This is a genomic window from Colwellia sp. BRX10-4, from assembly GCF_014077465.1.
Lineage (GTDB): Bacteria > Pseudomonadota > Gammaproteobacteria > Enterobacterales > Alteromonadaceae > Colwellia_A.
In genome coordinates this window covers 57,672-115,342 of the sequence record NZ_JACGVZ010000012.1, presented here as the reverse complement: position 1 = coordinate 115,342, position 57,671 = coordinate 57,672, and the positions used below count along the sequence as shown (strand labels likewise).

43 protein-coding genes, 6 tRNA genes and 1 pseudogene (2 of these 50 cut by a window edge) are annotated in these 57,671 nt (G+C 38.5%); 24 read left to right on the top strand and 26 right to left on the bottom strand.

The features are described from left to right. Positions 1-96: pseudogene (locus H4J67_RS20630) on the bottom strand (sodium:calcium antiporter); it reaches 215 nt to the left of the window's first position. A 177-nt stretch (positions 97-273) separates the two neighbouring features. On the opposite strand from H4J67_RS20630, the gene H4J67_RS11370 reads away from it, so the two are divergent. The 4 genes from H4J67_RS11370 to H4J67_RS11355 all read left to right on the top strand — a co-directional run bounded on the left by H4J67_RS11370 (position 274) and on the right by H4J67_RS11355 (position 4,436). Next, on the top strand, positions 274-465 hold the full coding sequence (locus H4J67_RS11370) for a hypothetical protein (protein WP_182171836.1): 192 nt from the start codon (positions 274-276) through the stop codon (positions 463-465). A 190-nt stretch (positions 466-655) separates the two neighbouring features. Then, positions 656-841, top strand: a complete 186-nt coding sequence (locus H4J67_RS11365; protein ID WP_310650629.1) for a proton-conducting transporter membrane subunit — start codon at positions 656-658, stop codon at positions 839-841. 448 nt (positions 842-1,289) lie between these two features. Then, on the top strand, positions 1,290-1,670 hold the full coding sequence (locus H4J67_RS11360; RefSeq protein ID WP_182171841.1) for an STAS/SEC14 domain-containing protein: 381 nt from the start codon (positions 1,290-1,292) through the stop codon (positions 1,668-1,670). Positions 1,671-2,369: 699 nt separating this feature from the next. Next, positions 2,370-4,436, top strand: coding sequence for a S8 family serine peptidase (locus H4J67_RS11355; protein WP_182203781.1), 2,067 nt, complete (start codon positions 2,370-2,372; stop codon positions 4,434-4,436). Positions 4,437-4,869: 433 nt separating this feature from the next. Here the strand turns inward: H4J67_RS11355 and H4J67_RS11350 are convergent, their stop codons facing one another. The 3 genes from H4J67_RS11350 to H4J67_RS11340 form a co-directional block, all read right to left on the bottom strand. Next, complete coding sequence (locus H4J67_RS11350) at positions 4,870-5,424, bottom strand: PEP-CTERM sorting domain-containing protein (protein WP_182171847.1); 555 nt, start codon at positions 5,422-5,424, stop codon at positions 4,870-4,872. A gap of 66 nt (positions 5,425-5,490) precedes the next feature. Then, on the bottom strand, positions 5,491-10,011 hold the full coding sequence (locus H4J67_RS11345) for an ExeM/NucH family extracellular endonuclease (RefSeq protein ID WP_182203779.1): 4,521 nt from the start codon (positions 10,009-10,011) through the stop codon (positions 5,491-5,493). Between the two features lie 764 nt (positions 10,012-10,775). Continuing rightward, complete coding sequence (locus H4J67_RS11340) at positions 10,776-14,303, bottom strand: M36 family metallopeptidase (RefSeq protein WP_182203777.1); 3,528 nt, start codon at positions 14,301-14,303, stop codon at positions 10,776-10,778. Positions 14,304-14,666: 363 nt separating this feature from the next. On the opposite strand from H4J67_RS11340, the gene H4J67_RS11335 reads away from it, so the two are divergent. After that, positions 14,667-15,590, top strand: coding sequence for a hypothetical protein (locus H4J67_RS11335; protein WP_182203776.1), 924 nt, complete (start codon positions 14,667-14,669; stop codon positions 15,588-15,590). Positions 15,591-15,653: 63 nt separating this feature from the next. Further along, positions 15,654-16,571, top strand: coding sequence for a surface lipoprotein assembly modifier (locus H4J67_RS11330; RefSeq protein ID WP_182203774.1), 918 nt, complete (start codon positions 15,654-15,656; stop codon positions 16,569-16,571). Here the strand turns inward: H4J67_RS11330 and H4J67_RS11325 are convergent. Beyond that, positions 16,568-17,908 carry a S8 family serine peptidase gene (locus H4J67_RS11325; RefSeq protein ID WP_182203773.1) on the bottom strand — a complete coding sequence of 447 codons (1,341 nt, stop codon included), beginning with the start codon at positions 17,906-17,908 and terminating at the stop codon, positions 16,568-16,570. The two genes, H4J67_RS11330 and H4J67_RS11325, sit on opposite strands and share 4 nt — an antisense overlap. A 119-nt stretch (positions 17,909-18,027) precedes the next feature. On the opposite strand from H4J67_RS11325, the gene H4J67_RS11320 reads away from it, so the two are divergent. The 4 genes from H4J67_RS11320 to H4J67_RS11305 all read left to right on the top strand — a co-directional run bounded on the left by H4J67_RS11320 (position 18,028) and on the right by H4J67_RS11305 (position 20,575). Continuing rightward, on the top strand, positions 18,028-18,519 hold the full coding sequence (locus H4J67_RS11320) for an RNA polymerase sigma factor (protein ID WP_182203771.1): 492 nt from the start codon (positions 18,028-18,030) through the stop codon (positions 18,517-18,519). Next, positions 18,516-19,265 (top strand): hypothetical protein, encoded by a 750-nt coding sequence (locus H4J67_RS11315; RefSeq protein WP_182203769.1) that lies wholly within the window; start codon positions 18,516-18,518, stop codon positions 19,263-19,265. Before H4J67_RS11320 ends, H4J67_RS11315 begins: the two co-directional genes overlap by 4 nt. A gap of 12 nt (positions 19,266-19,277) precedes the next feature. After that, positions 19,278-19,796: a CC0125/CC1285 family lipoprotein gene (locus tag H4J67_RS11310; protein ID WP_182203768.1), complete on the top strand. Its 519-nt coding sequence runs from the start codon at positions 19,278-19,280 to the stop codon at positions 19,794-19,796. A 308-nt stretch (positions 19,797-20,104) separates the two neighbouring features. Continuing rightward, on the top strand, positions 20,105-20,575 hold the full coding sequence (locus H4J67_RS11305; protein WP_182203766.1) for an FKBP-type peptidyl-prolyl cis-trans isomerase: 471 nt from the start codon (positions 20,105-20,107) through the stop codon (positions 20,573-20,575). A 195-nt stretch (positions 20,576-20,770) separates the two neighbouring features. On the opposite strand, the gene H4J67_RS11300 is transcribed toward H4J67_RS11305, so the two are convergent. The 14 genes from H4J67_RS11300 to H4J67_RS11235 form a co-directional block, all read right to left on the bottom strand. Beyond that, the gene (locus H4J67_RS11300; protein WP_220463224.1) at positions 20,771-21,460 is read right to left on the bottom strand and encodes a glycerophosphodiester phosphodiesterase family protein; all 690 of its coding nucleotides are present in this window, start codon (positions 21,458-21,460) and stop codon (positions 20,771-20,773) included. A gap of 116 nt (positions 21,461-21,576) precedes the next feature. Next, entirely contained in the window at positions 21,577-23,535 is a 1,959-nt protein-coding gene (locus H4J67_RS11295; protein WP_259368577.1) for a tetratricopeptide repeat-containing sulfotransferase family protein, read from the bottom strand. 135 nt (positions 23,536-23,670) lie between these two features. Then, a complete protein-coding gene (locus tag H4J67_RS11290; protein ID WP_182203764.1) occupies positions 23,671-26,070 on the bottom strand; it encodes a TonB-dependent receptor in 2,400 nt (799 codons plus the stop codon). Positions 26,071-26,453: 383 nt separating this feature from the next. Then, positions 26,454-27,785, bottom strand: coding sequence for an MFS transporter (locus H4J67_RS11285; protein ID WP_182171880.1), 1,332 nt, complete (start codon positions 27,783-27,785; stop codon positions 26,454-26,456). A gap of 270 nt (positions 27,786-28,055) precedes the next feature. Then, positions 28,056-28,141 (bottom strand) — tRNA-Leu (locus H4J67_RS11280). A 125-nt stretch (positions 28,142-28,266) separates the two neighbouring features. Further along, a tRNA-Gly gene (locus tag H4J67_RS11275) sits at positions 28,267-28,342 on the bottom strand. A 58-nt stretch (positions 28,343-28,400) separates the two neighbouring features. After that, positions 28,401-28,476: transfer RNA gene (locus tag H4J67_RS11270), tRNA-Gly, on the bottom strand. A gap of 92 nt (positions 28,477-28,568) precedes the next feature. Beyond that, a tRNA-Leu gene (locus H4J67_RS11265) sits at positions 28,569-28,654 on the bottom strand. 93 nt (positions 28,655-28,747) lie between these two features. Beyond that, positions 28,748-28,821: transfer RNA gene (locus H4J67_RS11260), tRNA-Cys, on the bottom strand. Between the two features lie 49 nt (positions 28,822-28,870). After that, a tRNA-Gly gene (locus H4J67_RS11255) sits at positions 28,871-28,946 on the bottom strand. Between the two features lie 137 nt (positions 28,947-29,083). Next, entirely contained in the window at positions 29,084-29,671 is a 588-nt protein-coding gene (pgsA, locus tag H4J67_RS11250; RefSeq protein ID WP_070373704.1) for a CDP-diacylglycerol--glycerol-3-phosphate 3-phosphatidyltransferase, read from the bottom strand. A gap of 135 nt (positions 29,672-29,806) precedes the next feature. Further along, entirely contained in the window at positions 29,807-31,657 is a 1,851-nt protein-coding gene (gene uvrC, locus H4J67_RS11245) for an excinuclease ABC subunit UvrC (protein ID WP_182171882.1), read from the bottom strand. Between the two features lie 3 nt (positions 31,658-31,660). Next, on the bottom strand, positions 31,661-32,305 hold the full coding sequence (gene uvrY / locus H4J67_RS11240) for a UvrY/SirA/GacA family response regulator transcription factor (protein ID WP_070373705.1): 645 nt from the start codon (positions 32,303-32,305) through the stop codon (positions 31,661-31,663). Positions 32,306-32,488: 183 nt separating this feature from the next. Further along, on the bottom strand, positions 32,489-32,743 hold the full coding sequence (locus tag H4J67_RS11235) for a hypothetical protein (RefSeq protein WP_182171893.1): 255 nt from the start codon (positions 32,741-32,743) through the stop codon (positions 32,489-32,491). A gap of 184 nt (positions 32,744-32,927) precedes the next feature. Between H4J67_RS11235 and fabA the strand changes: the two genes are divergently transcribed. Together fabA and H4J67_RS11225 are read left to right on the top strand one after the other, a co-directional pair. Beyond that, complete coding sequence (gene fabA / locus H4J67_RS11230; protein ID WP_070373707.1) at positions 32,928-33,443, top strand: bifunctional 3-hydroxydecanoyl-ACP dehydratase/trans-2-decenoyl-ACP isomerase; 516 nt, start codon at positions 32,928-32,930, stop codon at positions 33,441-33,443. Between the two features lie 170 nt (positions 33,444-33,613). Then, positions 33,614-36,211 (top strand): bifunctional diguanylate cyclase/phosphodiesterase, encoded by a 2,598-nt coding sequence (locus H4J67_RS11225; protein ID WP_182171899.1) that lies wholly within the window; start codon positions 33,614-33,616, stop codon positions 36,209-36,211. On the opposite strand, the gene H4J67_RS11220 is transcribed toward H4J67_RS11225, so the two are convergent. The 3 genes from H4J67_RS11220 to aroG form a co-directional block, all read right to left on the bottom strand. Beyond that, positions 36,208-37,131 (bottom strand): ABC transporter ATP-binding protein, encoded by a 924-nt coding sequence (locus H4J67_RS11220; RefSeq protein ID WP_182171902.1) that lies wholly within the window; start codon positions 37,129-37,131, stop codon positions 36,208-36,210. The two genes, H4J67_RS11225 and H4J67_RS11220, sit on opposite strands and share 4 nt — an antisense overlap. Beyond that, the gene (locus H4J67_RS11215) at positions 37,128-37,940 is read right to left on the bottom strand and encodes a hypothetical protein (RefSeq protein WP_182203762.1); all 813 of its coding nucleotides are present in this window, start codon (positions 37,938-37,940) and stop codon (positions 37,128-37,130) included. Before H4J67_RS11215 ends, H4J67_RS11220 begins: the two co-directional genes overlap by 4 nt. A gap of 180 nt (positions 37,941-38,120) precedes the next feature. Continuing rightward, entirely contained in the window at positions 38,121-39,173 is a 1,053-nt protein-coding gene (gene aroG / locus H4J67_RS11210) for a 3-deoxy-7-phosphoheptulonate synthase AroG (protein WP_182171908.1), read from the bottom strand. Positions 39,174-39,477: 304 nt separating this feature from the next. Here aroG and H4J67_RS11205 point away from each other — a divergent pair, with 304 nt between their 5' ends. The 3 genes from H4J67_RS11205 (at position 39,478) to secF (ending at position 42,809) form a co-directional block, all read left to right on the top strand. Next, positions 39,478-39,915 (top strand): hypothetical protein, encoded by a 438-nt coding sequence (locus H4J67_RS11205; RefSeq protein WP_182171911.1) that lies wholly within the window; start codon positions 39,478-39,480, stop codon positions 39,913-39,915. Between the two features lie 126 nt (positions 39,916-40,041). Beyond that, positions 40,042-41,892, top strand: coding sequence for a protein translocase subunit SecD (gene secD, locus H4J67_RS11200; protein ID WP_404842791.1), 1,851 nt, complete (start codon positions 40,042-40,044; stop codon positions 41,890-41,892). Continuing rightward, complete coding sequence (secF, locus tag H4J67_RS11195; RefSeq protein ID WP_182171916.1) at positions 41,889-42,809, top strand: protein translocase subunit SecF; 921 nt, start codon at positions 41,889-41,891, stop codon at positions 42,807-42,809. The genes secD and secF overlap by 4 nt, the downstream gene beginning before the upstream one ends. Positions 42,810-42,899: 90 nt before the next feature. Here the strand turns inward: secF and H4J67_RS11190 are convergent, their stop codons facing one another. The 3 genes from H4J67_RS11190 to H4J67_RS11180 form a co-directional block, all read right to left on the bottom strand. Continuing rightward, complete coding sequence (locus H4J67_RS11190; protein WP_182203759.1) at positions 42,900-43,421, bottom strand: GNAT family N-acetyltransferase; 522 nt, start codon at positions 43,419-43,421, stop codon at positions 42,900-42,902. A gap of 29 nt (positions 43,422-43,450) precedes the next feature. Continuing rightward, positions 43,451-44,635: a cystathionine beta-lyase gene (locus H4J67_RS11185; RefSeq protein WP_182171922.1), complete on the bottom strand. Its 1,185-nt coding sequence runs from the start codon at positions 44,633-44,635 to the stop codon at positions 43,451-43,453. Between the two features lie 121 nt (positions 44,636-44,756). Next, a complete protein-coding gene (locus tag H4J67_RS11180; protein WP_182171925.1) occupies positions 44,757-47,270 on the bottom strand; it encodes a DNA polymerase II in 2,514 nt (837 codons plus the stop codon). A gap of 140 nt (positions 47,271-47,410) precedes the next feature. Here H4J67_RS11180 and dinG point away from each other — a divergent pair, with 140 nt between their 5' ends. From dinG to H4J67_RS11135, 9 genes are all read left to right on the top strand, one after another. After that, entirely contained in the window at positions 47,411-49,528 is a 2,118-nt protein-coding gene (gene dinG, locus H4J67_RS11175) for an ATP-dependent DNA helicase DinG (RefSeq protein WP_182172080.1), read from the top strand. 3 nt (positions 49,529-49,531) lie between these two features. Then, complete coding sequence (locus H4J67_RS11170; RefSeq protein WP_182171928.1) at positions 49,532-50,176, top strand: pseudouridine synthase; 645 nt, start codon at positions 49,532-49,534, stop codon at positions 50,174-50,176. A gap of 4 nt (positions 50,177-50,180) precedes the next feature. Continuing rightward, entirely contained in the window at positions 50,181-50,681 is a 501-nt protein-coding gene (locus tag H4J67_RS11165) for an NUDIX hydrolase (protein ID WP_182171931.1), read from the top strand. Between the two features lie 63 nt (positions 50,682-50,744). After that, on the top strand, positions 50,745-51,896 hold the full coding sequence (gene mnmA, locus H4J67_RS11160) for a tRNA 2-thiouridine(34) synthase MnmA (RefSeq protein WP_182171934.1): 1,152 nt from the start codon (positions 50,745-50,747) through the stop codon (positions 51,894-51,896). A gap of 34 nt (positions 51,897-51,930) precedes the next feature. Beyond that, positions 51,931-52,554 carry a high frequency lysogenization protein HflD gene (gene hflD, locus H4J67_RS11155; protein ID WP_182171937.1) on the top strand — a complete coding sequence of 208 codons (624 nt, stop codon included), beginning with the start codon at positions 51,931-51,933 and terminating at the stop codon, positions 52,552-52,554. A gap of 50 nt (positions 52,555-52,604) precedes the next feature. Further along, the gene (purB, locus tag H4J67_RS11150) at positions 52,605-53,975 is read left to right on the top strand and encodes an adenylosuccinate lyase (RefSeq protein ID WP_182171940.1); all 1,371 of its coding nucleotides are present in this window, start codon (positions 52,605-52,607) and stop codon (positions 53,973-53,975) included. Between the two features lie 411 nt (positions 53,976-54,386). Continuing rightward, complete coding sequence (locus H4J67_RS11145; protein ID WP_182171943.1) at positions 54,387-55,556, top strand: cupin domain-containing protein; 1,170 nt, start codon at positions 54,387-54,389, stop codon at positions 55,554-55,556. A 20-nt stretch (positions 55,557-55,576) separates the two neighbouring features. Continuing rightward, a complete protein-coding gene (locus H4J67_RS11140; protein WP_182171946.1) occupies positions 55,577-56,041 on the top strand; it encodes a GNAT family N-acetyltransferase in 465 nt (154 codons plus the stop codon). Between the two features lie 228 nt (positions 56,042-56,269). After that, complete coding sequence (locus H4J67_RS11135) at positions 56,270-57,313, top strand: amino acid dehydrogenase (protein WP_182171949.1); 1,044 nt, start codon at positions 56,270-56,272, stop codon at positions 57,311-57,313. A gap of 107 nt (positions 57,314-57,420) precedes the next feature. Here H4J67_RS11135 and H4J67_RS11130 read toward each other — a convergent pair whose 3' ends face one another. Then, a protein-coding gene (locus tag H4J67_RS11130; protein ID WP_070373724.1) for a glyceraldehyde-3-phosphate dehydrogenase crosses the window boundary here: on the bottom strand, positions 57,421-57,671 show its final stretch. It continues 1,198 nt past the right edge of the window; the window shows 251 of its 1,449 coding nt (coding positions 1,199-1,449); its start codon lies off the right edge, out of view — the gene reads right to left on this strand; the stop codon is at positions 57,421-57,423.

Here is a 57,671-nt window from a genome sequence, read left to right as displayed (position 1 = left end):
TATGGCAACTAAAGTGAGCCCTATAAGCGCGTCAGATAATCCTAAAGCTTTAGCAATAATCGTTGTTTCAGTAACAAAATACTGTGCTCCTAGCATAAGAAAACCTGAACCAAATCCTATCGATAATACTTCCAGCCATATTTTGTGAGGTTCAGTGTAAAGCTCTTTTCCTTCAGCTTGGTGGAGTTTATATAAAGCATTACTATGATTTTTCTCTTTTTAAATGATGAAGCCTAAATAAGCTAAAAGCGACTAATTATCACCACACCAGAAATGATAGAGAAAGAACCGCTTAAATCATTACTACATGCTGTAGCGCCAGTAAAAGCTGACTTTTTTGACATTATACGTGTGGTTTATGATTTATATAGCGTCAATCTAGCAAGTTCTTTAGGTGTTTTACAAGTCCTGTTGGTCTTTGCATTTATTATCATTATTCATGGTTCGATAAGAATTATTTATTAAGATAATATAAAAAACGTCTTGCCCATTCAACGGTTAGTCGGTTGCCATGTATAACGCTAAGCGTTGCACTCGCCGTTTTTATTGCTGCTATTGGTTAGTGCATCAAGAGATAATGAAAATCACTCTGTTCTTTTTTGCTGGTTTATTTGCTGAAGCACATCGTATTTATAAATTCAGTTAGTTAAATGACATTGCTAAAAAAATGCCGATCTCAATAACTCTCTTTGCCATTGAATTTTTAGGCATGATTGGTATACCGCCAATCGCTGGCTTTGTTTCTAACTGGTATCGTGGTATTGAAACATATAATGCTTGGGTAATAGCAGTACTCATGACAGTAATCTCAATACCCGTTACTGGTCATTTGGCTAGTTAACACGCTACTAGTGCTGTTAGCGCCTTGGTATTTACTTAATAAAAATTTCACCTTAACCAGCTTATTATCACTGGTGACCCTAAACAGCTTTATATCATCGTTAATCCCAATATTTCTAGCCGTTGTTGTCTATAAATTACTGGTTGCTTTTAAGCTAAACGGGCGCATAATTTTCAGCCTCGATGCATTCAAACTAAGAGTGATAAATAAGTCTTTCTCAACAAACAAGAAGCTAATAGTAAATATTGAGCAAGAGAAAGCTGTTGACCTGAGCAATTCATGCTACTGAATATTCAGTCAACCTATATGTCAGTCGTGTTAATTGGTGTTCGTATTTTATTATTAGTGGCCTTTAGCGTTTAAACGCAATGTGCTATCGTCTAGTAAGAGATATTTAGTCGATTAACTAAACTCGACTAAAAAATGGTTATGTTATTGGAGAACCAAATTGACAATAGAACATGGTGACAACACAATAATTTTAAAAGAAAATATTATACATATAACGTTGAAAGGCTCTTTTAATGAGTATGGTGCTGAAAAAGTCTCGCAAAAGACATCAGCAATAATCAAGTCGCTCAATCAAAGTAAGTTTCTGATATTTGTTGATCTTTTAAACTTGGATGGTGCTACGCCAGACGCATTTAATATTTCTAATAAGTTTAATGGGTGGCTCAATGGTCAAAATATGGTAGCAAAAGCTATCGTTATCACATCGCAGGTAATAAAAAATATTGACCAACAATGGGTACCCTCGAAAGTGCTTCAAAATATAGAGTATTTTGATAATAAAGACGATGCATTAATTTGGTTGAACAAACAGATTTAATACAATGTGTTTGTTTACCTTTTAATTTTTATCTTAAAAATAAAGATAAGTTGTAACTGAATTCTCGAACACCAGAGTGAACTACTCGGCACTAAATTACTGAGCTTTCTCGATGATAAAGATAAAATTACTGTTATGATTTTTAGTGTATTGATTATAAAAACCATTAATACCAATACCGGTATATTTATTAGTTGAACATTACATTTCTCGTTACTCCCTTCAATCAAAAAAAAAACAGTTAAACTGTTGATTTATAAGGAAATACAAAACTCCACAAGAATAAAAAAACATATCAAGCGATCTCCAAATAAAGAAAATTAGCTTCATCACGTAACAACTAAGAAATCAGATCGATCACAAGGTAATAAAACGGCTTAACGATTAAACTCATAGTTTTGAACATTTTCATAAGTAGTCTCATGTATTTATTCATTCGACAAGCCCCTTGTAACTTAATGAATTATTATGACTTTCATTAAGTTGCAGGTATTCATTTTATCAAGCCTATCCAATATATAAGTCGCAATTATTATTTCATCACTCCCCTTTAAGCCAGTTAAAATAATGACTAAGTAGTTTTATCACAGTGCCCTAGGGGTTCTTCCCGATTATAACGCTCAAAAGAATTATGCACAGTAACTGAGTTAATGAAATAAAAATCATTCAAAATTATAATCATTCAAAAGGTATAAGAAAATGAAAAAGACACTTTTGGCACTATCGGTTAGTGTACTTGCTGCGACCACATTTAATGTTAATGCTGATGCGCTTATTGGCTCAAAATTACAGACGTTGTTACCCACTTTAGTTCAAAGTACTAAAGTAATTGTTTCAACTCACCATTACAATGAACTCGATAATGTTATGACAGCTTTAAACGTTCCTTATTTAGCGTTAAAAGTATTACCTATGGCGGGAACTTCTTTAACTCGAAGCCAAATCAATACTTTAGCTAAAGATTCACGGGTTAAGAGTATTTATTTTGATGCGCCTTTAGAATATTACAACTATAACTCTGGCGAAATTACCAGTGGTCATCTAGTACATGACGATTATGGTGTTTATGGTGAAGGTTCAACGATTGCAGTACTAGATTCAGGTGTTGATGCAACACACCCTGATTTATTACTCGGTGAGAAAACTATCCAAAATGTTAAAATTGCTGGTGACCTTGATTTTGCTGGTGGTAAGAACTTATTTTTAGAAGGTGTGCCAAATACTGATACGAGTTCAGGACACGGTACACATGTTGGCGGCACTGTTGCTGGTAGCGGTGAAGCATCAAGAGATGATGAACGTAGAAGTTTTTACCAGGCAGGCATCGCCCCAAAAGCAACCTTGGTGGGTCTAGGAGCTGGTGAAGCGATTTCAATTCTTTATGCTATTGCTGGCTTTGATTATGCAATCGCTAATAGTGAACGTTATAGCATAGATGTAATAACTAACAGTTGGGGTGGAGGTGACGGCGCAAGCTTTGATCCGAATAATCCAACCAATCAAGCTTCTTATCAAGCTTACAAAAAAGGCATCGTAGTGACTTTTGCCGCTTCTAATAGTGGTCCAGATGACAACACCCTTAATCAATATGCCATTGCACCATGGGTTATTAACGTCGCAGCTGGCACAACAGACAGTCAATTAGCTGATTTTTCAAGTCGAGGCGTTGAAGGTGACTGGATTAAAACACCTGATATTACTGCCCCAGGTAGCGCGATTGTATCAACACGAGCACTTAACACGCCATTGGGCGCTGCAGGTCCTATTATCGACCCTGCACATCCAGAATATCACCTGTACTACGCAAGTATGAGTGGTACGTCAATGGCGACCCCCTTTGTTGCTGGTGTGGTCGGTTTATTGTTGGAAGTGAATCCCCTGTTATCACCCGATCAAGTTGAACAAATTTTAAAAGACAGCGCAGATGAAATGCCGGGTTATAAAGTTCATCAAGTGGGTGCAGGTCATATTAACGTAAAAGCGGCTGTAGATTTGGCCATAGTTACTACCGGCGAAAGAGCAGAATTTCTTAACGGACAAACTGGTTGGTCTAGCCAGGGAGTTTGGTCTGAAGTTTCTGAAACTGATAACAATATTAATTACAAAAAACGTTGGGCTGTAAAAAATAGTACCTTATCGTCAGATGGCACCTTTAAGCAAACACGACGTAGAAACGCGCAAATTAGCTTTGATTTCATTGGTGATAGCGTTCAATTAAAATATATAACTAATAATAGAAAAGGTCATGCCGAATTATTTCTTGATGGTAAAAGCCAAGGTTTATTAGATTATTATTCACCTCAACGTCAAGTTAAAACCGTTGCATTTAGAGATTTATCTACCGATAGTATTCATAGCATAAGTCTTAAACGCATTAACGGTACAGTTTCATTTGACGGTATTTTACTCGACGGTCAATTAGTCGACTCAGCTGCAGTTATTATCAAAACTGACAGTAACTTCGCCGGTTCAGTTGGCCCGTCATATGAAAATATGGAAGTGTCAGACCATGATATACAGCTGACAGACAACGTTTCTATGCTTAATGCTGTGTTAACCTGGTCAGGTGTTGCAGATTTAGATTTTGACTTGCTTAACGAAGCGGGTGAAGTTGTCGCTAACAGCGCCTCTTTAGATAACCCAGAAGAAATTAACTTTCGCCCAACTAGCGGCGGACTTTATACGCTACGCGTTAATGGTTATATTTCAGTAGCTACTGACTATACGATTGAAGTAACAACATCAAAACTTGAAACTAATGATTAATAATTTAGTTTAAGTATTAAGCCGCTAGATAAACCTAGCGGCTTTTTTTATGGCTAATTTTTATTTATTTTCTCTATTTTGTTCAACCTAGTCATTAATCATCAATGCTATTTTCTCGTTTAGCGTTTCTTGCGCAAATAAGACAGTAGAGTCACTACCTTTAACGCTCACTAAAGCCAAAAAAGCGATACGTTGTAATGTACTAGATGAGTATCAAAAAGGTTTATTAACACGAACGTAAAGATGAATGTTAACAATTAATAGCGTAATACCGTCGATATCCAATAAAACGAGCGTTAAGACCTTTAGTTTGATTATAACTTCAGCTGACAAAAGTTTACGGGTTTTTATCACTAACACCAATTAAATAACGGATAAAAAAAGCGCTAATCATGACGATTAGCGCTTTTATAATCAAAGATTAAAACCTAAATTAAGATTTTTTCTTTAAAGACCTCGTCATTAATCCCATCAGCCCTAACGCAAATATTGCTAATGTAGACGGCTCAGGAACATCGGTTACTGATGAAGATACTTGACCCAATGCATCAGCGTTAACAGGCGTTGCAACAGCGAACATATCAAATGGGTCACTCAAGGTAAATTCATTTACCACTAGAGAAAAATCGGTCGTCCCTGCTTCTATTGCCTGCAATGTGAACTTTCCTAATAAAAAATCACCACTCGATGGAATAAAATCAACAAATCCAATAGCTACGCCATTTCCAACTTGATTCCACAACATAAAAGTAGTTGAAAGTTCGGTTGTAAACGTAAGGGGTAAAAAACTAAAGACACTTGTATCAAAATTAACATTTAAAGAAAATACATCAAATTCGTCAAAACCCGTGGCATTTAAGGTAATTTCCATCATTTCGCTAACCAAAACATCACTTTGGTCTGCTGAAAGAGTAATTAGTCCGGCGTTAGCGTTTCCACCAAACGTTGCACACAATATTAACGTTGCTACTATTAATAACTTCTTCATTTTACTACCTTTTAATTTAATTTAATTTTGTTTGTTTTATTGTTTGTCTGTTTTAAGCAATTTAGCCTAATTAGCCGCACAGCGAGTGCGAGTACATAAACTCATCATAACGCGAACATCCATCATAGATACGGCCCCATCATTATTGAGGTCAAACGCTAAATCGATCGTTTGTCCAAACTGTATTGCACGCATCAAACCGCGTAAATCATTGATATCAATATCGCCATCTCCATCAAAATCGCCTTGGATTGCTGCAGGTGTAAAATCGAATGCAACGATAACAGGATCATGGTCAGACATTCTGTAAGCATTATTGTCATATAAGCTAACTAACTGATCAGCCGTTTTATCCGGATGGCTAAAACCAGAGCCACAAAGTTCAGTGTTGTAATCAAGAACACAAGGTTCATCTGCATTAATATGCCATTCTGTTGTATCAACCACTTTGGTTAATAAACTACTGCTCGCTAGGGCATGATCTAGGTAACCCACTTCACCACCAAAGAGGTAAGAATAGGCTTGTTCGCCTGCAAATTGATGAATGAGGTTAGTGAAACCGTTACTTGTAAATGCTCTGATTGGATCTTCCATTGCATAAGCGTTCAAATCACCCATCACTAGCACATCTTCTTGCAGACTCAATGTCGCATCAGTCGCTAACCAATTCATCAGTTCGTTGGCCTGCGCTACCCTTTTTGCATTGAAACAGGCTTGTCCATCGTTCTGATCTTGGTCTGCACCTGAAGCTCTGCTACAACCCCCTTTAGATTTAAAGTGGTTAACAACAACGGTTATAGCTGAACCGTTATTGTTTAGCGTAAATATTTGAGCTAACGGAGGTCGATTAAATATGCCGTTGTTATTTAACATGGCATTACCCGACGCTGAAACACTGCTAGGTTTATAAAGAAGCGCAACTGCAATCGCATCGGTGCCAATGGTTCCTCCCGTGTTAACAAATGCATAGGTATCTGCACCCACAACGGCATTAATACGCGCAACTAATTGAGCTAATGTACTGTTGGCGTCTACTCCATCATTTTCGATTTCCATTAAACCAATAACGTCGGCATCAATAGCGACAATTGCAGCCACGGTTTTAGCAAATTGACGCTCTAACTCTTCAGCGGTATCTGCGCCCCTTGCTGTTGGGAAACCTCCACCTTGACCATCACCATTAAATAGATTTAAAACGTTCAAGCTAGCTATTTTAAGGTTAGATGGCGACAGTTCCGGTTGGGCGAGTCTGATGTTGTCATTTACAAACGTAGGAGCTACTACTGGAATTATTCTGTAATTACTGAAACTATAATCAATTATTCCAGTTAACTCAGTAACTAAGTCGCCAATGCGTAAGCTGTTGTCAGCCGATAAGCCTCCAGTAGGGAAGATTATTTGCTCAGGATATGAGCCATTAACACCATCGTCTAAAATAATTCGGTTCAAGGAGTTTTCATTCGCCAGTGCTACAGCTTCAGCCGAACCAGGCAAATGTATGTTAGTTGGCACAAACAATCTACTGCTAGATAGCGTAACTTCGCCAAATTTGGCTAGGTTATAATTATCGCTAACGGTAAGTGAATCGGTGTTGCTAACCAACATTCCTTCTAATGCTTCAGGTTGTTCAACAGAGGTAAAGGGCAAGGATAAGGTCGTAGTAGATACACTACCCGTTCCACAAATAATAAGATCTTGTGCTGGCGATAATTGCGTTCGCCCGAAGAATTCTGAAACATTACCAGCAACACGGACTAGATCACCATTTGATGGTGTAATTGTATTGGCCGTATTAAAGACAAACAGTGCTTCTGAAGTTAACGGATCCGCATCAACATCTGTATCGCTTTCTTGTATAAAGAACCCGTCAAGTGCTGGTAACACTGATGTTACGATAGCTTCAACGACAAGGTTTCGGCCTACTAAAGGTGAAACATCAGCATTGCCTTGGATATCATGGATAAACGTCGATGGATCTGAACACTGACCTATTAGCATTGGTTTACCATCACCATCACCATCGCCGCCGCCGCCGCCGCCGCCAGTATCACCACCAGAACCAAAGGTTTGATTTGTATTTACATTATTGAATGTATTAGCATTGACATCTTCCCAAGTAAAATCAGCTGAACTGTAACCCGTTCCGCCAAGCTGTAAAGAAAGACCAGCAAGAGTATTACTTGTTTCTGAAACGCCTATGTCCGTGCTAATCATTCCGCTTGCGGGACCATTAGTAGCGGTAAGTGAGCCTTCATAACTTAAGAATTCAATGACAGTTCCGTCGTTATCAATCAGAGCAATGCCGTCAGGAGAACCATTCTGGATGCCGCTGATGTCAAATGACAGGGTTCCAAATCCAGCTTGTTGATTAGTCAACACACCAGACAAATCAACTGTTTTGTATGTAGTTCCGTTTGAACCGTTGTAAAGCACTAAACTCAAACCTGATAAGTCGGTTCCTGCTGGACCGGCAACTTCAATCGCTTCTCCAGTATCACCGCCGACGTTGTCATAGTGAATTTCATTAATAAAGACACTACCCGCCAAAAACGTTTGCTTGGTATTTACATTGTTAAATGTATTTTCAGCTGCGGCTTGCCAAGTAAAGTCTGCGGAAGTAAAACCTATACCCGCTAACTGAAGAGAAAAACCAACCATTGTGCTACTTACTTCTGAAACACCAATATCTGTGCTAGTAATGCCAGTTGCAGGACCATTGGTAGCAGTTAACGAACCTTCATAACTTATGAATTCTAGAACACTGCCATTACTATCAATAAGCGCTATACCATCTGGTGCGCCATTTTGCATACCTGCAATGTCAAATGACAAGGTGCCAAAGCCATTCTGTTGGTTTGCCAATATGCCAGCCAATACTTCTGTTTTGTATGTGGTTCCGTTTGAACCATTGTACAGAACCAAACTCATACCGGTTAAATCAGTTCCAGCAGGACCCGCTATTTCAATCGATTCACCAATATCACCGCCAGCGTTGTCATAGTGAATTTCATTAATAAATATATTTGATGTACTGCCGCCATTATTTCCACCGCCAGTATCGCTACCGCCATTATTTCCACCGCCAGTATCGCTACCGCCAATATCACCGCCGCCAGTATCACCGCCGCCGTCAGAGTTACAGGCTTCGCTACCATATAGAGTTGTTACCCATTCAGGGTGATCAATAAAAGGATTACGATTTCCTTGATATTCGTAAATGGTATTGTTTCGTTTTTGCTCAAAGGCATCAATTGGATCTGCATTATGCCACTCAATTAAACGACATAACCTGCCAAGTTCAGGCCCACTGGTATTTGTACTTTCCACAACGCGCAAATCTGGCATGTTAGCGTCGGCTACTTCATATCGCGCATCCATATAAAAGACCATTCGTGCGACATCACCTTTTACTATATCTCTAGGTTCGAATGAATTGCTGTCAACCTTATTACCAGGCGCCTCTCCAATTTCAGACCCACCACTATCAAAATCTAAATTGCCTCTTGTGCTGTTAACTGAAATATCAGTAGGTCTTAGGTGATGGATATCTGTATAGCCAGACTGACTTTCACTACTAAAACCACCATGACTTTTCGCCCATACATGTTCCCTGTTCCAGTTTTCTGGATCACTAGAAGCTGGGCCACTGCCGTTTGAAAGTTTAGCTTTGGAAATACCACGATAGAATAAGATTACGTTATCTGAATTTGACGGGTCTTCATCAGTTTCAGTCAATGCGGTCCAAACCTCTGCATAACTTAGGTCTTTGTGATTTTGACTTATTGCGGTGGTTATTTCCCCTTTAATTGCGGTAGTACCATGTCCGCCATTAATCGCCAAAATTACATCTTCATAATAAGTGGCATCGTCAAAATTGGTCGAGTTAGCAACTTTTTCTAGATCTGGGCAGTTAACACAGACGCTGCCACTGGCACCATCGTCCACATTGCCGCCACCACTATTATCACCGTTGTTACTATCACCACTGTCATCAAATGTTTGGCCTGTATTTACTGCGCCGAATGTATTTGCATTAGCTCCTTGCCAAGTTGAACCATCAAACTGTAGTGAATAACCCGTAGGTGTACTACTGGTTTCAGCAACACCAATATCAATACTTGTTAAGCCATTTGCTGCACCATTTGTGGCTGTTAACGTTCCTTCATAACTTAAGAATTCAACGACAACACCAAGATTATCTACCAATGCAAATGCATCAGGTGCGCCGTTTTGTATACCCGATTTTGTAAAAAATTGCGTACCAAAGCCTGCTTGTTGATCAGGAATAATGCCAGACAGGCTTACAGAACTATAGCTAGTTCCATTACTACCATTATATAAAATAATTGACCAACCGGTTAAATCTGTTCCTGCAACACCAGCGATTTCAACTGCTTCACCTACGTCTGATCCTGCATTGTCGTAGTGTATTTCGTTAATAAAAACATCTGCTGCAAACGCTGTTTGTGTCATAGAAAAACATAATGCAGACATAAGCATCACTTTTTTTAAGCAACGTTTGGGGTTGTGATTGTTAGGGGGAACAGCCATGATTTTGGGTCGTAAGGCTAATCGATTTTTTTTCATTTTATTTATCCATATTACGTTTATTATTTTTATTAAAGTGCTATGTATTTGCACTTAGCCATTTGATTCAATATTTTTGTAAACCACTCATTCACATCGTAATTAATTTTTTTTGGGCGTATTGTCTATAATTTAGAATGATAAAGGTTTTATAATTACTGCCCGTAATTAACATCTTTTCTTTGAATAAAGATTTTAAGAAATAATCGCTTAGCGATTTTAGTAAAAATGGGTAGTGCAAATAATAAATTGAAACGATTATTTTCAATGATAGAGAGCAATATAGGGTGGATAAAATGAATGAATAAAACTTTCCAGTTTTAGAGAAAAGAGAAAATATAAAAAAAGATAAATCTGTGTATCTAAACTCCATTTTACATTCTTATATTGTTGTTTTATGTATGGCTATTATTTCCCTAAAATATGACATTTTAATGAATAACCTAATAAAATATTTATATTAAAAATCACTTTAAAGTAAAATTTTCCATAAACTGACTAAGTGGTCAAATAAAAAAAATGAATTATAATATTGTTTAACTTAACAATTCTGTCTAATAGTAGTATTCAGCTGACCATCAGGATGGATAATAAAATAATGGATGCACTATTTATTCAATACGTATATTTGTACCTTCTCTTCTCGTTGATTGCTCACTAATAAGATATTTTTTTTGGTGGGTGGCAAAACACTTTTAGCAAAAAAAAACAAAAAAAAGCCCACTTATATCACTAAGTGGGCTATTACTTTTTTTAATAAATAATTAAAGTGTTGCTGTTGTACCCATCATTGGCGCAGCAGTTACTGACTTCACATCATCAGGTTCGACGACCATAATCGTGCCATTAGCTGGGTTTACTACAAACTCAACTAGCTCCACAGAACCTACAGCAGAATCAGCAGTACTTGCTTCGGTACTCGCATCTGATTCATTTAGTACCATTTGGTCTAGCACAATAGTAAATTGAGTTGGACCATTGGCATAACCTTTAACACGTAGAGTGTAGCTTTCACCACCAACAACCGTGCTACCTACCTGCTCTGAAGGGCCTAAGTTACCAGAAGTAACCATGACATTGCCGTCACTGTCGAGCATTGAGAAATCCAAATCTGGATAGGCTCCACCCACTTCAGTGTCTGCTGTTAAGGTTGCAACAATACTTTGTGCACTTGTCTGTGCTGTAAAGACCACATCAACATAATCGACACCGTCAGCAACTTCTACGTCTGTAGTGCCAATAGCAACTATGCCTTTATACTCAGAGATATTATGATAAACCACAGTACGATCTGCACTTGGTGATGTATCAACAGGTACTTGACTACCATTAGCCGCTTGTGATGGCATTAGTACTTTAGCGAACACTTCAGCCGTAAAGGAAAAAGGTTCAAACCTTGGGTTATTAAACACATAAGTACGAGCAGAAGAATCCATTCCTGGTGCTAAAGATTCGTTATACGTAAACGTTGCGGTATCTCCATCTTGGCCAGTACCACCATTATCGGCATTATCTAAAGTCACTCTAGCGTTATTAATCGAAACAATATTAAAGTTGATAGGACCAAATAAATCCACGCCACCTGTATTTGTTAATGTATAATCAATACTAAACTGACCGTCCGGAGCTAAAAAGTTACTGAATTTATATTCAATATTATCAGTAATATCCGTTGTTTTTAACTGAGTCCTCGCCGTGCCTGATAAATCAGAAAAACCAACTTGTCCAGAGGCATTAACGTCAATAGCACGAACAACGTATTGATAATCATAAGCATCGATACCTTGACCTGCGCCACGACCAAAACCCTGTCCTTTGTCGCTGTAACTGGCACCCGTTACAAATTCAACATGGGTATAGCCATTATTTTCTATATCGCCGTCGACATATTCACGACCCGGTACACCAGCGAATAAACGAGCTGGGCTGCCACCTTTACGCTTTAATATTTGATAGCCAATGGCATTATCTACTTCATTCCAAGTCACTTCAATGGTGTCTGGTGTGGTAATCGTTGCAACAATATTTTGTGGTGCAGCTGGCGCTTCTTGATTCGCAGTAAAGTCACTTACCGCTGTTGAAATCATCTGCACACCACCTAATGGAGCTGAAGCGTTTAATCCCAATTCACGAGCGGCAAATACACGTTCAATAATAGCATGATGTTGACCCAGAGATTTAGCATCTACAGAGACAGTTGGATATAGCATAGCGTCAGCTGTTAATGCCGCATCTCGCGCTTTAACAAAGGTATCTGGCGCACTAACACCTAAAATATACATAGAGCCAAGGAAAATACGTTCCCACGTTTCTTTACCTAAACTGGTTAACTGTGTTGCATCACCCGTTGTTGGATCTGGACGAGCAAAGTCGTTAGCTGGATACATCTCGAGCATAATTTCTCGTAAGTCCCACATCGCGCCGGCATATATTTCGCCATCTCTGTGTACTTCAAAGTCGTCACCGCGTGTACCTAATTGTGAATAACGTAATTGGCTTTGGCCACTACGAATATATTCAAAAGAATCAGGATCTGTACCATTTTCGCGTAATAAGTCTCTTAACCCACAACCTGCAACCGGGTAACTACCTAAATCAGGTGTTTCACCTATGGTATAAGCCCATAAATCGGCTTGCCCTTCGTTCAAGGCACCACCTTCAGGGCTACCTTCAAAGCCAGCAATAGGTGTGATAGTCGCATGCGTACCTTCGTGCATTGGTACACTAAAATCTATTGCTAAGTTGTTAAAGTAATAACCATGACCATAAAATGTTGGGTTAACAACGACTTCTTGGCCACCAATTTCTTGTGTAAGAGGTATAGCAAAAGCATTATCTAAGTTTACTATTTTATTTAAAAGCTCAGGATCACTAAAGTCTATATCTTGAGCTTCTAGTGCCATAAACACGTTAGGTATATGAACGACACCTACTAAAGGCGTTGACTCATTAGGGTATTGATCAGGAAAACTACCACTGCCAAACCCTCTAGCATGAACATCGTCACCATCTTTGTGCAAATAGTCTAAATATTCCATTAAGTTAGTGATATATATAAATTGACTGATACCGTCGAATTGCTGTGCAGGCTCAGCAGTATGATCTTTTTCATTAACGCGGCCATAAAGAGGTGCAGCGTCTTGGTCAAAATAATAAGTGCCTAAAGCCGCTTGCGCGAATGGCAATTTGCTCGATGAAGCATTAAGAATAAGTGCATTAGTACCTGTTAATACACTACCAACACCTGTTACTCGGTTAGTTTCATCAAATTTTCTTAATTTAATGCGCAATAACCCTTCAGGTGTGCCCGTTAAACCGCCATCTGCATCAACAATTTCACAAGAGTCTTGTAATTCTTTGGTGATCGGTGGGAAAGTCGGAAAATAATCAGCAAATTGATCGGTTGGTTGTGGCTCTTCGGCCGTGCGCACTTGATCTTCACGGTAAACTATCTCACCCGTTTGTGCATCAACCATGTATTTAAATACGCCAAAAGGATTCGTTGAGTAGTAATAAAACTGCCAAACTAAACTATGGCTATCAGCCGTTTGCACTATGCGTAGCTCTGGTATCGGTGTTTTAAACACACCTAGCTCTGCTGCTATTAATTCATAGGCTGGAGTAAGTATTGACATAACCTCTGCGGGGATATTCTTTTGAAATTGTACAAGATTACGCGTTGCCATTAACACCGCATCATCAGCAGACAATCCTGGTTGACCGGCTACTGTAAGGGCTTTTTGATAAGGACCCATAATGGCGCGAACGTTGTTGTTACCATCAATAACAACACCTAAACCATTGCCATCAACAAGAATACCATCGAGAATTTGATCGAAACGAACAACTTGTCCACCTAATGCCGCTTTAGAGCGATTAGGATTATATTTCAGTTGGTCGTTGCTTAAACCTTCAAAAATTTGCTGATTGTCGGTAATAAAATTACGTGCCATATTCTCAACAGAGTTACCCGCTGTTTTAACGGTCATGCCGGTAATAGCATCAACAGTCCCTGTTGCCTGATTGATATTTACCTGTGCGTTTGGATTAGCTGCTTGAAAGTGACTGATCGCTTGAGCCTGCTCAGTGCTTAAATTCATTAAGGTATTTAGGCCAGTGTCTTGAATTTGATTGACGTTTGGTACACCAGCAACGTCAAAATTTAAGATTTTATTGGCAGTATTACTACCTGTAATGATACCGCTGGTTGATGCATGAACTTGACTAGATATAACGCTTAGTGGAACAGTCAGTGCAAAAGCAATGGCACTTGATATTAATGTATTCTTCATTGTAATCACCTTTTATTATTTGTGACCTTGAGCATGATAATTAAACATATAAGTCAACATCATTCGCTTTCATGGACACTTTATGGGTAGGAACATTATTTACTTAGCTAGGGTGCCCATTTCTCAGACAAAAACTAATCAGGTACATCCCTCTTTTACGCTAGGTATTAACCCCCAGTGTTATTACTGCTTATCTATGAAGAAGAATAAGGTAAAATAAAACTCACTTAACACATTGAAATATATAGTTAAAAAATAAAGACTTTAAATTTTTATTTTTATTTAAATAAACTTGGAATAAATATCTCACATCATCCGTTATCTAAGTGTCATTAACATAAACAAACCTTAGAGGAAGCAAACATGACTTCATTAAATAAAATTGCAAAAGTATTGGTAGTAAGCGGATTAAGTTGTTGGGTAAGTGTTGCACAAGCAAACACTATTCAAATTAATCAAGACGCCCAAGTTAATCAGAATACTCAATTATCACAAGGAGTTGATAGCACTGATAATTCAGCACAAATGTCGACACATTCAGACAGTTCCGCAACGAGTAATACACAAGTTACGGCTAATAACGCAGACAACAATCCGCAAGCCTCTGATCCAAGTGAACCAGCGCAAAGCGAACCAACAGAGCAGCAAGTCAGTAATGGCGTTAGTGGAACAAATGCTAAAGCTTTTGATAGCAATAATCAGATGGTTGCGACCCTAACAAATAATACGGGAAGCACTGTCAATATAACCGCTGGTGTTGCGGCCACGTTAAGCCAATCACTGAACCAGGTAAGCACAACAGAGCTTCCAGAAAGTGATATTCCCCAAGAGAGTGAAACGACACCTGATGAAGACTTAGCTGAATCTGAAGAAGTTGTTAGGGCGTCCAACCTTGGTAGCCAAACGACTTTTGCTAATACGTCGCAACTGTCGCAGAGTTTATCGCAAGGCATGTTTAAAAATATGTCAGGAGGCTTACAAAATGCCAATGCATTAGATAGCGCCACCTCTTTAATTGGTAGCTCGCAACTGTCGCAGAGTTTGTCAGGAGATTTGCAAAACATTGCCGCTGCAGATGCAGCAGCACAAACCACACAAGTATTAGAACAAAGTATTAATGCCAATATTGTTAATTCAATTACTAGCGATACGCAAAGTGTTATCACTCAAGACGTGAATAACCAAATTAGTCGTGTAGTTACTGAGCAGGTTAACGCTGAGATTGCTGCAGCAACTGCCGCTGAAGTGGTAAGCACTTTGGCAAGCGACTTAGCTATTGGCTTGTAATTTTACTGACTAACTTGTTAAATGCGCCAGTGACCCTGGCGCATCCTATTTGAGGAAATTAAGATGAAATATATGTTGAGCAGTTTAGGGTGCATCCTTAGTATGCAAGTGATAGCAGCAATGCCAGAGACATTTACTTTTAGTGGTGAGGCTTCCTTAGCTTTAATAAACAACTCAGCGCTTAGCGTCGATGAGCTTGATGAAGTTTCCTCACAGGGTGACAATGGCATTCAAAAAACGGCTGCGGTTACTGGCTTGTGGACGTTTAATAATAAAGCAAAATTAACGTCATCATATCGATATAATGACCAAGATTACCATCAGTTAGATTCTTTTGATCTTGCCTTACATCAAGTCAGTATTGATGGGACCTATAAATGGCAGGAAATAGATTTAGGGCTACGTTATGATGGTGCTAAAGCTAAATTAGCTGGTGAGACATATTTAACCTTTCAACAAGCCAGTATTTACTTGGGAACTTTTCTTCAACCCCAAACATTTTTACGCACTAGCCTTAAAATAAAGCGTAAAGACTTTGCAGTTATAACTCGCCGAAATGCCAACACTTTTGCTATAAGTACTGAATTATTTCACTTTATCAACGACGGTCGCACTATGCTAATGTTAGGATTTAGCGCAGATAAAGAAAAGGCAACAGACTCACAGTTTAATTATGGTGGCTATGGGGTTAACACTAAGTTATCTCAAAAATTTGAATTATTTGGCTTAGCTCACAAAGCAACTATCGGTTGGCGTTTTCAATCAAAAGATTTTCAAGCAGTCAGCAATAATGATATCCCTAGTCAGCGTGAATCAAAAGCAGATGAACATAGGAATATATTTCACGGACAGTGGCAGTTAAACGTTAACGAACATTTAGCCGTTATCGGCAACGTTGAATATGGCGACTATCGTTCAGAGCTTGATAACCAAACATACACTCAAACCCTTTCGACCTTGGCTATTAAAGCGCAATTTTAACGGCTTATTATCGCACCAACACCATAAATGGGGTCCTTACCGCGAGGACCCAAATCTATTGTTGATTCATTGAGCTTTTCTAGTAATTGATTTCTATTGACGCCAATTTTTGCGATTAAACAGGCTAAAGCTGCTGTTACGTGTGGTGCGGCAATCGATGTACCTGACTCCCGCCCCACCCGCTGACCACTTTGTGCCGTTAAAACTTTAACCCCTAAGGCAGAGTAATCGACATAATCACCGCGATTTGACCAACGGTAAGGTTGTTGAAATTGATCAATAGCACTCACCGCAATAACATTTTTATAAGCCGCTGGAAACATCGGTGGAGCCGCCGGTCCTTCATTACCCGCTGCAGCAATAATTAAAGCGCCCTTTGCCATTGCCGAAGTAAGCACAGCCTGCAAATTTTTATTATCTGGGCCCGCTAAACTCATATTAATCACTTTTACGTCTTGTTCTATTAGCCAATTTATTCCCGCTATCATCGCTGACAAAGTTGCCCCCTGAACATAATCTGACTGCTGGTAAAATACTTCTGCCGAGTAAATTTGCCCCTGTGGTAAAAGCGGTACCAACTGCTCTGTCTTGCCAACCAATAAACTTGCGATCACGGTACCGTGTTGAACTGAGGCAGCTAATTCAGCAGGCAAAAATGACTTTGCGGTAATATTTGCCTGCTTAAAAGCATCATGGTTGGTGTCTATTGCACTATCAACTAGGCCAACTTTTACCTTTAGCTGACAAGCATTAAGTGGGCTTTGAGTTTTTAGCTTTTCTCTGACTACTTTTTTATCAGTAAGCTGACGGGCTTGACTTTGTGTTTGATAAATATGATTTCTAGCTAAACTCAGTGACGCTTTGGTAGAAAGTATATTTATTAACGCTTTCTTTGAGTCGAGAGCTTGTGGCACATTAAAACGTAACAATGTCATGCCCAAACCAGAATAACGAGACTCGTTAATTATCACCGCACCCTGGGCAATTAAGCGTGCCTTATTAAGGTCGTCGGCTAGGAGTATCCATTGCCCCTTCACGGCTCGCCATCCCTGTTCTACCTCAACATCAAACCAAAGATGTTTTCCTGTGACTGTTTCTATTGATAATGAATCAGGTAAAGCCGTTAGTGGCTCAGTGGTCAATTTATCAACCTTGGGCAAGCGACTTAACGCAAATGGCGCTAGTTGACGCGGTACTTTTATTTGCTGGCTAATATCACCTAAATTGCGATCTACTAAGGTTATATTCCCTAAAACATCACCGCTAGTGAGTTGTTGTGCCGGTAGCGATGTACTAAGAATTGAAATAAATATGGCGGTAAGTGGTAAGGTTTTCATGTTAGTCTTCAGCCTAAAAAATAAGTGTGTCGTTAATAAAACGTTTCAACTAAAAATAAATTTCCTTTAATGGAATAAATATTTTTTAGATACGTCTACTTAGTACAGAGGAGTAAAAAATGAATAAACCTATAGAAAATATACTACCAATGCTAAGACGCTTTGCCTACTCTTTAACGGGTAATCCTGCCGATGCAGATGATTTGGTACAAATCACGCTAGAAAAAATACTCAATAAAGGTGTGCCTAGTGGAGTAGACGAAACTAGGTGGGCATTTAAAGTTTGTCGCAATGTTTGGATTGACGAATATCGGTCACGAAAAGTTAGGCAGAATGCGGTACTCAAACCAGAGCTTCAAGAGCCGCAAACAGCTAATGAATACCAACAATTTGACAACAAAGAAACGCTGGCACACGTTAATAAAGCGATGAGTACCTTGCCTGACGATCAACGGGCCATTTTATCTTTAGTGGCCGTTCAAGGCATGTCATATAAAGAAGTGGCTTCTTCTATGGAGATCCCTGTTGGTACAGTGATGAGTCGGCTATCTCGAGCACGGGTTGCACTAATGGATATGATGAAACCCTATCAAGTAGGAGCAGGCTTATGAAAATAGACAATGAAATATTGAGTGCATTTTTAGACGCCGAACTGAGCGAAGAAGCAATGGAAGAGGTCCGTTGTGCGCTAGAGACTGACGACGATTTAGTGATGCGTTTAGCTGACTTATCACAAGTTGATCAATGGGTTGACAAAAATGCTGCCATTATTGATAGCACTATAATGCCTGATGGAATATTACTTTTAGCACAAACCTTAGATAAAAAAATAGCTGAAAATAAAGCAAACCAGACGCCAGAAAATGTTGTTAGCTTGTCACGCTGGAAAAGTGTTAACCAACGCCTTAAAAAACATTACGCCTTAGCGGCAGGTATTTCGATGATATTTGGCGTAGGAACAATAACCCTAATGCAGTCAGAGCAAACAACTGCGATTACTGCAGAGATATCACAAGTGTTAGATGAGGCAAAAAGTGGCGAAATGTCGTCAACAAAGCAAGGTGATAAGGTAATGGCTAATTTAAGTTTCACTAATCATGCAGGTAGTTTTTGTCGACAGTTTCAGCACATAAATTTACAAGCGGCCAGTATCAACATTGCCTGTAAAGAAAATCAGCAATGGCAGCTTAAAATCACCAAAAACGTAGCGTTTTCCCAAGATATGGAAAATTACCGTGTTGCCAGTAACAAGGCACAACTAGACAGCGCTATAGATGAGATGATCAAAGGACAAGCAATGGATAGCGCTCAAGAACAACGAGCAATAAATAATAACTGGCAAACAAATAAACAATAACCGAGGTACATTATGAAATCATTTATTCCCTTTTTATTCGTAACTTTATTAATATCAGCTTGTGCTTCCCAACCTGACTACCGACCTGCAACTAAAGGGTCATCAGGTTATAGTGAGCAAAAAATTACCAGTGATAGGTATCGTGTACAATTTAAAATCATCTCTAATAGTGTCGCTGATGCAGCTGATTATGCGCTATTAAGATCCGCGGAGCTTACTCAAAAGCAAGGTTTTGATTGGTTTGTCGTGACTAATAAAGAAACTTTTGTTGAGTCTCAAAAAGTAGAGGTTACCTCTGCATTTGGTTTATCGCATCAACAGCGCATTGAACGCCGTTGTGGCCTATTCAACTGTGAAACCTACCAACGCCCACATAGTGAAGTAGGAATTGCCTTTAATAGCGGCAATAACCGTAAAGAAGTGCATAGTATTTTAGAGATTCGAATGGGCAAAGGCATTATGCCTAATGAATCGACTTATAGCGCCGCTGATGTGATTGAAAATTTGTCACAAAAACTCGATAAGCATTAGAAAGAAAACTATGATAATAGTCAATGTAAACGCTAGCAGTAATCACATAACTTGAGGTAGCTGTTAATCTAGCTATTAAACCCGGTAACATGAATGTTACCAGGTTTTTCTATAACTGAAGGGTAAATATTCAAGGCCCATCACTGCAAATAGCATAAAACACCTCTTTTGACTGAGTTAATATCACTAGATATCAGCCGTTTACTTCACAATAAAAAACATAGCACTCATATTAACGTTAAATTAATGTGACCTGTAAAAGAATCGAATGCTAGAATACACAATAATTCAAATTAATCGGATCAGTTATGAAATATGTTGTATTGGTTATAATTATTGCCTTGGTAATTTTCTTTATTTCAAAAAGTTCAAATGATAAAAATGCCGCGGTTGAAAATATAGCGATAGCTAACCAATTTTTAGCTACAAATAAGACCCTTGAAAATGTTGTTGAAACAGCTTCTGGTTTGCAATATCAAGTATTGGAAAAAGGTGATGGATTAAAGCACCCAAGTGCCAGTTCAAAAGTGAAAGTGCATTATCATGGCTCTTTACTCGATGGCAGTGTATTTGACAGCTCAGTTGATCGCGGTGAACCCATCAGTTTTGGTTTAAACCAAGTGATACCTGGCTGGACTGAAGGTCTTCAATTAATGGTTGTTGGTGATAAATTTAAGTTTTTTATTCCATCGAGCTTAGGCTATGGCAATAAATCTGCGGGAAAAATAACACCCGGTTCGTTACTTATTTTTGAAGTGACACTACTCGACATTCAGTAAATATAATATCTAAAACAGTAATGATAGAAATATCATTGCTGTTTTTTTTAATCAGATGATCAGGTCTTGCCAACATGTAATAGCCACTATATAAGCTATTGATAATACCAGGGATTAATAAAGCATCAAACTTAAACAGACTGAAAAAACAAGCACAAAATCCCACACTATTTAGCGTTAGTTATCGAGTCTTAATTATAATCTTTCGGGAAAATTACAAAATATACCATCAATGTTTAATTTTTTTACTTTGGCAATATCATCATAGTCATTAACCGTATAAACATAAACTTGTAACCCTTTTTGATGTGCGTCATCAACAAAGTCCTGATTGATAAAATCTAGACTTAAGTTGATGGATTGCGCATTAAGTTCAACGGCACAATCAGCATAAGAAAGAGGAACGCCTTCAAGCAAAACACCGATGGGTATTTGAGGATACAAATGTTTAAATTTGTTTAATTCATGATGATCAAATGAAGAAACCATAAAATCAAGCTCAGACCAGCCCTTTTCTTTTATGTATTTATCTATTACCTGATACGTTGCAATTGCGGTACTCCTTCCCTTTAATTCTATATTTACTATTACGCTTTTATCAACAAGATCCAAGACTTCTTCAAGTGTAGGTATAAGTTCACCTTTTCCCGCATCTAGTTGTCTTAACTCAACAAAGGTTTTATCTTCAGTATAGCCTATACCATTAGTTGTTCTGTCTACTTTATCGTCATGTATAACAATAAGTTCACCTGTTTTACATACATATACATCTAATTCTATTGCATCAACATTTAACGCTAATGCTTTTTTAAAAGACCTTAGCGTGTTTTCAGGTTCATGACCCATTGCGCCACGATGTCCTATTTTTAGTATCTTTTTATCCAAAATTTATTTCTCTTTGTTTTCTATAGTAAAATAATTAACACGGCGATATCAATACGCATAGCGCTCATTAACAGCCAACGGCTATAAAAACAGTTCTAGCACTTTAGAAGGCCGACCTAGCTTTTTAGTGCTTTTTTTAATGGTGTTAAATGAGACTCATAATTGCGCCATTGTTCAAGACCACTTTGATAAATAGGTTGTCGAACCTGCTCAGAGCTAGGTGTGCGAACAGCGCGTTTATTTGTGTGAAAATCAATACAGGCCTGCTCAAAAGGAAGTCCACAATAGTCTAATATGCGCCTAACTTGGCTTTCCAAATCGGCAACCACATCTTCATACTGCACACGTAAAATCTTACCGGGTAATTCTTTGTCCCAATGGTCCATCAACTCAACATAACTGCGATAATAATGTCCAATGTCTTCAAGATCATAGGAAAACTGCTGCCCCTCACCAAACAATTGTTTGAAACCACTAAAACAACAGGACAAAGCATCACGTCTCGCATCAATAATTTTCGCGTTAGGCAAGATCAGATTGATAAGCGCAATATGTCGAAAATTGTTTGGCATTTTATCGATAAAAAACATTGCTCCTTGGCGATGATGCCAAGTCTCTTCAATATACAGCTCGCCCATTTTAGTAAGGTCATCAGCAGATATATTGTTTAGAATACTGGGATATTTGGGGTTGTCCCGCGTGGCTTGTCGACCATTTAAGCGATGCGCTAGACCGATAATGTTGGCCAATTCCATTGTCCCATCGACCTGTGAGTGTGAAGAGAGTATTTGTTCTAAAAGTGTCGACCCCGCTCTGGGTAGTCCAACAATAAATATAGGATCAGCAGCAAAGCAACCGGTTTGTTTATGGCGATTGAAAAACGCAGCGTCAAAATTATTTTTCTGAAATTCAAACGATAACTCGAGAGATTTGCTGTCAAATTTGTCTTGCTCGCTCTTGAGTTTATTGCCGCGATGGTAAAAAGAGAAGGCTTCGTCAAAGAGCTCACTGTCTTCTAAATCTTTGCCAAGCGCAAAGCAAAAATGAATTTTATCATTTATCGATGTAGTGGCGCTTGCTTCTTGAACGCGCATTTGCTGACGTTCATCAGAAGTAAATTGGTAAGTTTTTAAATTGGCCAAACTCCAGAAAGCATCACCAAAATCAGGTTTGAGTTCGTAGCTTTTACGGTAAGCTTGGATCGCGTCTTTAACACGCCCCATCGTTTTTAATGCATGGCCGAGAGTTAAGTAGATAGAATAATTAGCTGCGTTGCTATCCAATACACTTTCAAAGGTGCTTATAGCTGCTTCAAAATCTCCAGTGGCTTGTTGCGCATTGCCAAGACCAATTTTAAACGTTGCATTTTTTGGGTCTGAATCTAATAGAATTTTTGCTTGCTCAAGTGCCTTATTAAATTTTTGTCGTTTATGCAGAACATGAACATAGTCAAGGCGTGCTCTTTTGTAATTTGGTTCAAATTCAAGGCAGCTGGCTAATAAGAATTCCGCGTCGTCAAGAATTTGAAACTTTGTTCCTAACTCAGCCAGTAAGCGCATAGCTTCTGGTTGATGGGGATTGTCTTTGAGAAAGTGACGACAGAGCCATTCAGCGCGATGTAATTGCTTTTGATATATTAAGCTAGAAACAGACACTAATGCGGGCGGCAAGCTGGAGAGCCAATCAGCACGTTGTTTAGCTTCCTGACGCATTGGATAGCCAGGTTGGTCGGCTAATACGCGCCAACTGCCAAACAAAGCGGGATTTAAGGCGACTGCTTTTTCAAAGGATGCTATCGCTTGGCTAGTGTTCGCCATTGCTTTGTGAGTATAACCTTGCTCTTGATGCGCCCTGCCATGGTCCGGTTGTTTTATAAGAATTTGATCAAGACTTGCCATAGCCAGATTATATTTTTGTTGTTTACGCTGACAGACTGCAAGACAATAAACACCTTCAATATGTTCTGGATTTTCTGCAAGCATATCTTCTAGGTGCTTAGCTGCTTGGCTTAAGTGGCCTTTTTGAATCAAAAGTTGACACTGTTTAATAACTTGGTCTGGTTGGAGGTTTTTCAATTGATTTGGCAAAATAATGTCTCGGTAAATATCAAGAGATGGTTGATATTGTCTATAAATATATAAAAAAATGGGTCGACGTTATTAAACGCCGACCCTATCTTATCTCAAAATACTTTAAAATAATGTAAAATGCTAATAATCATAGCTTATTCTAAAGCCAACTGTGCGAGGTCTCGTTGGCGAAACCCTAAAGACATTATCAGCTGAACCCGCAGCAACTTGTCCAAGAGAATCGGTAGCATTGTCAATAAAGAGTGTTGCTTTCCAGTCATCTTTTCCAATAGAGGCAGATAGGTTAACTTGATTATAAGACGGTAACTCGACACGATCAGCAGCAACTAAGCTATTAAAACGTGAGTCTGTCCATTTAAATACGCCCTGAAAAACAGCAGCAAAGTCACCGATATTTTGATAGTAACGCGCGCCAACCACACCTTCATTTTCTGGTGCGTAAGGGAGATTAGACCCTACTGGTGTGATATTAACTAAGGTGTTTGGAATATCAGTCAACTCTGAATCAATGTAACTAAATGAGCCAAAAAGGTCGACATTATCGGTCGCAGCCCAGTTAAGTTCAAATTCAACACCATTGATATCAGCAGAGCCAACATTATCAAAGAATGAGCTATTAGCGATACTAAGATCAAGAACGCCTTGCTGCATGTCACTGAAATCAACATTGTATATCGCGCCATTAAAACGCAAAGTATTATTAAGCCAAGTTGTTTTCCAGCCTAATTCAACACTAACAACATCATCGGTATCAAAAGTAGCGGGAATGCCACCAGTGCCAACTGCACGATTGAATCCGCCGCCTCTAAAGCCTTCAGAATACGTAGCATAAAACATCGCGTCAGCATTCATTTCCCAGCGTATATTAGCTTTGTAAATGGTTCCCGATATTGTTGAAGGCGTTAAACCAGCCAGTCTTGAATCGACATTGGTTCCGGCATCTGCCTCTGGTCCAGATGCTCTTTGACCGAAAGGAGATTGTCCCATTAAGCCCATTTCAATATTATAGTGACGTGCACCAACTGTTACGGTTACCTCTTCAGTAACGTCGTAAGCAAGCTCACCAAATACAGACATTTCTTCACGGTCTGATTGATAATCATTGAAATAAGTTACGCCCGGCGGTCGAGCACTGCCATCGGTGTTAGTGAAAGCACCCGGTATCGGAAAGTTTGGTGAAAATCCAGCGGCAATAGAACCCGCATAAGTAAAGTCAGTTAACGTATTAAGTTGCTGATCATCATAGAAAACACCACCAATCACTCTAAAACGGTTTTCCGCATTGGTTGCAACACGAATTTCGTGCACAACGCGTTCTGTTTCAAACTGTTCAGAAGTGGTCATCACAGGACTAAAACATTCGTCATAACCTGGGTAACTACAAATGTAGTAAGGAACAAATGGTCCTATTTCTATATAAGCAGTATAGTCAGTATTACCTTGGAACGTACGGTTGGTGAACGAGCCGTTATAAATAACTTCAAGGCCGCCAAGCATTCCATTCAACGTCCACTGTGTAAGGTCTACTTTATCATCACCAGCCGTCGGCGAAAAAGTGGCTGTATTTAAGTCGTCTTCAGTGCTGATAGAGGGATCATATTCAAAAGAACCTTCCGTATCTAGCTGTTGGTTTGTGTGCTGTACTAACAAATCCCATTCGTCGTTGATCTGCCATAAGCCACTAATTCTAACGCCACGGTGTGTCGCTTCATTGTAATCATCTTTTGCAAGTGTAGAGTTACTTACTACTTGTCGAGATGAAGGAACGCTGCCACCCAGTCCTGGATTAGTTAATGGTAATTGCGTTGTAGACAGCGCATTATCAATAAACCCACCATCAGTAGAATTATAAGCTGCAATTCGTATAGCAAACTCATCTTCTATAATAGGAAGATTGACATAACCTTCAGTTTTATTACTGATGCCACCACTCTTGGTCGATGACATACCTACCTCGCCACCGGCTCTAAATTCGTTCAATTCCGGTTTTTTGGTAATAAGGCGAACGGTACCTGCTTGTGAACTAGCGCCGAACAATGTGCCTTGAGGACCTTTTAACACTTCGATACGTTGCAAGTCAACCGCATATAAATCTATATTACGACCTGGAGTAGTAATTGGGGTTTCATCAAGGTAAAAAGCAACACTTGGCTCGCCCCCTATCCCTGCAAGTCTTACATCAGCACGACCGGCTGATACACCACGGATATAGGTTTCTTGCTTACCAGGACCTTGACCTTCAGAGCTAACACCCGGGAGTAATGCAATATAATCTTCAAAGCTGTCAATACCCAGTTGCTGAAGTTGTGCTCCACTAATGGCTTGAACTGCAAGCGGTACTGCTTGTTGGTTTTCTGAACGGCGAGTTGAAGTTACCGTTATAGTTTCGATCTGGCGCTGAGTCTCAACTTTTTTGTCTTCTGCTTTACTCTTTTCTTGAGCTTGAACGGCACTACTACTCAATGCAAGAGCGATTGCCATGGTCAATACGGTTTTAACTGGTCGGTTTTTATGATACATAGGTATCCTCTTTGATTATTTTCTGTGACTTAGCTGATACTAAGTAAATTAATAGATCAATATCAAAGCAAAACACTTATCAAGTGACAGCCTTTTGCTTCTTTGCGACAAACCGTCAAAAGTTTTCGTAAACAGCTCTGTCGTTAAAATAATCTGTAATATAACTTAATGATTATTATCACAGAAATTTTTGAGTTGTAGCATACTACAATATCGGAAAGATTACTGAATATAGCTAAAATAAACAGCAAACTTCGGTGAAAAGACGGTATTTTGAAGAAGTAACCTTTAGAACTACTCGTGGGGTTTATTTACACTTAGGGCGATAAACTCTTAAAGGGTTAAAGAGTTTATCGCATTCAATGCCAGTACTTGACGAGACTTTACCCTGTCTTTGCCGCTTTATATTCTGCATGCATAAATGCCCAAACAGATATAATACCCACCGCTGAAATCAATATAAGCATATTCATAAAGCTAGACCACCCCCCCGCACTATCTGCTAACCTGCCGCCGATAAAAGCAAATGTTGCGCTGGCCGCAAAACCAAAAGCATCAATAAAACTCACCAACTTGGCACTGTGGGGGCCACCATATTCGATAGAGAATATTGACATAGGTAGGTAATAAGCGGGAGAAATTGAAAAGGCGAATAAGAAAATTGCACCTAAAGCGACAATGTAATTCACTTCAACACTCAAATCAAACCAAGATAAATACTTCAGGGTCAGGATACTCAATAAACTCAGAGTCATCGCTATCGTTAATACGGTGCGAATGCCTTTTTTTGAAAAACGGTCGTAAAATGCTATCGAAGCTAACAATCCAGCCAAAGAACCTACGGGGAAGATAGTAGAAGCCATTGCTGCTTGTGAGGGAGATAATTGATAGGTTTCCATAAGATAAACGGCAACAAAGTCTAAAAAGGCCATCATACAAGTAAGCATCATTAGCATTAGCACTACAAGCCAAACTCTTGGACTTTTAATAAATGCTAACATACCGGCACCCATACTCGTATCTTGAAGTGGGTGGTTATATTTGTTATCAACTGCCTGCTTTGCTGCTTTGGCTAGTGCTATACCTTCGGCACTGGTATCAGTAGGATCACCTTGATTTTCTCTAAAAAAGTTGGGGTTTTCTGGTTTTTCTTGTAGAAAAAAATAACAACCAATAAAAACAACCAGTCCAAAAGCCGCAGCGATGAAAGCGACTGAACGCCAATCCATAAAGCTTAATAACCAGCCAAAGAACAAAGTCGCTAACACAACACTGAATCTAGAACTGGTAGAAATAATACTCCAAACTCGTCCGTAGTGATGAGGGTGATACCATTCTCCAACCAGTTTGGTCATCGCTGGCCAACCTGAAGATTTTGTACAGTACAATAGGAATGAAAAAACAGTAAAAGCCATTACATTAGGAGAGAGTCCAAAAGCGATAACAAAGAGCGCTGTTAGAAAAATACCAATCAAAAAAGTAAAGCGCCCACCTATAATATCAGCAAGAGGCCCCCAAATGAGCTTGCCAACCAATGCACCTAAAGTACCATAAGCAGCAAAATCACCCAGATTAGTTTTTGTTAAGGCTAAGGTTTCATCGGCAAGCAAGGCAGGACTAAGGATAGTGACCATTTGACGACAAATCATCATGGCGGCATAGCCAAGATACATGGCGATAATAATATTTAATTGCTGTGGGGGTCGGTTAGACATAATTTCTCTGTGAACAGTTGTAATATAGTTAACGGAACTCCTATAAAACAATGGCTCTGTTGGGTTAATGATTATGGAATCGATGATACTATGTTATTCAGTAATTTACGTCAAATACGCCAAAAAAATTGGCCTTATACCAAACTAACAGTAATTACAGATGTACTACTTTCAAATAAAGTGACGAGATTTTTATTCAAGAGAAAAAATCTAAACGATGACTTATAATAATGGGGAGGATTATAACTAACTAAGAATTTCAGAAAAAGGTGGTACCCGGAGACGGACTTGAACCGTCACACTCTATGAGCGAGGGATTTTAAATCCCTTGTGTCTACCAATTCCACCACCCGGGCATCGGATAATTCTTTTTAAAGTAGAGATTGGCTCCCTACTAACCCTTAATTACTAAGAGATTTCTACTATCTAGTTTATTTAAACACTAAATAAATATTTTAACGTAAATTTTCTGCTTAAATATTGGAGCGGCTAACGAGACTCGAACTCGTGACATTCACGTTGGCAACGTGATGCTCTACCAGCTGAGCTACAGCCGCTTCGTAGATTAAGTAATATAATACCATTACTTAAGTTTTTCTTTTCTTTAATAAAATTTGGAGCGGCTAACGAGACTCGAACTCGTGACATTCACGTTGGCAACGTGATGCTCTACCAGCTGAGCTACAGCCGCTTCATAACTTGTTACTACAAACAAGGTTTACATTTTATCTGCATGCGCCAACACACACCATCTAATTATCCACTTTACTTCATTAAGAGAAGTGGTACCCGGAGACGGACTTGAACCGTCACACTCTATGAGCGAGGGATTTTAAATCCCTTGTGTCTACCAATTCCACCACCCGGGCATCGGATAATTATTTTTTATAGTAGTGATTGGCTCCCTACTTCTTAGTATTTAAACTAACTCCTTCATACATCCAAAACTTATAAATAAGTATTGGAGGCGGGTCCCGGAGTCGAACCGAGGTCCACGGATTTGCAATCCGCTGCATAGCCATTCTGCCAACCCGCCGAATTCTTTGAATAGATAATAATTTAAAAAAATTATTATAAATCAAACTTGGAGCGGCTAACGAGACTCGAACTCGTGACATTCACGTTGGCAACGTGATGCTCTACCAGCTGAGCTACAGCCGCTTCATCTGTTGACTCCCTGTCAACTTGGGACGCATTCTACATTGAAATTATTTGGAGTCAACAGTTTAATTTCAATTTTGTTTTGACTGCTCAAAAAGCGGCTAATTTGACGTTTTTTTAACTAAATATATCATTTTCTAGCTATTTTGTTTCGCCAACTCTGGCCAAGCTACTTTAAAATAGGCCAGCATTGACCAAAAAGTAAGCACTGTGGCTATCGCATAAAAGCTGTAAGCGATAAACATTAATATTTCATGTGGAAAATTAAACAGAATTAGTGGAATATCATAATCAGGTTGCCAAATTAATCCCATAATACCTAGCATTTGCGCAGCTGTTTTATATTTCCCCATTTGAGAAACAGCAATTTCATCGCGTTTACCGCGTGAAGACATAAATTCACGCAAGGCACTAATAAAAATTTCACGAGCAATCATTAATATTGCTGAAATTGAAATCCACCACAGTTGATAATCTTGAATAAGTAGCACTAAAGCAGCAACAACCATTAATTTATCAGCTACTGGGTCGATAAAGGCGCCAAATGCTGAAGATTGGTTTAATTTACGTGCTAGATAGCCATCAAGAGCATCACTAATAGCAGCAAGCCAGAATACGGCAAATGCGCCGAAATGATTCCATGATACTGGTAAATAAAATACCACTAAAAAAACAGGTATTAATACTATCCTAAACATGGTGATTTGATTTGGAATGGTCCACATAAATTTATTTTACTACTAAAGCAACAAGCGTTACCGCATTCTACACATTACAGGCAGAGACGTAAATTTTTATCAAAAAATAGCAATAATAAGTATAGACAACAAAGGTGGGTTTATTACAGGAGGACGTTTAACTTATTTATCATGTAAGGCGTTATATATCGTATCAGCTAAAACAGTACTAATACCAGGCACCTTTTCAAGTATTGACCTATCGGCTTGCATAACTTCTTGGAGCCCACCTAAATATTTTAATAAGGCTTGACGTTTTTTCGCGCCAATTCCTTCAATAGATTCAAGTGTCGATTTTTTGCTAGCTTTTTGGCGCTTGGCTCGATGTCCTGTAATGGCAAAACGATGTGATTCATCACGAATATGCTGTACTAAGTGTAAAGCTGGTGAGGTTGAGGGTAATGAGATTAGCTGATGACTACCTGCTAAGATTAGCGTTTCAAGTCCAGGCTTACGCCCTTCTCCTTTAGCGACACCAACTAATAGTGGGATTTTTTCTAAAGCGGTATCTGTTTGCCATTGAGCAAAAAATGCTTCTGCTTTTGATAATTGTCCTTTGCCGCCATCAATAAAAACAATATCAGGCATATTTTCCATGGTAGTCACCTTGCCATAACGTTTGTTAAGCGCAAACGCCATCGCCGCATAATCATCTCCGGGTGTAATGCCATAAACATTATAACGACGATAATCACTTTTTAAAGGCCCTTCTTGATTGAACACCACATTGGATGCTACGGTTTGTTGCCCCATGGTGTGACTAATATCAAAACACTCAATTCGGTTAATGCCGTTATCAAGTTCAAAAACTTCATTTAATGCAGAAAAACGCGCTTGCATTGACGCTTTATGACTATTCTTAGTAACTAATGCATTTTGTGCATTGGTACACGCCAACTTTAAATATTGGGCACGTTCGCTGCGAACACTCGTTGATATTTTAACATTGCGCTCAGCTTGCTCACTCAAAAGCTTAGTAAGCTCTTCAATATGTTCAAAACTTTCACTGACCACTATTTCTTTAGGTATCGCAGCACTTTTTAAGTCTTGCCCTAGGTAATGCTGGCTAATAAAGGCTTGGTAAACGTCTGCTTGTTCCGTGTCGGCAGGAATACTAGGGAAGTAGCTTTTGCTACCCAGTATCTTTTGATCACGTATAAATAAAACGTGTACACAAACCTGTGACTTCTCAATATAGATACCGATAACATCAAGTTCAGCGACAAAACCACTGACAAACTGTTGCTTTTGAACTTGTCGTAACGTAACAATTTGATCTCGGTACTTAGCTGCAGCCTCAAAGTCTAATGTGTGGCTAGCTTGTTCCATTTCAACCACTAAACTGTCAATAACTGTTGAGCTCTTTCCTCGTAAAAATAGTTTAGCTAAGTCAACTTGTTGCTGGTAATCAACCGCTGATATTTTATCAACACAGGGTGCAGAGCAACGATTTAATTGATACTGCAAACAAGGACGACTGCGCGCACGATAATAACTATCTTCGCATTGACGAACCGGAAATAACTTTTGCATTAAACGAAGACTTTCCCAAACAGCACCAACGGTTGGATATGGACCAAAGTATTCACCTTTAACTTTTTTTCCGCCTCGGTGAACGCCTAACTTGGGATGTTTATGGTCTGTTATTAGTAAATAAGGGTAAGACTTATCATCTCGTAATAAAATATTATATTTGGGTAGATATTTTTTAATGTAGTTGTTTTCAAGAATTAACGCTTCGCCCTCAGTATGAGTAACGGTAACGTCAATCGCCATAATATGGCTAACTAATACTTTAGTTTTGGTGCTGCCGACATCTTTACGAAAGTAACTGGCGAGACGTTTTCTAAGCTGTTTAGCTTTTCCTACATAGATAACCGTTTGGTGTTTATCGTACATCCGATAAACACCCGCTTGTTCAGAAACGGAAGAAAGAAAAGCTTGGTGATCAAAAAGAGATTGAGAAATTGACAAGGTTTATAATGTTTCTGTTTTGATCATACCATGGCGAATAGCGAGATGAGTAAGTTCCACATCATTACCAACATTTAATTTTTCAAACATTCTGTATCGGTAGCTGTTAATCGTTTTAGTACTTAAGATGAGTTGTTCTGAAATGTGGGGGACTTTTTCGCCACGGGTGATCATCAACATAATTTGAAGTTCACGTTCAGACAAGGTATTGAATGGATTTTCTTCATTCGATTTAAACTGACTTAATGCCATTTGTTGAGCAATATCTGGCGTGATGTAACGTTGACCACTGTTTACTGCTCGAATGGCGTTAACCATTTCATCAGCACCAGCACCTTTAGTTAAATAACCTGCGGCGCCAATTTGCATAACCTTAGTAGGAATGGGGTCTTCTGAATACACAGTTAACACAATAACTTTTATGTCAGGTGAATAACGAATTATTTTTTTAGTCGCTTCTAAACCACCTATCCCCGGCATGTTCATGTCCATTAACACAACATCTGGTTGACTTTTACGACAAAATTGTACGGCTTCTTCTCCAGTTTCGGCCTCGCCTATGACTTTAAGTCCTTTTACGTCGTCTAGAATTCTACGTATTCCTGTACGAACTAACTCATGATCATCGACCAATAAAACATTTATCAACGGAGTTTCACCTTAATTTACAATTTTTATTATCTTGGAGAATACTGTAAGAAATATTCCTTATATGATTAGAGCATATAGGGTATTAGCAAGCAGTACAATTGAATTCAACCATCTTACATTGAAAAAGTGCAGCATAGTTATAGCACTGCTTTATTAACCTACTGTTAGGCTAATTTTTAACTACAAATCATGCTTCTTTAGCCAATTATTTAACAAACCAATTTGACCATTTTTATAAGCAGCATAAGTCAGCCTAACCGCATTACTTAAAATGACGCTGTCCGTCCATTTCGTCTGTTGGGCTATTAGTTCGTAACAATTCTGTGCTTCTGGAGACAAATAGCCACGCATTTCTTTTTTGCCATTCTCTTTTTGTCGTTCGCGATAGCGCTTTTGTTTCTCTGCGTTACTAAATGCTTTTTTATTATCTTGCATCAGTGAGTTACCAAATTATTTAAAATAAGAAAAAGGTTATGCGTAACCAAACAATATATAAAAAAATGATAATAATCTAACTTTATATTAATAAAACTCAAATAAAGCACTGCTCGGAGTTGTTTAGTGTACAGGTGTTCGCTAAAGTAGCGAATAATTTAATTACTGAAAATAAAGTGACCTCATGTTAGATCAAAATTCATACTCTAAAGAAGACTTAGTAAAAGCAGGAACTGGCGAAATGTTTGGCGAAGGAAATAGTCAATTACCTTCAGACAATATGTTGATGATGGACCGAATTATTTCTATCACTGAAGATGGTGGTGAATATGGTAAAGGTGAAATTATTGCTGAACTTGATATTAGCCCAGACCTTTGGTTTTTTGATTGTCACTTTAAAGGTGACCCTGTTATGCCTGGTTGTTTAGGCTTAGATGCTATGTGGCAACTCGTTGGTTTTTTCCTTGGTTGGTCAGGTGGTCCAGGTCGCGGTAGAGCGTTGGGTGTAGGTGAAGTTAAATTTACAGGTCAAATTTTACCGACCAACAAAAAAGTGACTTATAAAATAACTTTAAAGCGTGTAATCAAACGCAAATTGTTTATGGGTATTGCCGATGGTGAAGTCTTAGTTGATGGCAAAGTTATCTATACAGCTAAAGATTTAAAAGTAGGCTTATTTACTGACACTACTTCATTTTAGCCTTGTTTTATATAAGACTAATCCAATAATATAACAGTACCTTACGTAATTTACGCTAGAGCCTACTTTTAGACAGTAGGCTTTTTTATTTTATTAATTCCTGCCTTTATTTGCGATATTCTGCTAAATTAACCTCATTAACTTATCTTGCTATTCTTAAAATCACCCTTATGACCAAGTTACCCTCAAGTGTTTATAACATTACCAAATTAGTCTTTATCCTAATGATTTCACTGGTGTTAGTTTTTATTCTTAACAGTGTATGGCAGTTTATCAGTCATATTGATGAACTTTCTTTTAGTGAAGACTCTCCTTTAATAACAAGTGATTTTAGCTACGCTATTGACCACGACAATAGTTTAAATATCAAAACTCTCGTTAAAAGCAAAGAGGCCGAAGCGCGATTCACTCCCTCGTTAGCTAATGACATTCCCTACGCATTAGGTCTTCAATCCTATTGGGTAAAAATTAATATCAATAACAACACCCCAAACACTCAAAGTGTTGTATTGCATGCCGATAACACCATGCTAGCCTTCTTTGATGTTTATAAAGTCAATGCTATGTTAGAAAGCGTGACTCAAATCGCTCAGCAAAAGACAACAATTGAACAAGACACCTTATTAGATGTATTTCCTCATGTAGCTTTTGATCTACTTGCAAAAAGCACGATGCAAGTTATTGTGCATGTAAAAAGTAATGGCCCACCAAATGTACCTTTGACCCTCTACAACAAAGGCAACTTTAATAAGCGTATCGATTATTCGCAAATTGTTTATGGAATATTTATTGGCATTATTCTTTTAATGGCAATATATAACCTTGTATTATATTTTGCGATAAAAGATAAGGTGTACTTGGTATATATTGGCTATTTATTATCTTCTTTTACCGTTTTAGCTGGACTAACTGGTTACGGGTATCTCATTTTCTCTAAAGATGTTCAGTATTTTATTCATCAGTATTTATTATTCATCAATTATTATTTGATATTCTTCCTTCTTCTTTTCTCGTTATACTTTTTACGTTATGACCAAACAAAAAGCACCCTCTATAAAATTGGAATGATATCAGGTGGTCTATTAATAGTTGTCGCTTTCTATTCACTGACCTTAGACCAAATAGCACAAACCAAACTGTTTTTTTCAATTCAGCCATTCTTTTACCTATTTTCATTATTTATCATTTTTAGAAGATTATCTAAAGACTTTGCCTGGGCACGCTTTTATTTTATTTCATGGGTACCTTTCCTAGCTGGGGCGGCAATTCAGCCACTAGTATTATTAAATTATGTTGATTCAACATTCATAACACGTAATGCATTTTTATTTGCGGTGATGATTGAAATTACTTTTATGGCTTTTGCACTCGCTGAGCGGATGCGCAGAAACGATCAAGATAGAATTAATGACATCTGTTACCATGATTTTACTAAATTACCCCGTAAGTCGATGCTTGAAAACGCCATGAATGAAATGAAAATTTCGGGTAAAAACGATTTTTGTGTCATAATAATTAAACCAGAACGTATCGAACAAATATCACTTTATATCGATGATAAAGCTAATGCGGCTTTATTTAAACGGCTAAGTCGTCGCTTAAGCTCACTGTTCATTCATAATGATGCTATCGTGGAATTATCTTCTAACCACGAAAAAATTTGTTTCTTAGAAAATAACTGTCTGGCTATTATCGTTAATAACGAGAAAAACCAGCAAGACTTGCCTGTTTTGATCAAATCAATACAACAGCTTACTTCTGAGACATTTCAAATAGATGAGCTTAAGTTACCCTTGTCAGCAGTCATTGGTGTCGCTAACTACCCAGAACATGGCAGTGCTAACTACTTATTGATTAATCATGCCCAGTTAGCGGTAAACGATGCGCAACTTGTCTATGGCCGTTGGGCTTATTATCAAAGCGAAAAATCAGATCACACCAGCTACTTACTCAAACTTGCCACCGATTTAAAAGAAGCCATAGAGAATGACACATTAGCTATATATCATCAGCCACAAATCGACCTTAAAACCTTACGCGTTTGCAGTAGCGAGTGTCTAATTCGTTGGGAACATCCTCGTGAAGGTTTCATCTCACCTGACATTTTTATTCCTTTAGCTGAAGATTTAGGCCTCATTAATCAGCTAACGTTATGGGTTATTAAGCGCGCTTTAGCACAGCATCAACAAATTTTAGTCAATAATAATCATATGGTCTCAATTAACATTAGTGGTAAAGATATTGCTCATGAGCACTTTTTTACTAATGCCCTGAGTATTATAGAAGAAAGTGGCATAGCCGCTGACAAAATAATTTTAGAGTTAACTGAATCGGCGTCAATTAGCCATAACAGGCAATCTCTTGAGTTAATCCAAAAATTAGGCGATTTAGGTTTTACGATCAGTATTGATGACTTTGGCACAGGATATTCATCAATGGCGCAAATTAGCCATCTTCCTTTTCAGGAGCTCAAGGTTGACCGACTATTTGTTGAGAATGTTAATGGTGATCACAAACGTAAAACCATTGCTGAAGCTACCGTTAAAATGGCAAAGGGTTTAGGGTTAGAAGTTGTTGCTGAAGGTATTAATAGCCAAGAAGATGAAGACACATTACGTGGTTTTGGCTGCGATATTGGGCAAGGCTATTACTACGCAAAACCAATGCCGATTGATGATTACCTTGACTGGTTGGCTTCACAAAACAATGGCCGAACACAAAAGCGTGTCGACCTTGATGGTGAGTTCATTCCTGCTGATAAAATCTAGAATAATCTATTTTCTAAAGTTTTACCGTTAGTTAATTGTGAATATTGCCATTTGTGTTGATGACAAAGCTTTAATATTTGTAAATCTAACGGTTCGCTTTCAGGAGAAACGAGACCGGTAGTGATTAAAAACTCATTGTTTTGTGTCTGTTCAATATGCTGAACATCGGCAACGCCAGCCATTAAAGGTAAAAAGTTATCGTACGCCTTCCTCATTCTAATCGTTAAGAAACCTTGCTGCTCTTCGCTTTGCAAGTATTGATGTTGTTTTAATTGTCCCTTCTCTATATATAAGACTTGGCTACATAACCGCTCTAGTTCACTCAAATCATGAGAACTTAAAATAAAGGTAATCTCTGATGATAATGAAGCAACGAGCTGACGAACTTCTCGTGCATTTATGGGATCAAGTCCCGCTGTCGCTTCATCCAACATAACTATTTCTGGCGAGCCAATTAACGTTTGGGCAATAGCAACACGTTTACGCATACCATGTGATAACTCATCAGGCTTGGCTTTTAGCGTGTCAGCCAAGCCAACAAGCTCTAACGTTCTTTGTGCTTCTTTTTGTGCATTCTTGCGAGTTAGACCTTGCAGTTGAGCATAAAAGGTTAATTGATGTGCGATAGAAAAACGTGGGTCGAATTGAGCATCTTGTGGTAAAGCCGCTAATCTGCCAAATAGGTTGGCGTCTCCAGCCCTCAATCCTGCAATAGTGATAGTCCCGCTACTGGGCAACAGATAACCACATAAAAGGCTAAATAAAGTTGTTTTACCTGCACCATTGGGTCCAACTAAAGCAATGGGTTGCCCTTTTTCTATACTGAATGATACTTTGTCTAAAGCTAGATGATCGCCAAATGATTTTGAAAGATTATCAACTTGAATTAATGGCGCAGATTGGCTATTAAGTAAACTCATATTGATGCCCTCTTTAGTAGTTTATCCGCAACAAATAACAAGACAATCGTTTGTAATATAGGAATTAAATAATGGTAAAAATCGAGTCCATCTAATGAAACTACACTGCTAATTTGTGTACCTGGAAAAATAAAGTTAAGAAAAAGTCCACTGTCTAATTGAAATTGAATAAAACCTATCACTAGTGCTCCTATGGTATAAAACAAAATACCAGCAACAATACTCATTTTTGCTGAGGATAAAATACTATTAAAAAATGACATCAGAGCAATGAAAGGTAAAATTATAATTGCTAATTCAATAAACAAAACTGCAGCTTGTTTTAAAGCCGATAAAAACAAAGCATTATCACGAACAGTGGCTAAAATAACACATGCCACTAACGTTAGTAATATAAGGCTAACAAGTGTAAGGAATTGACCTAAAAATCGTCCTAGCAATATTTCACTACGCGAGGCTCTTAAGGTAATAAAACGAAGCGTTCCGCGAGCACGGTCGGAACATGTTTGATCACTACTGACTAAAAAAGTGAATATTGGAAATGAATAAACTGCGACTAACCAATAAATAGAAAATTCAGCAACGGGCCATTTCAACAAAGCACTTACTCCCAATGAGCCAAATAAAGCACTTGCTGCCACCTTAAATCCATCGGAAAAAACCAGTTCAGTGGCTGAACTGATCACATAAGTCAAAAGTATGAACCAAACAGCACAAAATGCTGTTAAGGCGATCAAGCCATTTTTAGTATTAAAAATACGCTTCAATTCGAATTGCGTGAGAATAGATAGTCGATGGATGTTTAACAAATTAACGCCTGCTAGTGATTATTTTTCAATACCATAAAGGCACAGCTAACAAAATGCGAGTGTTATTTTGTTTAAAACAGTGGCAATAACATCAGCGCTCGGCATTGAGTTTACAAATAAAAAAGCCAATCAAAATTGATTGGCTTTACTAATACACCTAAAGAAGGGGTGAAAATAAACTTAAGTTCTGCGAGTAACGACTGACTCACTCAGTTGTGCCAACAAGACTTCTGTATCAGACCAGCCAATACAAGCATCGGTAATACTTTGACCATATGTTGCCACTTCTCCGTCAACCAGGTCTTGGCGACCTTCTACTAAGTGACTTTCAACCATAACACCAAAAATATTGTCATTCCCGCCACTAATTTGCTGACAAACATCATCACAAACGAGCATTTGATTTTTAAACTTTTTACTGCTGTTAGCATGACTAAAGTCAATCATGATCTTAGTATTAAGTGAAGACTTGTCTAATTGCTCAGTCACAACTTTTACACTGTCTGCGTCAAAATTTGTCGCTTTACCGCCTCGTAAAATAATATGACAATCTTTATTGCCCGTTGTTTGTACAATAGCAGAATGACCATATTTAGTGACCGACAAAAAATGATGAGAAGCACTTGCCGCGCCAATTGCATCTATAGCCACTTTAATGGTGCCATCTGTACCATTTTTAAATCCGACTGGACAAGATAAGCCTGAGGCGAGTTCTCGATGAACTTGGCTTTCAGTAGTACGAGCCCCGATTGCTCCCCAACACATAAAATCAGCCATATACTGTGGCGTTATCATGTCTAAAAACTCACCCGCTGTCGGCATTCCCATATCATTGAGGTCGAGTAATAATTTACGGCCAATACGAAGACCGTCATTAAGCTTAAAGGTGTTATCCATGTAAGGGTCATTAATTAAGCCCTTCCAACCCACCGTTGTTCTTGGCTTTTCAAAATAAACTCGCATAACAATTTCAAGCGTGTCTTCATACTTTTTACGCAGTTTAACTAGTCGCTGGCCATATTCTAATGCTGCATCGGTGTCATGTATTGAACAAGGACCAATGACAACGAGCAAGCGATCATCTTTATTATTAAAAATGTTACTAATGGCTTTACGTGCAGAAAATACCGACTTAGATGCTTCTTGAGAAGCTGGAAATCGCTCAATAAGTGCGATTGGAGGTAATAATTCTTTGATTTTACTGATGCGAACGTCGTCGGTTTGGTAGAACATAGTCATTTCTCTTTACTTCAATACTAAAAAGTACAGTCATTGCACCGCTTAGAATTTATTTTCATTGTGTATGTCTAACTCGCTGGCTAGACTCCTAGATGGGTAACCCATCGACAACTTAGCAGTGTTAATCGGACAATACCAATAGAAAATGCCTTAAAAACAATATATCGATAATGTTGGCAATAATGATGATTTTTCGACAATAATCAATGCTACTTTAGTCAATTTATTTTACATCTACACTTGAAAAACAAATATTTTGCCATACATAAGCAGTATTAATAATTAATTTACTTTTCTTATGTGGCGTACTTTTTCAATAACCCTGTTTTTATTTGTCTTAGCTGCCACGGCTAATGCTTTACCTGTTGAAAATTCAGCTAATAGCGATTTAACTTTTTCTAGTCTACCGACCATTGGAAAAAGTCACTCGCACCCGACATCAAACTTTTCGGTATTAATAGATAATATTACACCCGATGATGTGGTTAACTTACCGCGCTTGAATCTAATTTCCGCCTCTTTATTTATTAATGAAATACAAACTACGCCAAGCTATCTTCTCGTTACTGAGTTTTTTACACTAAAACTCTCTGCAAGTTTATTTAAAAATCTTGCAAACCCTCCTGCTAAACTTAATTGGTATGAACAACTCCGTCATCGTTCAAGCTCTTCTCGACTTGCTGGTTGGAAAGATGGCAATACGTTATACACAGCTCGCCTGACTTATCATTCATAGATTCATCATCTAACCATTATTGACTTATTTTTTCCTTTTTCCCGTCACTGTTTTAACAGTGACCCTTGTTGCATGCGCTTTTCTAAAATTTAGAGAGTAAAGGTAGCAAAATTTCGAGATTTTATGATGAATTCACCTAGAAAAAAGCCATATCGTTACTTTACATGGCAAAACCTATTAATTATATTCACCTTAGTTTTTTTATTAGTAAATGCCCTACCCAACTTATATAAAGATAAACTAACAATTGTACTCTCACCTATTAATGCGAACGTGCAACAACTAACGACTAGTGAGCTTAAAGGTTTATTGAATAAGAACAACTTAACCCTTGATAAAATTCATACTATTGATAAAACAACGTCAATAACACTCAGTAATACAACCGACATAGCGTCAGTTAACGCACGTTTATCCAATACGTTTAACCATTATCGTGTTGAGACCTCGATGATAAGTGGCGTACCCTCATGGTTGCAATCATTCGACGCTAAGCCAATAAAATTAGGTTTAGATTTAAGTGGTGGAGTATTATTTGTACTAGATGTTGATACAAAACAAGCTTTATTTGACCGTCTTAAAAACATCGCATTAGCAATAAAAACCCTTGCTATGGAAGAACGTATTCGAGGCGTTAGTGTTGTTCAACATAAGATTGATCTTACTAGTGAAGCGGACAATCAAAACCTTTCGGTGAATTTTTCTAACGCTGACAAAAGTAAAATGGCTATACTTTTCACACAAATAAAAGCAGCCTACCCTGATTTATCTCAACAAAAAAATCAAAATGGCCAAGTGATCTTGTCCTACTCCTCGCAAAAAACAGCTCAATTTCGCCAAGAAACGATGCAGCAAACATTAAAAACGATGCGTGGAAGAATAGCTGAGCTGGGTATAACCGAAGCAGTAACACTTCAACAAGGTAAAAACCATATTCGTATTGAGTTGCCTGGTGTTCATGATCCCGAGGAAGCAAAACGTATTATAGGTGCCACGGCATCACTTGATTTTTATCAGCTTGCTGAAAACTCAAATGCAGCAGGTATATTACGTATGGCGGACGAACATGGCAGAACGTTTACCTTAAACAGCCAGGTGGTTTTTTCAGGTAGTAATATTGAAAATGCCCGCGCAGGACAAGTTCAAATGAGCATGCCTTTAGTCAACCTCACCTTAGATGCCTTAGGTGGTAAGAAGATGTCGCAATTTTCTAAGCAAAATATTGGTAATGCTATGGTGACGGTGTTTTCTGAGTTTTATCGAGATGCTGATGATCAAATGGTCAAAAAAAGTAAAATAATTAATGTTGCCACCATTCAACAACACTTAGGTTCACAGTTTAGTATTACCAACATGCCCAGCCAACATGCGGCACAAGAACTGTCATTATTATTACGAGCAGGCTCGCTAACAGCGCCAGTAACTATAGTAAAACAGCGCACCATTGAAGCGACACTCGGCGAAAATAATATCAAAAATGGTATAAAAGCACTGAGTATAGGCATGGGATTTACTTTGTTATTCATGGTTTTTTGGTATAGAACTTTGGGGCTTATCGCTAATGTAGCGTTAACATTAAACTTAATAAGCTTACTAGGGTTGATGTCGTTACTCCCTGGGGCCGTACTAACACTTCCGGGTATTGCTGGTTTAGTATTGACAGTTGGTATGGCTGTAGATACCAATGTACTTATCTTTGAGCGGATAAAAGAAGAGTTAAAACGTGGACATAGAGTGTTATCTGCTGTTGAACAAGGCTATAAAAGTGCATTTTCAACGATTCTTGATGCCAATGTAACCACGATGATCACTGGTATTATTTTATACACCATAGGCAACGGCACAGTAAAAGGCTTTGCCCTTATTTTGTGTTTAGGTATTTTAACCAGTATGTTCACCGGTGTTTTTGTTTCTAAAAGTTTAACAAACCTTGTCATTCGAAAAAATAAAGCTCAGTTATTAGGTGTTAATGTATGAAAAATTTTAAAATAAATAGCACGTCTAAATTAAGTGTTTTTCGCCTAGTGGGTTGTTTTATAGCTATGATTTTTGTTGTTATAGCGCTTCTAGGACTATTTAATAAAGGTTTAGCACTCGGTTTAGATTTTACCGGTGGTTACTTAACTGAATTTTCAACCGAGAAATCACTCAGTCAACAGAAGATGAATAACTTACTCAGTAACTATCTTCCAGAAAGCTTTAAACTGACCTCTGCAGAGCAAGGGACTCATTGGAGTGTTCAACAAGCAGATAATAACGTCAGTTTACAAGATAAGGCATGGCTATCTGATTTTGCTGACAAAAATCAACTAAACATTAGCCCTCAAGATGCTATTTACATTGGCAGCCAAGTCGGAGAAGACTTAATTAACCAAGGTGGCTTAGCACTATTAACCGCAATCATTGTTATCTTAATGTATTTGTCTTTTAGATTTGAATGGCGTTTAGCCGCGGGTGCTGTTATTGCGCTTTTTCATGATGTACTTATCGTACTGGGGCTTTTTGCATGGTTTGGTATCCCCTTTGATTTAACAATATTAGCGAGTTTATTAGCTATTGTCGGTTACTCGTTAAACGACTCTATTATTGTCGGTGACAAAATCAGAGAAATAATGAAATCTACCCATGACGCCACAATAGATGAAGTGATCAATCAAGCCATTAAATCAACCTTAGTGCGAACGATGATCACCTCAGGAACAACCCTAGTGACTATTATGGCTGTATGGGGTTTTGCTGGGGAGTCTTTAGCGGGCTTTTCTATTGCGCTATTTTCAGGGATTTTAGTGGGCACTTTCTCTTCTATGGTAATTGCGGCGACTGTGCCACAGTTACTCGGGCTAACTGCTGATTATTATCAACAAAAAGAGCTAGAGGTTTGTCCTTTACCTTAATGTAAACGGCTTGAGAAACAGTTAGCAACACTAGGATATTTTCACTTAAGTCCATATCCTAGTGTTAAACGTTGTTGTCTTTAAAGTTGGTTACTGTTCAAAAAGTGAAGCTAGTCTCACTTTATAAAGGTTATTGGTTGAGCCATAAAACTCAATAGTTTGTTCAAATAAAAAACCAAGTTTTTTTAATAACATGTTAGAGGGAGTATTTTCTAGTGAGGTGATCGCGACAACATTTACTGCATACTTATTGTCATAAGCAGCTTTTAATATGGCTAATGAGGCTTCTCGAGCAAAGCCTTGCGAACAGTATTGAGGTAACAAGGCATAACCTAAGTCAGGAAATTCCAATTCAGGCCGCTTTAACAAACCACAAAGTCCAATCGGTGTGTTATCACTTTTCAAAGCGACTAAGTTTAGCCCAAAGCCCTGTTCGCTATAGCTTGCTAGTGGACCATTAACTAAGTAGGCAATTGCATCTTTGGTCTCTCTAACCCCTTTGTCACCTATGTTTTTAATAAAAGCATCATCATTCAATAATTGCAGAACAAATTTATGGTCCTGCTCATTCAAGTGCCTAATGGTTAACCTTTGTGTCGTGCATAGCAGCATGTAAATTCCAAACGTTTAACGCGTAAAGCTTAAGCTCTATTTTCTAAGGCAGTATTCAATCGATCAAAGCCTCGAGCAAGGTCAGCAATTAAGTCATCAACATCCTCTAAACCTATATGCAGGCGAATTAATGGATACTCATAATCCCACTTTGTCGCTGTTCGCAAACGCCCAACATTGGTATTACCCAAAATTAAACTTTCAAAGCCGCCCCACGAATAGCCCATTTTAAAATGTTCCATACCATCAAGTAAGGCATTAAGTGATTGCTTATCACCACGGGTTAACACAAATGAGAACAAACCGTTAGCACCAGTAAAGTCACGCTTAAAATATTCATGGCCCGGACACGATTCAAATGCTGGATGAAGAATAACATCAACTTCTTCGCGTGTTGCTAACCAATTAGCCACTTTTAGCGCACTAATTTGATGTTGTTTTAAACGCACACCTAAGGTACGAATGCCACGCATTGCCAAATACAAATCGTCAGGTGACGTACATTGCCCCATTAAGTAACTGTTTTCACGCAGTTGTGGCCAATATTCTTCAGTGGCTATTGCCGTACCTAACATCACATCTGAATGACCAACGATATATTTAGTCGCTGCTTGAATCGAAATATCGACACCATAATCAAAAGGTTGAAAATTAACCCCTGCAGCCCAAGTATTATCGAGCATAACCATACAGCCATGCTGGTGAGCAACTTCAGCTATCCCGGGAACATCTTGAACTTCCATGGTAATAGAGCCAGGAGACTCTAAGAAAATAAGTCGGGTGTTTTCTTTAATAAGTCCAGCGATATCTCGGCCAATAGTTGGATCGTAATAAGTCGTTTCAACGCCAATATTGATCAATATTTTATCGCAAAAATCACGCGTGGGTTCATAAGCCGTATCGACCATAAGGATATGGTCACCGGTTTTAACAAACGAAAGAATAGCATTAGTGATCGCCGCAGTACCCGATGGATAAATGGCACAACCGGCGCCTCCTTCGAGATCAGTCATAGCATCGGCGAAAGCAAAAGCCGTTGAGGTGCCCCTTCTGCCATAGAAAAGTACTTGATTACCACGATTTGCTGTTGCGTGATTCATTTCTTTAACCGTATTAAAAACAACGGTTGATGCACGTTCTACCGGGGGATTAACAACGCCACGTGTCCATTTTGATTTTCGTCCCGCATTGACTATTTTGGTATCGTTGATCATGATCTTTCATCCTAAAACATAAAATTCATTTAGCCATCTAAATAGCTAACTCAATAAAGTCACCTTATGATCTTTCCAAGCATGATGCACGATTTATTTATATTAATTAAAACAGCAGAGGCTATTGAAACAAGTTCATTTGATCACTGGTTAATTTTTCGAAACTACTCCCGACAAAAGGTAAAATAGCATCAGCAACGGTCGCTAATTGCCGATCGATATAAAACTGGTAATCGAGTGGCGCGTTAACATAACCTTTTGCTTGCGGTCCAGAAGTCGTGATCAAGTACTCTATCCAACCACGTTGCTGATATTTTAACGGTTGCTTATTTATCTTGTTTATATCATCGGCTAAACGTGCCGCTTTCACATGTGGAGGCACGTTTTTAACATAATGGTCTAACTGCCTACGAATGCGTTTACGATACACCAGTAAATGATCTAATTGCCCTGCTGATGTTTGAGTAACAAAATTGCGTACATAGTCAGCAAAAGGTTCGCCATTAAATATTTTTAAATACAACTCTCGTTGAAAAGTTTTAGCCAGTTCAGTCCAATCGGTGCGGACGCTTTCTAAGCCTTTAAAAATCAATTCTGATGACCCCTTCTTTTCTACAATGCCAGCATAACGCTTCTTAGTACCAACATCTTGTCCTCTGATGGTTGGCATCAAAAATTTGCTAAAATGTGTTTCAAACTCAATTTCAAGTTGGCTTTCTATCGCAAATTCTTTTTTAAGCGTTGCTTGCCACCTAAGATTAATTTTATCTTGTAAGGTTTTACCCAGCTTTTGGCATTGCTGGTGGTTAAAATCATCGTCAACACTGACGAAAATAGAATCGGTATCGCCATAAATGACTTGATAACCATCATCTTCTAGCCACATTTTAGTGGTGATTAATAATTCATGGCTTCGTTTAGTGATTGAACCGGATAAACGAGGATCAAAAAATCGACATCCCGTTGAACCTAAGACTCCATAAAACGAATTCATAATAATTTTTATTGCTTGTGACAATGCCGCATTTTTATCTTTTTTAGCGATATCACGCTCTAACCACAGCTCATTAATAATGTCAGGTAAGAAATGTTTATCCCTAGAGAAATAAGCACCATCAAAACCTTTTATACTAGTCTCAGGTGATTGTAAACCTTCAATTAGGCCCATAGGATCAATATTAAAACTTCGAATAATAGAGGGATAAAGACTTTTAAAATCAAGTACTAAGACATTTTTATATAAACCCGGAATAGAGTCCATCACATAACCACCAGGAGAAATTAGCCCTTGCAAGCCATCGCCCATATTGGGCGCAATATAACCACTACGGTGTAATTTAGGTAAATATAAGTTGGTAAACGCTGCCACAGAGCCGCCAATACGGTCTATAGATAAACCGGTTAGTTTGGCGCGCAAACGCGTGAATTCGAGTAACAAGGATTGTTCAAAGATCAGGGTAACTAAATGGCAATCTTCAAGGTTATAAGCGGCTAAAGCTAGCTTGTCATTGGCAAAGTTGTTGTTAATTTCTTGCATTCTATTGTCAACATCATCGACCTTTTTCCCCTTACCTAATAAGGCATTGGCAACAAAATCAAGGGAAAAACTTGGAAAGTTATAAGTCGCGTTTTTTAGTAAATCAATACCATCAAGGACCACTCTGCCAGCGACATCAATAAATTTTTGCTCATTTTGACTACCGCCTGCCGAACGTGTTCGCCAGCGGGGAGACTTATCATTGCGGCCGATATTAAATGGGATATTATAAATATCACAGCGTTTTTGTAGCAAATTAAAATCAAAGTTAATCACGTTCCAACCAATAAAAATGTCGGGATCGTGGATTTTTATCCAAGCGATCAGCTCAGCTAGCAGCGCTTGTTCATTGTCAAGCCAAACGATGTGCTCTGCGATTTCTATCGCCTCAGCGTCGGATAACTTTGACTGTGTTATTTTTGCTAAAAACTTTTTTTGATCACCGATCATCAAAACACATTTTATCGGCTTACCATCAGACATTTTATGCGAATGTAAACCAATAGAATAAAGCTCCCCTGCCATTGAACACTCAATATCAAGTGATACCATAGTTAACGCAATATCATCAAGTAACTGAGTCTTATCCGTTGCACGGCATTTGTCACTATAAAAGGTAGCAAAGTTAGTCTGTAAAAACTGTTTGGCAGATTCGGTTATCGATAAAGCTGTTAACCGAGGGATAAATTCAATACCAGCGGTAATAAAGCGCTCCATTAAAAAGCGTTCATCGGGGCGAAAATCGTCTTCGTAACATTTTATCTGGGCTTGTTTTAAAACATCGCGTGCGCGATAGAATTCACGCATCGTTGAAAAATAAAAGCCACTGACAAGTTGTTGATTAAAGGTTTTAAGCGTAAGCGGGGTAACTTTAGCCGTTACTATTCGCTGCTCCGACAGGAGACTTTGCGCGCGAACTTGCTGCGTTTGTTCAACAAAAAATAATGCCTGTTGATTTTGCACAATAACATTAACAGCACCTTTAAGGGTTTTAATCCATAAAGACAATTCAATACCTTGTTTGGTATCATAGGCTTGACGAGTTAATAAAAAGCCATAATTCAAGCTAGGCGTTAATTTTTCTACAGTTAATGACATTAATTATTTTAATTCGTTGCGGATAACGATAAACTGTTAATATATACAGCAGTATATACTCATCCTATTTGAAGATACAGGATTCAGCCTATTTAACTGAAATGTGTATATAACCTAATGAACCCTAAATGGCTAACAGCATGCTAAGCGATAAAATTAAAGTAGCAATTCGCACATCGTATAAAACCATTGGTGAAAATCTAGAAAACTTTCACCCAAGAAAACAGCAAACTTTTTTGATTGCCGAAATAGCTAAAACTCTTGCGGGAGAATACGATAAAGCGCGAAAAATTATTATCATAGAAGCAGGTACCGGTACGGGTAAATCGTTGGCTTATTCATTAGGCGCTATTCCATTAGCAATGTCACGTCAAAAGAAGGTCTGTATTTCTACTGCAACAGTTGCGCTACAAGAACAATTAGTGGACAAAGATTTACCCTTCTTAAAGAAACATTCAGGCTTAGATTTTAATTTCACCTTAGTCAAAGGTCGCCAACGCTATGTTTGTCGGCAAAAATTAGCGCTTGCTGTCAGTCAAGACGATTCCCCTCAGGCCGGTTTCACCTTTGCGCAAAAACCTGATGCCATGGATATAAAGTTATTGCATCATTTACATAAAGCGTTAACGGATAATAAATGGCAAGGCGATCTAGATTCTTGGGCAGACCCTATCCCTCATCATTTATGGCAACAAATTCAATGTGACAAACACAGTTGTTTAAAACATTTAGCCGATCACACCCATTGCCCTTTTCATAAAGCTCGAGAAACCATGGAGTCTGCCGATGTGTTGGTCATTAACCATAGTTTATTACTGGCTGATTTAGAGCTTGGTGGAGGTGTTATTTTACCCTCACCAGAAGACACTTTTTACATTATTGACGAAGCACATCATCTGCCTAAAGTAACCCGTGATCATTCAAGTGCGAATGTTGCCATTAAAGGTGCCATTGATTGGCTAACCAAGTTAAAAGAAACCGGCGATAAAATGGCAAAATTAATAAAGTCGACTTCGGCCATTTCACCCTCGTTAAAATTAGGGGACGATTGCCAAGATTTATTAATGGAAATGCAAAAAGTAGCGAGCTTTATCGAAAACAATCAGGCGTTATATTTCAATGAAAAAGCTAAAGAAAATAGCCGTTTCTCTCGTGATGACGAGGCGGCATTATATCGTTTTGAAAACGGAATCGTTCCACCGAACTTAAAAAACTCAGCTAAAGATTTAGCAGAGCTCAGTAAAAAATGTTTAGGACATTGCAACAAGCTATATAATTTATTGATGGAGTCAGTGAAAGACGGGGAGTGTAAAATGTTTGTTGCCGAGCCCTTACTTGCAGAAGCTGGTTTTATGATCCAACGGTTAGAAAATTTCAACTCACTATGGAAAATGTATGCCAAAACAGATAGTGAGAAAGGCGCTCCAATGGCAAGGTGGTTCGAAAAACTGACGGGCAAACGTAGTGACTTTTTAGTGTCGGCTTCCCCTATTGAAGTGGGCTTTACCCTTGAAGATATTCTCTGGTCAAAATGTGAAGGGGCGGTATTATGCTCAGCCACTATTTTAGCATTAAATTCGTTTGAGCATTTCCGCCGTCAGGTCGGTTTACAAACGAATGATGGCACTCAATATCAAAAAGTCGACTCACCGTTTGATTATCAAAACAATGCGCAACTAGTTATCGCTAAAATGAAAAATGAGCCAAGTAGCCCTCAGTTCACCGATGAATTAATTAAAGAGTTACCGGCGTTAATTAAGCAAGAAAAAGCCTGTTTAGTGCTGTTTTCTTCGTATTGGCAAATGGAACAAGTAGCTAAAGCCTTACGAGAGCAGGACAAAATGGAGATTCTAGTTCAGGGTGAGCAGTCACGTCAGCATATTATAGAGGCCCATAGAAAACGCTGTGATGAAGATAAAACCAGTATAATTTTTGGCACACAAAGTTTTTCTGAGGGTCTAGATTTACCTGGTAAATATTTAACGAATTTGATTATTACCAAATTACCCTTCTCTGTGCCAACATCACCCGTTGAAGAAGCACAAGCTGAATACATTACCGCTAAAGGCGGCAATCCTTTTATGTCGATTTCAGTGCCAGAAACATCCAAAAAACTTATTCAAGCGACAGGACGATTACTGCGAAATGAGAAAGATACCGGTATCATTACTTTAATGGATAAACGTTTAGTAACTAAACGTTATGGTAAGCAATTACTTGATTCTTTACCGCCCTATCAAATTATTTCAAAAGGATAAACTTTGACTAACCTCACTAAGCGTCCAAAAGCGTCAAGCTCAACTAATCGTCGATTATCAAAGAGTCGCTCATTAAAAGACGTTAAGCCTCGCCCTGCTCCAGCAGATCGTGTGTTAGTACTTTTCAATAAACCCTTTGATGTACTGTCGCAATTTACGGATGATCAGCAGCGTAAAACCTTAAAAGATTTTATTCCAGTTAAAGACGTTTATGCCGCTGGGCGTTTAGACCGAGACAGTGAAGGCTTGTTGTTGCTGACCAATGACGGGAAATTGCAGCACAAACTGGCTAACCCAACCGAAAAAACAGAAAAAACCTATTGGGCACAAGTTGAGGGTGTGCCACAGGAAGCTGATTTACAAAAACTTCGAAAGGGTGTCGAACTAAAAGATGGCCAAACGTTACCAGCCAGAGTAAAAGTGATCAGTGAACCAGACCTTTGGCCACGTAACCCGCCAATACGCGAGCGAGCGAATATTCCCACGACATGGCTCAGTATCGCGATTACCGAAGGAAAGAACCGGCAGGTCCGCAGAATGACCGCGGCTATTAATTTTCCAACGCTACGACTTATCCGTTACAGCATTGGTCAATACACCCTTGACGGTATCGAAAATGGCCATTACCAACAACTTAAAAGTGAATAAGAATATGACACTAGCTGTTAACACTGCCGGTAATGACCATGGCGAAAATCAATTTAAGCCCAACGCTACCGTGGCAGCTATTATTGTTCATCAAAATCAATTTTTATTGGTTGAAGAAATTGAAAAAGGTAAAAAAGTCTTTAACCAGCCTGCTGGACATTTAGAGGCGAATGAAAACTTAATCAGTGCCATTGAACGAGAAGTTCTGGAAGAAACAGGCTTAGCACTGTCGCCTAATTACGTTTCAGGTATTTATTACTTTTATCGCCCAGACATTAATCTTTATTACCTTAGATTTTGTTTTGTTATTGAACTTGATGAATTTCTGCAGGGTAGCCCACAAGATGATGAGATTATTGCCACCCATTGGCTGTCATTTGATGAAATAAAAGCAAAATCTGCACAATTACGCAGCACGCTGGTCTTAGAATGTATTGAGGATTACTTAGCTGTTTTGAAAAATGGAAAAAAAATATCATTATCTTCATTAAAATCCAATCTTTAATCTATGCCCCTAAATCCTGACATGCTATAATTTTTCGCCTTTTTCTCTAGATTTGTAGTTTTAATGTCATCACAAGTATCATCGAGCGCTGAAAACCAAAACACCGCGCCTATAAGTAAAGCACCACGCGACACCAAAGTAATTGTTGGTATGTCTGGCGGTGTTGACTCCTCTGTTTCTGCACACTTATTGATTGAACAAGGTTACCAAGTTGAAGGCCTGTTCATGAAAAATTGGGAAGAAGACGATACCGATGAATACTGTGCAGCGGCACAAGACCTCGAAGATGCACAACTTGTTTGTGACAAACTCGGTATAAAGTTACACACCATTAATTTCGCAACAGAATACTGGGATAATGTTTTTGAGTATTTCTTAGCTGAATATAAAGCAGGTCGCACGCCGAACCCTGATATTATGTGTAACAAAGAAATCAAATTTAAAGCCTTCTTAGAGTTTGCTTGTGAAGACTTAAATGCCGACTATATTGCCACCGGACACTATGTTCAGCGCGAGTTTATCGATGGTCAGTGGTCTATGTTACGTGGTTTAGACAGTAATAAAGATCAAAGTTACTTTTTATATACGCTAAGTGATGAGCAAGTGGGACGGACATTATTCCCTGTGGGTAATATCGAAAAGCCTGCAGTACGCGCTATTGCCGAACAGGCTGACTTAATTACTCATAATAAAAAAGACAGCACGGGTATTTGTTTTATTGGTGAGCGTAAGTTCAAAGATTTCTTAGGTCAATACTTACCCGCGCAGCCAGGTAAAATTGAATCCGCTGAAGGCGATGTCATTGGCGAACACGACGGTTTAATGTACCACACGCTAGGTCAGCGCAAAGGCCTTCGCATAGGCGGTTTAGCTAATGCCGGAGAAGAGCCTTGGTACGTTGTTGAAAAAGATTTATTGCGCAATGTTTTAATTGTTGGTCAAGGTCATAATCACCCTCGTTTATTTTCTAAAGGTTTAATCGGTAATCAATTACATTTAGTGAACCGCAAACCTCTTGATATGCCAATAAAATGTACCGTTAAAACCCGCTATCGCCAAGATGATGTCCCTTGTCATCTGTCTCCGATGAGCGATGGTGAATATTTAGTTATGTTTGATGAAGCACAAAGTTCAGTAACGCCGGGACAATCTGTAGTTTTTTATCAAGATAATATTTGTCTTGGTGGCGGTATCATCAACACACTTATCCGTTAAGTTGTAACGAAAATTAGTTGAGCAGTTAATAGTTATGAACAGTATAAATGAACAAACCCTTACACTTGCCGCGGTTTGTCAAGTCGCTTATTGGGTGCAAAAAATATCTCGTAGTGGCCAAATAGACGAAGACGAACTCGCCTTATTACTTAATAGTGTCATGATCACATCGCCTAAAAACACCATGGAAGTTTATGGTGGTGAAATGAGTCATTTAAAAATAGGATTAACAACACTAGTTAACCATTTAGGCAATAAATCAACTAACAAAGATCCTGAGATCACCCGTTATGTGGTGAGCTTACTGGGTTTAGAGCGTCGTTTAAGCAAATATAGCGATAAAATGAATGCGCTCGGTGAACGAATTAGCCAAAGCCAACGTCAATTAGCACATTATGACATTACCAGTGAAACACTCGTTTCGAGCTTAGCGTCAATTTATAGCGATTTGATCAGCCCACTTGGAACACCTATTCAGGTAGCAGGCGAGCCCGCTATATTAAAGCAATCAGTCAATCAACATAAGATACGTGCCTTGTTATTGGCTGGTATTCGCTCAAGTGTTTTATGGCGACAGGTCGGTGGACAACGCCGAAGTATTTTATTTTCACGTTCAAAATTGGTTGAATGTGCCGAGCAGCTGCTCAAAGCTTGTTAAAAAAATTCAAAATTAGTTTTTAACCTTACTTTAAATATTAGGAAAACCCTATGGAACTTTCAGCATTAAGTGCAATATCTCCAGTAGATGGTCGTTATGGCAGCAAAGTTAAGTCATTACGCCCTATATTCAGTGAATTTGGTTTAATAAAATACCGTGTTACCGTTGAAGTTCGTTGGTTACAAAAACTTGCAGCAACGACAGAAATTGCAGAAGTTCCGGCTTTTAGCAGTGACGCTACGGCAACATTAAATGCGATTGTTGATAACTTCAGTGAAGTAGACGCACAGCGCATTAAAGACATTGAAGCGACCACTAATCATGATGTAAAAGCTGTTGAGTATTTCTTAAAAGAAAAAATTGCTGATCATGCTGAATTAAACGCAGTGACTGAGTTTATTCATTTTGCTTGTACATCTGAAGATATTAACAACCTTTCGCACGGTTTAATGTTAAATGACTGTCGTACCGACGTTTTATTACCAGAAATGGATAAAATATTAGCGGCAATTAAAGCGCTAGCAATTGAATACAAAACTATTCCAATGATGTGTCGTACTCACGGTCAACCTGCTTCTCCAAGTACTTTGGGTAAAGAAATGGCCAACGTTTATATTCGTCTTAAACGTCAACGTGCCCAAATTGCTGATGTTGAATTATTAGGTAAGATCAATGGTGCTGTTGGCAATTACAATGCACACCTATCAGCTTACCCTGAAGTTAATTGGCATGAATTTGCTAATGAATTTGTTACTTCATTAGGTTTATCGTTTAATCCCTTTACGACTCAAATTGAACCACATGATTACATTGCCGAGTTATTTGATGCCATTGCCCGCTTTAACACCATCTTAATCGATTTTGATCGTGATATTTGGGGTTACATCGCGATGGGTCACTTTAAGCAAAAAACCATTGCAGGTGAAATTGGTTCATCAACAATGCCACATAAAGTTAACCCAATTGACTTTGAAAATTCTGAAGGTAACTTAGGCATTGCTAATGCATTATTTACCCACTTGGCGCAAAAATTACCGATTTCTCGCTGGCAACGTGACTTAACAGATTCAACAGTTTTACGTAACTTAGGTGTTGGTTTTGCTCATGCGATGATAGCTTACGGTGCTACATTAAAAGGTATTAGTAAGTTACAAGTAAATGAAGCAAATCTAGCGGCTGAATTAGACAGCAACTGGGAAGTTTTAGCTGAACCCGTACAAACAGTAATGCGTCGTTATGGTATCGAAAAGCCATACGAAAAATTAAAAGAGCTAACTCGCGGTAAGCGCGTCAATGGCGACTCAATGCGCGCTTTCATTATGACACTTGAATTACCTGATGCAGCTAAAGCACAGTTATGTGAAATGACACCCGCGAGTTATATAGGTCGCGCAGTAGAATTTATTAACGAATTAGATTAGTTTTATCTAAACGTATGCTAATAAAAAGGAACCTCGCGGTTCCTTTTTATGTTCAGGATGAACGGTATAACGTGATGGCATGGATGCCAATGAACGTATATGTTCAGGATGAACGCAATAGCATGACGTGATGGCACGGATGCCAATGAACGTATATATTCAGGATGAACGCAATAGCATGACGTGATGGCATGGATGCCACTGAACGTATATGTTCAGGATGAACGCAATAGCATGACGTGATGGCATGGATGCCAATGAACGTATATGTTCAGGATGAACGGTATGACGTGATGGCATGGATGCCAATAAACGTATATGTCTTGGCTTTTCAGCAACGCCCTGATTTATGATGGGATTAGTGCATTTATGCACGCCAATTAACCGTAGTAAAATAGAGAGTAACACGCAATGCAAAAAATCCATTGGGGCGAACTAACGCCTGAGCAGTTTTTAAAAGAATATTGGCAAAAAAAACCGTTATTAATAAAAGGTGCGTTCAAAGACTTCACCGACCCAATTGATGCCAACGAACTTGCTGGCCTCGCGATGGAAAGCGAGATTGAATCGCGTATTATTGCCTGTAATAATGGTGAATGGCAAGTAGAGCAAGGTCCTTTTGATTCATTCGACAAGTTTGGCGAACAGAACTGGACGCTACTGGTGCAGGCGGTAAATAATTGGTCTCGCGATACCCAATCATTACTAGCAGCCGTTAATTTTATTCCACAATGGCGTATTGATGATGTAATGGTTAGCTTTTCTACACCCAATGGCGGTGTTGGTGCTCATTTAGACCAGTACGATGTCTTTATTGTACAAGGTGAAGGAAAGCGTCGCTGGCAAGTTGGTGCACCTGATAGTTCACTAAAGCAGCTATTACCTCATCCTGATTTAAAACAAGTTTCTAGTTTTGTTGCTGTTATCGACGAAATAACCGAAGCGGGTGATTTACTTTATATTCCACCGAATCATCCTCACAATGGCGTGTCATTAGAAAATTCGATGAATTTTTCTATTGGTTTTCAGGCACCAAACAATCAAGAATTATGGTCTGGTTTTGCTGATAAATTAATAGATGAAAACCTTGGAGAAACACGCTTTCCTGATAATGAACGCGCACTAACCAGTCAGCCCGAACAACTTGAACACATGGATATCGAAAAATTAAAGACGTTCATGAAAGCACAACTTGATGACGATAAGTTATTTATTCCTTTTATCGGTAAATATCTTACACAGAACCACCATGCTTTAGAAATATTAATGCCGGTCACTCCTATCGACAGCGAACAACTTACCGATATTCTGGCTGAAGCAGAAAATACCTTAGTGCCTGTTTCAGGAATAAAAAGCTTAATTGTTCCTCTTCAACCTCAAGAGCAAGCGCCCAACGAAACAAGTTTTTTATATATTAATGGGGAAAGTTTTTTAATTGATAAAGAAACAATCACATTAGCGACATACTTAACAAAACAGCAAACTTTGACCACTCAAACAGTAAAAAGTTTACTAACAAATTTGAAAAATGAACAATTATTGACTAATGTTCTAAATATGGGCTTTTGGTATATAGAATAACAACGAGTGTAATATTCATAATGTCGTTCAGCGTCAGTAGAGTAAATTGGGAACAAGCGGCATCATTATTAAGAGATGTCCGCGAGAAAGTTTTTATTTGTGAATGGCGTATTCCACGAAAAATAGAGTTTGACCGAAAAGATCACTATGCATTTCATGTCTTGGTTTGTGATGATATTACTCAAGAGCCCGTTGCAACGGGCCGTATATTGTCTACGGGGGAAATTTCTCGCATCGCTGTATTGATGTCTTTTAGAAAAAGAAACATCGACATAGTTGTTGTCAAAGGTTTACTGGCGATTGCTAAAGATCTCAAACTTGATGAAGTCTTTATTTATAGTCCACTTGATGATGTTGAATATTTTAGAAAATTTAACTTTATCAGTGCTGGCGCGGTATTTATGGAAGCAGGTATGCCAAGACAGCGTATGACCTGTGCTGTTGAGAATATAAAAAAATCGACCCGCTTCGCTTTTAATCACTAGTTTATTAATTCCTACTCTATTAATGAGTCACTCCTTTTATCCTTTTACCACTATTATTAAATTTTGTGCTTTATTCTATACATTTACCCTAAGATAGTGACCGTTATATTTTGATCTGACGGCTAGCGCAATATTAGGCTAAGTGGTATTGTGCGCATCGAAACAATACAACTCTTATTACAGAAGTAAAAAGAATGTTAACAAAACTTTTTACGTGGAGATTTAGAAGTGGCAATTTTTGATTTAGTAGATTTCGACAATCATGAACAAGTTGTTTATTGCAGCGATGATGCAACAGGCTTAAAAGCTATCATAGCAGTACACAGTACTGCACTTGGACCAGCGGCAGGTGGCTGTCGTTTTTGGGATTATGTAAATGATGAAGCAGCATTAAAAGATGTTTTACGTTTATCAAAAGGCATGACCTACAAAAATGCTATGGCTGGGTTAAAACTTGGCGGTGGTAAAGGGGTTATTATTGGTAATCCTAGACACTTAAAGTCAGACGATTTATTCAAAGCCTATGGCAAAGCCGTTAATAATCTAGGTGGCCGTTATTACACCGCTGAAGATGTCAATATTACTACTGGTGATATGGCTATTGTTAATCAAGTTACCGACTATGTGTCGGGTCTTGAAGGAAAAAGTGGTAATCCAGGCCCCTTCACTGCGCTAGGTACTTTTTTAGGTATTAAAGCCGCGGTTAAGTTTAAATTGGGATCTGATGATTTAACCGGTATTAAAGTCGCTGTTCAAGGGCTTGGTAGTGTTGGTTATTCACTTTGTGAACGACTTCATGCTGCGGGTGCGAAATTAATCGTCACTGATATTAACCAAGAAATTTTAGATAAAGCCGTTACCGAGTTAGATGCAACAGTTGTTAGCTTAGACGATATTTACAAACAAGATGTTGAAGTATTTTCACCTTGTGCGTTAGGCGCGTCAATTAATGACGATAGTATTGCAGAGCTTAAAGCGGTGATCATTGCCGGCTGTGCTAATAACCAACTTGCAGAAAGTCGTCATGACCAAATCCTTTTAGACAAGGGTATTTTGTATGCCCCTGACTACGTTATTAACGCTGGGGGAATTATAAATGTTGCCCTTGAAATTTATCCTGAACCTTATTGTGCTGATAAGGCGACAAGTTTGGTCGAAAATATTTATCACACACTAATGAATGTTTTTGTAACAGCGAACGAGAAAAATTTACCAACAGGTAAAGTAGCTGATGAAATGGCGAGAGCTATAATAGCTAACGCTGGAAAATAATCTTCCCGTGTAAACTAAAAAGCCGCACGATATAAATAAAGTGCGACTTTTTTTTCGCTATAAATTGTTGGCATCAACTCACACCAACAATGTTATCAACTTATAGACTAATTAACGGGTAATGTTGGTACCTGAATACCTGACATTTCTAGCATTACTCTAACTACCTGACAGCTGTAACCAAATTCATTGTCATACCATACATACAATACAGCGCGATCGCCATCAACAATCGTTGCTTGAGAGTCAACAACTCCAGCGTATCGAGAGCCAACCAAGTCAGTAGAGACGATTTCAGTTGAAGCCGTATAATCTACTTGATTTTGTAACTTAGAATTTAACGAAATATTACGTAAGT

Excerpts from the sequence above, each read along its gene's own strand:
- H4J67_RS11370 (WP_182171836.1), top strand. The coding sequence starts at position 274 with ATGATAGAGAAAGAACCGCTTAAATCATTACTACATGCTGTAGCGCCA.
- H4J67_RS11355 (WP_182203781.1), top strand. The coding sequence starts at position 2,370 with ATGAAAAAGACACTTTTGGCACTATCGGTTAGTGTACTTGCTGCGACC.
- H4J67_RS11350 (WP_182171847.1), bottom strand. The coding sequence starts at position 5,424 with ATGAAGAAGTTATTAATAGTAGCAACGTTAATATTGTGTGCAACGTTT.
- H4J67_RS11345 (WP_182203779.1), bottom strand. The coding sequence starts at position 10,011 with ATGAAAAAAAATCGATTAGCCTTACGACCCAAAATCATGGCTGTTCCC.
- H4J67_RS11340 (WP_182203777.1), bottom strand. The coding sequence starts at position 14,303 with ATGAAGAATACATTAATATCAAGTGCCATTGCTTTTGCACTGACTGTT.
- H4J67_RS11335 (WP_182203776.1), top strand. The coding sequence starts at position 14,667 with ATGACTTCATTAAATAAAATTGCAAAAGTATTGGTAGTAAGCGGATTA.
- H4J67_RS11330 (WP_182203774.1), top strand. The coding sequence starts at position 15,654 with ATGAAATATATGTTGAGCAGTTTAGGGTGCATCCTTAGTATGCAAGTG.
- H4J67_RS11325 (WP_182203773.1), bottom strand. The coding sequence starts at position 17,908 with ATGAAAACCTTACCACTTACCGCCATATTTATTTCAATTCTTAGTACA.
- H4J67_RS11320 (WP_182203771.1), top strand. The coding sequence starts at position 18,028 with ATGAATAAACCTATAGAAAATATACTACCAATGCTAAGACGCTTTGCC.
- H4J67_RS11315 (WP_182203769.1), top strand. The coding sequence starts at position 18,516 with ATGAAAATAGACAATGAAATATTGAGTGCATTTTTAGACGCCGAACTG.
- H4J67_RS11310 (WP_182203768.1), top strand. The coding sequence starts at position 19,278 with ATGAAATCATTTATTCCCTTTTTATTCGTAACTTTATTAATATCAGCT.
- H4J67_RS11305 (WP_182203766.1), top strand. The coding sequence starts at position 20,105 with ATGAAATATGTTGTATTGGTTATAATTATTGCCTTGGTAATTTTCTTT.
- H4J67_RS11290 (WP_182203764.1), bottom strand. The coding sequence starts at position 26,070 with ATGTATCATAAAAACCGACCAGTTAAAACCGTATTGACCATGGCAATC.
- H4J67_RS11285 (WP_182171880.1), bottom strand. The coding sequence starts at position 27,785 with ATGTCTAACCGACCCCCACAGCAATTAAATATTATTATCGCCATGTAT.
- pgsA (WP_070373704.1), bottom strand. The coding sequence starts at position 29,671 with ATGTGGACCATTCCAAATCAAATCACCATGTTTAGGATAGTATTAATA.
- H4J67_RS11235 (WP_182171893.1), bottom strand. The coding sequence starts at position 32,743 with ATGCAAGATAATAAAAAAGCATTTAGTAACGCAGAGAAACAAAAGCGC.
- fabA (WP_070373707.1), top strand. The coding sequence starts at position 32,928 with ATGTTAGATCAAAATTCATACTCTAAAGAAGACTTAGTAAAAGCAGGA.
- H4J67_RS11225 (WP_182171899.1), top strand. The coding sequence starts at position 33,614 with ATGACCAAGTTACCCTCAAGTGTTTATAACATTACCAAATTAGTCTTT.
- H4J67_RS11220 (WP_182171902.1), bottom strand. The coding sequence starts at position 37,131 with ATGAGTTTACTTAATAGCCAATCTGCGCCATTAATTCAAGTTGATAAT.
- aroG (WP_182171908.1), bottom strand. The coding sequence starts at position 39,173 with ATGTTCTACCAAACCGACGACGTTCGCATCAGTAAAATCAAAGAATTA.
- H4J67_RS11205 (WP_182171911.1), top strand. The coding sequence starts at position 39,478 with ATGTGGCGTACTTTTTCAATAACCCTGTTTTTATTTGTCTTAGCTGCC.
- secD (WP_404842791.1), top strand. The coding sequence starts at position 40,042 with ATGAATTCACCTAGAAAAAAGCCATATCGTTACTTTACATGGCAAAAC.
- secF (WP_182171916.1), top strand. The coding sequence starts at position 41,889 with ATGAAAAATTTTAAAATAAATAGCACGTCTAAATTAAGTGTTTTTCGC.
- H4J67_RS11190 (WP_182203759.1), bottom strand. The coding sequence starts at position 43,421 with ATGCTGCTATGCACGACACAAAGGTTAACCATTAGGCACTTGAATGAG.
- H4J67_RS11185 (WP_182171922.1), bottom strand. The coding sequence starts at position 44,635 with ATGATCAACGATACCAAAATAGTCAATGCGGGACGAAAATCAAAATGG.
- H4J67_RS11180 (WP_182171925.1), bottom strand. The coding sequence starts at position 47,270 with ATGTCATTAACTGTAGAAAAATTAACGCCTAGCTTGAATTATGGCTTT.
- dinG (WP_182172080.1), top strand. The coding sequence starts at position 47,411 with ATGCTAAGCGATAAAATTAAAGTAGCAATTCGCACATCGTATAAAACC.
- H4J67_RS11165 (WP_182171931.1), top strand. The coding sequence starts at position 50,181 with ATGACACTAGCTGTTAACACTGCCGGTAATGACCATGGCGAAAATCAA.
- mnmA (WP_182171934.1), top strand. The coding sequence starts at position 50,745 with ATGTCATCACAAGTATCATCGAGCGCTGAAAACCAAAACACCGCGCCT.
- hflD (WP_182171937.1), top strand. The coding sequence starts at position 51,931 with ATGAACAGTATAAATGAACAAACCCTTACACTTGCCGCGGTTTGTCAA.
- purB (WP_182171940.1), top strand. The coding sequence starts at position 52,605 with ATGGAACTTTCAGCATTAAGTGCAATATCTCCAGTAGATGGTCGTTAT.
- H4J67_RS11145 (WP_182171943.1), top strand. The coding sequence starts at position 54,387 with ATGCAAAAAATCCATTGGGGCGAACTAACGCCTGAGCAGTTTTTAAAA.
- H4J67_RS11140 (WP_182171946.1), top strand. The coding sequence starts at position 55,577 with ATGTCGTTCAGCGTCAGTAGAGTAAATTGGGAACAAGCGGCATCATTA.